Here is a 57,671-nt window from a genome sequence, read left to right on the forward strand (position 1 = left end):
CCTAAGCTCAGCATTGGTACACGATGTGTGACTTTCTCAAAAGCATCCAGCGGCTCGCCGCCAACACGTTGAGAGGGAGAATAAGGTGTAACAAGCTCAGGAAATTCTTCTTCAATTTGTCTTAATTCCTGCATTTTTTGATCATATTCGGCATCAGGCACACTTGGTTTATCTAACACATGGTATTCATAGTTATATTGATTTAAAATCTCACGTAAACTTTCCAGTCTGGCTTGTGCTTCTTGGATATCCATTATACTTAACCTCCTTTCCTACACTTTTGTAATTGGTGCAAATTTTGCTAACAGTCGTTTAATACCTGTAGGTGCAGGAAAGGCAATATCTAATTCCATCCCTTCCCCTTCTCCAGTAACTTTAACAACCGTTCCTTGGCCCCACTTATTATGAGCCGCTTTATCACCAACACTCCAGGCTTGCTTCTCTCCGCCTGTTGTTTTCTGCTGAATGACTGTACGTTTTGGTTTTCGTTTTGGCTGATCAAATGGCAAATCCTGATCACTGATATCTACTACCGTTCTGCCAAACATGGACTGCTCAACCTCTTCTTTTCCTTCTAGCAGTTCCTGTGGAATCTCATTAATAAAACGACTCATTGGATTCATATTTGTCCGCCCAAACAATGTCCGCATCTTCGCATGAGACACATGCAGCAGTTGCTCTGCTCTCGTAATTCCCACATAGGCAAGACGCCGCTCTTCCTGCATCTCCTCTTCATCCATCAAAGAACGACTGTGCGGAAATACATTCTCCTCCATCCCGATAAGGAAGACAACAGGAAACTCCAGACCTTTGGCTGCATGCAATGTCATCATGGTTACTTTATCATCAGCATTCGGATCCTCATCCATTCGGTCAATGTCAGAAACTAAAGCTAAATCTGTTAAGAAATTAACTAATGTTTTATCCTCATTGGTTTCTTCAAAGTGCTTCGTAACTGTTTTAAATTCTTCAATATTTTCCAGGCGGGTTTGCGCTTCGATACTGCGCTCATTAAGCAGCATTTGTTCATAACCCGTTTTTTCAATCACTTGTTCAACCATATCTGTTGCTGTAAGAAATTCCTGTTGTCTTTCCCAATTCTGTATCATCTGTCCAAAATCCATTAAGGCTTTAGCGGCTTTGGCACTTACCCCAACAAAATCCACTTCTTTTACAGCTGTATACAGTGAGATATCATTAGCTGCTGCATATGCTGTTAATTTATCAAGGGAAGTTTTACCGATTCCGCGTTTCGGTTCATTTACAACACGTGCAAAACTAATGTCATCTTCCGGATTAACAATCAAACGCAAATAGGCAAGCAAATCTTTTATTTCTTTACGATCATAGAACTTTGTTCCACCAACCATCTGGTAGGGAATATTCGATTTCATAAAAGTTTCCTCAATCGCACGTGACTGGGCATTTGTACGGTACAAGATCGCTACATCACGGTGAGTGTACTTGTCCTCTCTCACTAATTCCGCGATACGGTTTGCTACATACAGACCTTCTTCTCGTTCAGATCCTGCTTGAAAATAATAGATTTTGTTACCTGCCTGATTTTCTGTCCACAGATTTTTCGGTTTTCTTCCTGCATTGTTATCAATGACCCGATTGGCTGCATCCAGGATTGATTTTGTTGATCGATAATTTTGTTCTAATAAAACAACACGTGCACTAGGATAATCCTTCTCAAATGATAAGATATTCGAAATATCTGCACCGCGCCATGCATAGATGGACTGATCAGAATCACCGACAACACAAAGATTCTGGAAACGGGCAGCCAGCTGCTTCACTAAGAAATATTGCGCATGGTTTGTATCCTGATACTCATCCACATGTATGTATTGAAAGCGTCGTTGATAATATTCCAATACTTCCGGTACCCGCTGGAATAAGTGGATTGTCTGCATAATCAGATCATCGAAATCAAGCGCCTGATTCTTGCGGAGTCTTTTCTGATATTCTGTATATACTTCAGAAACCTGTCTGCTGTAAAAATCTCCTACAGATTCTGCAAACTTCTCTGGTGTGACAAGTTCATTCTTCGCACTGCTAATCGCTCCTAAAAATGCACGCGGTTCAAATTTCTTCGGATCAAGGTTCTTCTCTTTGACGATATTCTTAATCACGGTTAATTGATCTCCACTGTCCAGAATGGAGAAATTACGGCTGTAGCCAATTCTGTCAATATCTCTTCTTAAGATACGCACACACATTGAGTGGAAGGTAGATACCCACATATCATTACCGGAAGAACCGACAAGGCTTGTAATCCGGTCTTTCATCTCTCGTGCTGCTTTATTTGTAAATGTAATAGCCAAAATACTTCTTGGCGATATTTCTTTCTCATCAAGCAAGTAAGCAATCCTGTGTGTTAACACTCGTGTCTTTCCACTTCCAGCGCCTGCCATAATGAGTAATGGACCTTCTGTATGTTTAACAGCTTCCTGCTGCTGTGTATTCAATCCTTTTATTAAATCATGCATCATCATACTAAATGGAGCACCACCTTATTATTTCTTTACTGCTTTCACTGTTTTTAATGCTTCTTTCGGGTTTTCATAAAGGGCATTTCCCACAACAATAATATCCGCATACTGGCTCATCTCTTCCGCTTGCTGTTTATTGGTGATGCCGCCGCCATAAATAAGTTTTGTCCGATTCAATTCATTTTTTATTTGTTTGACTAAGTCCGGGTCACCATATACGCCGCTGTATTCCAGATAGAAAAATGGTAAGCGGAATAAATGTTCTGCCATTCTTGCATAGCCAATTGCTTCCTCAGAAGTTGGCTGATTACAATCGGCAAGCTTATATACTTTCGCTTCCGGGTTCATAATACAATAACCTTCCGCAAACATCTCATCCCAATTAATGACATCTCCATATTCCACAACTGCTTCATGTTGCAAATCCATTAACCATTTTTTCTGACTGCTATTTAAAACCATTGGCACGAAATAGTAATCGAACCCTGGTGTAACTGATTCAATGTTGGATATTTCCAGAATAACCGGTACCGTATATCTGCGAATATAGCTAAGCAGCTGCAGCACACCATCTAATGTGACATTGTCTGTGCCGCCAACAATTATTGCATCTGTACCTGACTCGCAAATCTGGTCTAATACTTCATCCGGCAAATCTTTTGCTGGGTCTAATTTAAATACATGTTTCCATTCTTCCATATTATACACAATCTTAATCCTCCAATAATGACGATTCTCTATCCATTAGTTCATTATAGCAAAAATATTGGGGATTATTGAAGGATAACAAATGATATTCAAAAATGTGTTGAAAAGTTAGAGATGAACACAGGGGGAAGAACATATATTCGCTATTTATTTTATCATAATTGTTAGAATTTGTCCCTATCCAGGAAAGGGAAAGCTGACTAAATTTATTCGTACTAACTAAAAAAAAGCTCAGCAATTTTGCTAAGCTTTTTCTGCATCAGATATTTCACCGAATACTCCGACATAATTTGTTATGTTATCACCGGCATCTTTTAATGTGCTTATGGACAGCCATTGTTTGTATAGTTCGCCTGACTTTCTTTTATTCACTATTTCTCCTTGCCAAATTCCGGTTTGATTTAATTGGTTCCACATTTTTTTGTAAAAGTCATTTCCCTGCTCTCCGGAATTCAATACATTTGGATTTCTTCCTATTACATCATCTTCTCTGTAACCGGTAATTTGTTCAAACGCTCGATTTGTTTTTGTTATACGTAAATTTTCATCTGTTACAAGAATTGCCTGCCCGGCATTTTTTACAATATAGTCAGAGATATTCAACTTATCTGTATAAAACATCCAGACAATAATAATCAAACTTGCCAGAGCAAATTGTGATAACGCCATAAAGCCAATCGCATAATGTCCATTAATTTCAAACACTAATGTCAAAATGATCGGAGGGAAAAATCCGCCAAGCCCTCCCATTGCTGCAACGATCCCATTGACAATTCCGGCTTGCTTTGTGAAATATAATGGCACCAATTTGAAAATTGTCCCGTTCCCGATACCAGAGAAAAATGCCACAGATAAACTTCCGACAGTGTACAATACAATGGTTGGAGAGAAAGATAATAGAATACCGGAAACCGTTAATCCTGCAAAAACAACCATCAGTACTTTAAATGGATCAAACTTATCACCAAGCCATCCGCCAATCGGGCGCATTAATGTACATAAAACAATAAAGCCTGCTGTTCTTAAGCCTGCATCTACTTCTGATAACTGAAACTCTGAAACTAGAAAGTTAGGCAAATAAACAGTTAAGGCAACAAAGGAACCAAATGTCAGGAAATAAAAGAAACTGAGAAACCATAGTTTGTTATTTTTATAAACACTCATGATCTGTTGTTTTAATGAAGTATCCACTTTCGGTTCATTTCTGTCACCAAGAATAAAGTTGAAAACAGCCAATATGATAAGTGGTATAATAAACACTAAGACTGCGACACGCCAGTCGTACATTCCTGCGATAATTGGCGCACCAAATGAAGTAATGGCTGTTCCGATATTCCCTACTCCATAAATCCCATTGACAAAACCATGCTTTTCTTTCGGATAATATTTTGGTAATGAAGTAACCCCAACAGAAAAAATTGCCCCGCCAATCCCGAGAAACAGACCTGCAATAATCAAATCAATAAAACTATCTGCCATGCTTAAGTAGCCTACAGGTAAAACAAGAAACAACATACTTAAAATAAATAATCCGCGCGCACCAAAACGATTCGTATAGTAACCTAATGGGACACGCAGGACAGATCCAAGGATGACAGGAACAGCAGTAATTAAAGAGATCTGCCCTGCTGTTAAGGCAATATCCTGTTTAATAAAGCTCATTAATGATGATAATAACACCCAGACCATAAAACCAGTAACCAGACTCAATGTTTGTAACGGTAATTGAAACTTCTTTACATTCTGCATCTTCATGCATCCTCTCGTAGCTTTCTATTTATTTACAGAATAAACATTAAGCAGATGTATGTCTGTGATTTTTTTCACATAAAGTCAGAATTCTATTATGGACTATCTACTCAATTTTTACAGCATCATTGTGAATTTAAACATTTTAGATGTATACTTATATTGTGTTGGAAAGAAGTATAGGACATCTTGTCTTTTTCATAGTATAAAGTGAGACTTTGAACAGTGGAGAAAATAATATTCAACACATATATACTGATAATAATTTTTGGGGGTTTTTCCTTTATGAAAACGAAAATTCACTTGTTATTTGGCGGCAAGTCTGCTGAACATAAAGTATCATTGCAAACGGCAAAAGCTGTTATGAACGCAGTTGACCAGACGAAATATGAAGTACAGCCAATCTACATAGATGCGACAGGAACATGGCATAAAGGCGGCTTATTAGAAGGAAAAGTAGATGATGCTAAACTGTTAGAGTTTAAGCAGGCAGAGCAGTCTGTATCACCACTTACACTTACAGAAAAAGAAAATGAAGTAGTTTTCCCTTTACTACATGGGCCAAACGGAGAAGATGGAACAGTACAAGGTTTACTGGAATTATTGAATTTGCCTTATGTCGGAAATGGTGTGTTAGCATCATCTGCTGGAATGGATAAGATTGCGATGAAAGCAATTTTTGCACAAGCAGGCCTTGCGCAAGTTGGTTATGTCGGTTTTATCAGAAAAGAATGGGAAGATAATCAGCAGAAAGTCATCAGCGACATTGAGGAGAAATTACCTTACCCTTGTTTTGTCAAACCAGCAAATCTTGGCTCAAGTGTTGGAATTAATAAGGCAAGTGACCGCAACAGCTTGGTGGAAGCGATCAAGGAAGCTTTGCAATATGACCGCAGAATCATTGTCGAAGAAGGTGTCACAGCAAGAGAAATTGAAATTGGTGTAATTGGAAATGAAGAACCGGAATGCTCGGTTGTCGGTGAAATTGTCCCAAAAACAGAATTCTATGATTATCAGTCGAAATACGAAGATGGCGATACAGCATTAATTATTCCTGCTGATGTATCTGATAATACATACCAGAAGATTCAGGAGATGGCCGTAAAAGCTTACAAAGCATTGGATTGTTCCGGTTTAGCGAGAATGGATTTCTTTTTAACAGAAAATAACGAAATTCTCATTAATGAAGTTAATACAATGCCAGGTTTCACTCCTGTCAGTATGTTTCCATTATTATGGGCTAACAGCGGTTTAGATTATCCAGCATTAATTAATAAGTTAGTAGAATTGGCACTAGAAAGACATGAAGAAAAAACGAAAATCCGTTATACATTTGATTGATTGGAGGTTAGAAAATGATTACAAGAAGTCTTAACCAAATTGCAATCATGTCAAATGCGATCCTTTCCCATCCTGAAGCTGGTAATAAACAAATTTCAGGTGTTTCGATTGATACGAGATCGATTGACGATAATCAGCTATTCATCCCATTACAAGGGACAAATTTCGATGGACACCGTTTTGTTGAGAAAGCCTTTGAGGCGGGTGCAGGGACTGCATTTTGGAAAAAAGATGTTCCTGATCCACCGGAAAACCTGCCTTTATTATTTGTTGAGGATCCGTTACAGGCAATGCAGGATCTTGCAAGAAACTATCGGGAAGAATTAGGTGTGACGATCATCGGAATTACTGGCAGTAATGGCAAAACAACGACTAAAGATATGATCGCCCAAGTTTTGTCAGATACCTATAAAGTTCAGAAAACTTCCGGGAACTTTAACAGCCAGCAGGGATTGCCGTTAACCTTGCTTTCATTAGAGGAATCAACTGAAATTATGGTGCTGGAAATGGGCATGAGTGCACTCGGTCAAATCGAAAAGCTTTCTTATATAGCAAAGCCAGATATTGCGGTGATTACAAACATCGGGGAAGCCCATATGGAGGAACTTGGTTCAAGGGAAAATATTGCTACAGCCAAATTCGAGATTATTAAAGGTTTAAAGCCGAACGGTCTGTTTATTTTTGATGGAGATGAACCGTTACTGTTGAACAAGGTACAGAATTTAAGCTATCCTTTTACGAAAAAGTCGATTGGAATGGATAAGAAATCTGCACTTTATCCAGAATCTGTCCTGGTAAATGAAAATGGAACGTTCTTTAAAGTAAATATTCTACCTGATACGACGATCCAATTACCTGTTCTTGGAATGCATAATGTGAAGAATGCCTTGTTTGCCATTGCGATTGCCAATTATTTAAATGTTCCTGATCGTACCATTCAGCAACAATTGGAAAGTCTGCGCATTACTGCTATGCGCATGGAAACACACCAAGGTGTAAATGGTGCGTTGATCATTAATGATGCCTATAATGCAAGTCCTACATCCATGAGAGCTGCGATTGATTTAGTTGCTCAGTTAAATAACTTTTCCAAAAAAATACTGGTGCTTGGCGATATGCTGGAACTTGGTTCAAGAGAAGTAGCCTTTCATCAGGAAGTAGGTCATTTTATTGCAGAGCATGATGTTCAATATGTATTTACATATGGAGAACTAGGCAAGCAAATTGCTATTGGCGTAATGGAGCAGAACAGCAGTATTGATGTAAGGAGTTTTGCAGATAAGAAAGAGATAACGGAGGTAATTCAGTCTTTATTGGATGAACAGACTGTTTTATTGTTGAAAGCATCGCGCGGAATGAAGTTGGAAGAAGTATTGGAAGGATTAGTACAGGATTGATTGATGTTAAACGGGCAAATGTATTTTGTCTTTACTTAAAACCGAACTTTCATTAATGAGTTCGGTTTTTTTATATAAAAGCTGGTTCATATGTTATGTCGCTCCGTCAAAGTTCTTTGCTTAATATGTGCGTTCATTTCTTTATTATAGTATCGTTCGCGGTTTAGTTTAATTTTTCTTCGTATGTTTTAACTATTCTGATTTTCCCACACGGCAAGGATAGATATTTCGAATAGGCTCTGCAGGCCTTGAGGATTTTCTTTTGTTGTATTTTTGGAAATGAAGCGGATGCTGAATGCCTTCGCTGTTTCCTTTCCTCTCCTGCTTGGTATTGAAATGACTGCTGAATGCCTTCGCTGTTCCCCTCTCTCTCCTGCTTGGCATTGAGACAGCTGCTGAATGCCTTCACTGCTCCCGTTCCTCTCCTTCTTGGTATTGAAATGGCGGCTGAATGCCTTCGCTGCTCCCGTTCCTCTCCTCCTTGGCATTGAAATGACTGCTGAATGCCTTCGCTGCTCCCGTTTCTCTCCTGCTTGGCATTGAGACAGCTCAGACCTTCTGCCAAAAAAGTAAAAAGCCACATATCCTGGCGATAGTGGCTTTTTCTCCATCTTAATTTTACTTTCTATCAGCAGGGAACACTAGTCCAATTTCTGCTCGTGCCTGATCAAGCACTCTCATTGTTTCGATCGAACGATTCCATGTATTCACACTGTTTTCCCGTTCTCCATTTTTCACTGATTCAATAAATGATTTTGCTTCATAAAACATCGTTGTCTCTTTTTGTTCCACCGCAATATTCTCTTCCGTCCCATCACGATAGACAATTTTTACATTAGTCATATCAGAAAACTGCTCAATGATGATCGATCCGTTTTCGCCTTGGATTTCGGAAGGCAGCTGGGAATTGGTAATTTTCGAGAACATTGCCAAACCAGTGAATTCCGGATATTCTGCTATAACAGTCCCTTGTCCATCTACACCGGATTCCAGCATATAAGCACTTGCCTGCACTCGTTCTGGTGCACCAAATAATGTAACGATTGGGTAGATGCAATAAACGCCGATGTCCATTAATGAACCATTTGATAATTCCGGTTTAAATGCATTTAACACAATACCTTCTTTATATTTATCATAACGGGATGAATATTGACAAAAATTCACAACCAAACGGCGTACTGGCCCAATTTTATCTAAACTCGCCTTCACTTGGTTAAAATTCGGAAGATGGGTAGTCTTCATAGCTTCCATTAGAGTCACATTATTTGCCTTGGCTGTTTCTATCATTTCGGTAACTTCCTCTAAGTTGGAGGCAAAAGGTTTCTCACAAATTACATGCTTGCCGCCTTTCATACATTTTATAGCATGCTCAGCATGTAAGACGGTTGGACTTGCTATATAGACAGCATCAAATAGTTCACTGTCAGCAAATGAGTCAAGATCTGTAAAGGTATTGTCTACATTATATTTCGAGGCAAACTCCTTTGCTTTCTCTTCCGTCCTTGAATATACTCCTGTAAGCTGGAAATCTTCAATCTCACTTGCCCCTGTAATAAAGCGATCTGTTATCCAATTCGTTCCTATTACTCCAAAGCGGACCATCTTCATACCCCTTCCTTTTATTCCTCTTCCTTTAGTCGATCCAAAACAATTCGGTAACCATCATTGCCATAGGTTAAACACCTTTTGACACGAGAGATGGTTGTAGTGGAAGCACTTGATTCATTTGCTATCGCTGTATATGTACGGCCTTCATCCAGCATTTTCGCAACATGTAATCGCTGAGCTAATGACTGGATTTCATTCATTGTCGCAATATCGTCAAAAAAACGATAACATTCTTCCCTGTCTTTTAATGTTAAAATTGCATCAAATAATTGATCTAACTGCTTACCACGCAATTTATCAATTTGCATGGGACCACTCCCCTTTTACTCCGCACTAGTTAGTGATCGCTATTCCTTCTATACCAGGACTCATTGGTATGACATTGATCCATGTTTTGCCTGGAACAAATGGAACAGGTTCACCATTTACCGTTGGAATAATTCTACCATCAATTTGTTCCCATTGCACGTGTTGTACTTTACCCTTCTGGAGTAACAGAGCATTTCCTCCAGATTCCATATCAATTTCGCGGCGTCCCACTTCATCAACTACCTTGTGATCTGTTTCCAGAATCAGGACATTGCTGATTTCAATTGGTGTACTGTCTGCATATTCAACTGTCTGTTCCCCATCACTATACCTTATGTATTGTTGTGCATTTTCCTCATATACATATCTCACCGTATAATTCCCATAACTAAACTGCACATCATCAGCTGGATCCCCAGTTACTTCCTCATTACTAAAAAGCATTGGTTCATATGTTGACTCAATCTCATAGCCATTTTCCTCTGCTCTCTGGAAAACCCCGTCAAAAATAGCATAAGAGTTATGTGGTGCTACTCGATCTGTTGAGCGTTCAAATAATACTTTATCATTGTCATAATACATTCCATTCAATCCGTCAGCAGCTCCTGCTTTAATCATATCTTCAATAAAATATATCGCACCATGGTATACGTACATTGCACCATAATCATCAGCAAGATTAAAATAGTATGGTCTGGCACTTCTTACAGGTCCTACTCTTTCGGGAATCTCACTATGAAATAATGCCATGAATCTTGTTATATTTCCTTCAGCAAGTATTTCAAACACAATATCCGCTTTTGACAGGCTTGTTTGTGGTCTGGCAGCTGAAAAATTGTTCACCATCACAGCAACTATCCGATTCGTTAATTCCTCATCAACCTCTAAGCCTGTTAATGGTGCTACTATTTCTGGTTCTGTTTTTTCCACAGGCTCTTGAGGTTTCAAAGGGATCTCTTCTATCGTCTCTTCTACAGGTATAGGAACTGCCTCTTTTTCTTCCGCATCTGAGGCGTCTCCTTCTTTATTCGAACAGGCGAATAATAATATCGAGAGCATAATCACAATCAGTACTTTCCATTTCATACGATAACACCTTCCTTCTAAAATAATATCGGCATGTATAATTATACATGCCGATATACCTACTTTATTATACCAAACTTTAACGCATTATCGCAGGAAATAGTATATCTTTTTTCTTAACATCTATGATGCCAAGTGGAGTAATCCTTACATAAGGCAGATGCATCGATGATAAAAATAATAAACTATATGGTGGGTCATTATATTTATAGCCATGTTCGAAAAGGATTTCTTTCAGTTTTAAATCTTCTGCTATCAGTTTTTCCATTTTCCCGTCATACATCATCCCTGCAATGGTTAGTGGTAATTCAAAGATTACTTCGCCTTCGTGAACAAGTACAATTCCGCCACCGATTTCTTTCATTCTCGTAAAAGCCAGCAACAGATCAGATTTGCACTTTCCTATTAAGACAATATCACCAGTTAACGAGTAAGAGCTTGCCAATCCTCCCAATGTTTTTGTAAATCCATTAATAATGGTATTCACTCGCCATTCGCCTTCACGATCACCAAGCATGAGAAAAGATTCATCACTGGTATGCAGCAGCTTTTCTGTATTTGCATCAATTGCGATAGGATATGGTTTCATGATAACATCATTTTCCATCTTCAGTCCGACTGGCATAGAGAATTGCAAGTCACGTTCTGATAATTGCCATTTTAGATCAAGCTTACCTAACCCATACTTGTTCCAATCGATCATCACATTATGATTAATAACTTTCCCATCACGTTTTAACCATTTTCCTTTTGCAATAACGGATACTGGAGTGGCGTTATCACTTGCTTCTAATATGTTTAAGTGTGCTACCCTTCCAGGCGCAATCGCTCCTAACCTTTCCTCTAAGTGGAACTGTTCTGCTGCATTATATGTTGCCATCATGTATGCTTCAATTTCCGGCACACCATTATCTATCGCGATCTGGACACACTGATTAATCATGCCATTTTCATAAAAAGATGGTGTGGAACCATCAGTTGTCATTGTTAAATGATCATATGAATCTAATCCCAATTCCTGCAATTCTTTTAACAATTTAGCAAGATCAGGCCTGATGGAGGAATTACGCAATCCGATTCGGTAACCCATTGAAAGGCGGTGGAACACTTCTTCACCAGACAATTCCTCATGATCAGAGCTTGCGCCAAGTAATTTTAATTTCACAAGAGTTTTCTCAGAGGCTCCAGGAAAATGGCCTTCGACAGGTTTTCTTAACCGTTTGGCTTCTTGCATCCAATAGAGAATTCTGTCATCATCCCGAAGTACTTGCGGCCATGCTGTAAGCTCTCCCCCTTGCACAACGGCTTCATGCTGCAGCCATGCATGAACTTCCTCGTCATTAAAAATCTCCTGTTCGTCATGAATCTCTGACTGGGAGTCAAATCTTGCCCACCAGAACATGGATACAGGTAATTTCATAAAGTCCTCAATCAGGGAAAACGCTTTCTTTCTGTCTGTTAAATAAAGCCATGGTAAGTTGTCATTCATCATTTTTGTTGTTCCGGTCTGACCGGCATACATAGCTAATTGATAGGGATTATACAATTGAAATGGATGAGCATGTGGCTCAATATAACCTGGTACAACATATTTGCCAGTACAATCTACCACATTCACACCAACTAAATTCTCAGGCATTTTCTTCCCTACATATACAATTCGGTCATTATAAATCCAGATATGTGCTTCCAGCCATTTTCTTAAGAACACATTCAGATAGTATGCATTTTTTAATATTAATGTAGGTGACTCCTTTTCATCAATGACAGCCACTTGTTTGCGGATTTCTTTATTACGCCATCTATATAAATGATCATTCATTGTCATGATAATCTCCTCGACTTTATCTCTTATTTTATCTTAATATGATTGTATCACCTTTTGGTAGCGTTTGCATTGTGTGAAGTTGACAAATTTATGACGATTCTTTAGGCAGATTTACATTACAGCAATTTATTCCAAGTAATCATTTAGCATTCTTTAGGCAGAAGTGCTTACGATGATTTTTATTCCCTAATGGAGTATAGTATAATAACTTATAAAGGCTGGTGAGTGAAATGACTGATTTTTCGCATATAAATGAACAAGGCAGGGCAAAGATGGTCGATATTACAGATAAGAAAGTTACAAGCAGAACTGCTCTCGCAAAATCGAGTATTATCGTTAATGAAGAGATATATAAGAAAATAATCGATCAGACAATTGGCAAAGGGGACGTTTTATCTGTTGCCCAGGTAGCTGGAATTATGGCTGCTAAACAAACTTCTAACATTATTCCAATGTGTCATCCACTTCCACTTAGTGGTGTGAACATTCATTTCGATTGGAATATAATCAATGAAAAACATGAACTGATAATAACCGTTGAAGCAAAGACAAAAGGCAGTACCGGTGTAGAGATGGAAGCACTGACAGCAGCCTCCGTCACGGCACTAACCGTTTATGATATGTGTAAAGCGGTTGATAAAGGCATGATAATAGGACAAACCTATTTAGTAGAAAAGACTGGCGGGAAAAGTGGTACATATCGAAGAGAAGAGTAAAGTGAGACTTTGATCAGGATGCTTAGCGTCTGTTATCCCCAACTTACCATTTTCGTGTTACTCGATACTTTTCGATTAGGGTATGACAGACGGTTAGCGATGTGATAAAAAAGTGTACGAATACCAGTATGAAACTGTGCAATGGAAGCAAAAAAACAGCAACTGATTTTAGTTGCTGTTTTGCCATTCCTGAATTAGATCCGAGACTTTTGCAGCTTTTGCCTGTTGATGGAAATATTCAAAATCAATATCTGCTTTGTGGATTAAAAACATCCGATGAGCCCATTCATAGTCCTCATCTTCTTTTGGATAGGTTGTAGAAAAAGCAATTCCTTCTAAACGATGAATAATGATATCTTCTACACTGATAAGGTAGACACTTTTACCACCAGGAAGCTCTAGTTCAATCACCCGCTCCTCGCTGCCCTCTAGGAAATTAGAGGGAATCTCCACAGCTATTTCAAGCTCTGTATGATACCATTCCCGTTCTATTTTAGTAAAGCCTAACTCAATCAGCAGCTTATCAAAATATTCCCATCCATCACTTACAAAGTCAATATCATGTGTGTGATAATCATTTCTTGTGTAAATTTCAACAGCTAATCCGCCAACAATGATCGGTTTTATGTTTTTCTCACTCATAAATGCTGTAATCAAAGCAGCAAATTCCAATTGTCGCTCAAACTTGGATAAACGCTTCAGCTTCGGCATGTTTTTTTTAATTTCGTCAACGGTAATCATAATACATCTTCCTTTTGGAAATGCGTTTTATCTTACCTTCTTGGACCGCTTTTTGCCACCTAGCTACAGCAATTTTGTCCAATGCTTCCCGTTCAGCAGCTGACCTTGATCTGGACTTCTTTCTTCTTGTCGGCGGCAGTGATTCTCTAATAATAGTATTTGCTTCCATACGGTTCCGTTCAATATTCGACTTCAATTGTTCCAGTTTTATTTTTCTCAAATCACTGCCACCTTTCTTATCTACAAATCTTTATTAATTTCCCGCATTACATGACCTAATTCCGGGATAATTAAGCGTTCCATTGCCAATTTCACAGCACCTGATGATCCTGGAGTGGCAAAAACAGCTTTATCATGCATTACACCAGCTTTAGCACGTGAAAGAATTGCTGCTGATCCGATATCTTCCTGAAAGCTTAACATGCGGAAAATCTCCCCGAATCCCGGTAACTCTTTATCAAGCAAAACCTCTACAACTTCGATGGTGACATCGCGTTTGGCAATCCCTGTACCGCCATTCAGCAATATTGCATCAACATCTGACTGATCTATCCCGTGCTTTATTGCACGTTCAATATCTGCCTTTTGATCTTTGACGATTTCATAGGCTGTTACTTGGTGCTGGTTATTTTCTAAGTATTCACGCATTAATTTTCCGCTTTTATCCGTTTCTTCGGTTCTTGTGTCACTAACTGTAATAATTTTACAACGGACAGTTGACGGTGCTTCTGCTTTATGTTCTATTGACATTGGTTTTCTCCTTTTTTAGTAAAAGTCTTTTTCTAACCATTCCAGAAACAGCTTATAATCTTGTTCTACACGTTGCTTATAAAAGCGGGACCATGTTACCAGTTCTTGAATAAACTGTGCCCGATCACGTTCAATTACTTCATTAATCGCATCCTCACTATGATAGCCAAGTAAATCCTCATTTATATCCTGGTCCGCTCTCGAGTGGATTTTAGCTGCTATTTTGCCCATAATTTTCACTGTTTGTTTTATCGGCTTTACTTCGTCTAAATGCTTTGGATTAATATCTTTATCATAAGCACAGCGTTCTCTAACATAGAATTCCCTGTTTCCGATCGAGAAAAACCCTAAATATGCATCAGCTTTATGATGCATTGCTTTCTGAGTATGGACAATACGTTTGCCCTGGTGCTTATATTGCTCCCAGAAAGATTCATTGTATTCCACAAAATATGCCGGAATTGCCGGGCGTGCTTCTTTCACTTCCAATATGATATCATCTTGTGTCTCATTATTATGCGTCCCTTCGATCAGCACATAGTACCGCTTTAGGCCTGTAGATGCAACGCCTGAGCCAAGTTTTCTGACAATATCTTTGATTTCATAATGTGAATCCTCTTTTGCCAGCTCTTTTGGAATGGATGCGATATAATTGGACCAATTGGCTGAAATTTCTCTGTATTCTTTTTGGGAGACTTCCTCCAGCCTTTCTTTTTCAAGGTTAAATACCCGTTTACCTTCATCATCCAGGATAGTTTGTTTTTCTAATTCATGAGTTGCCTTTCGTTCCTCAAGCTTATTTAACACCTTCTTAATTGGACCCTTTGTATTCTCTGCCGTGAAACAGGTTGTTCTCGGATCCTCTTCTCTATTGGCAAATTTCTTAATTTGTTTACTGTATGCTTTTAAAAATGCTTCCACTAGTTCATCGCGGACAAAAGAGTCTGTAACACCTTGCTGTTGTGTCATTAATCGGATACTTACAACCATTCGCAGCAAATCATATAAATAAGAGCCTAAATACCCTTCATCGAAATCATCCACATCAAAGACCAGTTGACCATCCTCATCCTGAAAACTGCTGAAATTATCAAAATGCATATCACCCATAATCCACGTAGGCGTTAATGATGGAGTATGGAAGGCAAACGGGATTTTTGTTACATCATAATAAAATAAATAAGCACTGCCCCGGTAAAAGCTGTAAGGATTTTGCTTCATTTTATTATATTTCTTGCGGCGCTCTTGTTTACTGAGACCCATTACATAATCATCCAGCTGATCTATAATTGTCTGAATTGATTGTTTTCTTAATAATCTGTTTGTCTCTCTCACTTTTTCTTGAATATCGATAACCAAAACGGGACCCTCCTCTTTAATAGTAGTTTAACATAATTTTTCTTTGATACTTGTGTGGAAGCATTCAATTTTAAGTAGAAAAAAAGCTGCTACCTTTAAGGTAACAACTTTACTGAATAACTAGTCTAATTTTATTCCCAGCAGGATCTGTAACAATTGCCTGATCTGATTCTTCTTGTACTGAGACACCAAGCGTTTTTAATCTTTCAAACGCTTGATCTAGCGATTTTCGGTCTTTATAGGTTAATTCAAAATAGTCCAGACCTGCACTATTTGCTGATGGTTGTGGTGCGCCTACACCATTCCAAGTATTTAAGCCGATATGATGATGGTATTTTCCAGTGGAGATAAACAGTGCCTGATTACCAAAACGAGAGACAACATCAAAACCTAATCCTGCTGTATAAAAGTCATGCGTTTTATCTAATTCAGCAACATGAAGATGAATATGCCCCATCACTGTATTTTCCGGCAGCCCCCGCCAAGCGTTTGGGTGTCCTTCTTTAACTAAATCTTCATAATCTAAAGGATCAACTGCCATTGCTATCTGATCACCATTCCACTTCCATGTTGACGGGTCCCTGTCTGCATACACTTCTATTCCATTCCCATCTGGATCGTTGAAATATAATGCTTCACTGACAAGGTGATCTGATGAACCGAGCTGAATTCCCTGATTAACCGCATGAAAAACGAAATCAGCTAAATTACTTCTTGTTGGCAAAAGGATAGCAAAATGGTAAAGACCTGTTGTCCGCGCTTGCTTTGGAAGACTGTCTTCAGGCTGCTCCAATGATAACAAGCTGGTCTTGCCGTCAGCTGTAAGTTTTGCTGTAGTATCCGTTTTTTCTAATATATCAAAGCCGACAATTTGCTGATAAAATTGAATCGATCTATTTAAATCCTGGACTTTTAGTTTGACATGACTTACAAACGTATTGGGCTTTTGTTGGAAATTCATACATAGTCTCCTTTAATAAATCACTTACTTAATGTAACTTATTTTAATTTTGTAAGTTGGTTATGTCAAGTAAATCATTTTTATGAAAAAAGCTACTAATCTTTATGATGAGACTAGTAGCTTTTATTATATTTATTCTTTTGAAAATCCGATATCCTTCCGGTAGAAGAACTCATCTGTTTGATCAAAACGTTCGAGATAACGATAGATTTCTTTCTGTGCTCGTTCCGGGCTGTCCTGCAGTGAGCCAACCAGGAGAACACGTCCGCCTGTTGAATGGAATCCTCCGTCCGCTGAGCTCCCTGTACCAGCATGGATCACGTAGACTTGGTTATCTGGCGCTAAGTCTGGAAGCTGCACATTTTTCTCATATGCCCCTGGATAGCCTTTCGACGCAACTACTGTCCCGATCGCATAACCGTCTTTCCATTTTAGCTGCGGGTCTTTCCCTGATGTCACGTCTTCGATTACTTGCATTAAGTCATTTTCAAGTAATGGTAATACAACTTGAGTTTCTGGATCACCGAAACGGGCGTTGAACTCGATTACTTTCGGTCCTTCTTTTGTTTCGATCAGGCCACCGTAAAGCACACCTGTATACGTGCGTCCTTCTTTTTGCATACCCTTTGCTGTTGGTTTCAGAATTTTTTCCACAGTGAAGTCGATATGTTCCTGAGCAAGCCCCGGCACTGGTGAATATGCTCCCATTCCGCCAGTATTCGGACCTTCATCATTGTCATAGGCACGTTTGTGATCTCTTGCCGGCACCATTGGATAGACATTTTCCCCGTCCACAAATGCGAACAGAGAGAATTCTTTTCCTTCCAAAAATTCCTCGATTACGACACGACTCCCAGCATCACCGAAACGATTGCCTACAAGCATTTCATCAACAGCATCAAGTGCTTCCTGCTCTGTCATGGCAACAACAACGCCTTTACCTGCAGCGAGGCCGTCTGCTTTAATAACTATTGGTGCACCTTCCTGCCTGATGTAGCTCTTCGCTTTTTCTGCATCTGTGAACGTTTGATATTTTGCTGTTGGAATATCGTATTGTTTCATAAAAGCTTTGGCGAAATCTTTACTTCCTTCAATGATGGCAGCAGCTTTTGATGGACCGAACACTTTTAGATTGTTGGAGCGGAATGCATCAACCACACCTTTTGTCAATGGAATCTCTGGTCCAACAATCGTCCAATCGATTTCTTTTTCAGCTGCAAATTTGACTAATTCTTCGATTGCATCATCTTTAATTGGTACACAAGTCGCGTCTTCTGCAATACCGCCATTGCCAGGCGCGGCGAATATTTCGGTCACACGCTTGCTTTCTTTTAATTTTTTTACGATGATATGCTCACGGCCACCACTGCCGATTACTAAGACTTTCATTTGATCACTCCTCTTTTTGCGATTTTTCGCGTTCTTCTTGCGACTTCCTGTCTTCTTCTTGCGTCTTCCGCTCCTCTTCTTGCGTCTTCCGCTCCTCTTCTTGCGACTTCCTGCGCTCTTCTTGCGACTTCCCGCTCTCTTCTTGCGACTTCCCGCTCTCTTCTTGCGACTTCCGCTCCTCTTCTTGCGACTTCCGCTCCTCTTCTTGCGACTTCCGCTCTCTTCTTGCGACTTCCCGCTCTCTTCTTGCGACTTCCCGCTCTCTTCTTGCGACTTCCCGCTCTCTTCTTGCGACTTCCTGCGCTCTTCTTGCGACCAATATATATGAAAGGATTCCCAACAAGTTGGGAATCCTACCTTCTTTCTTAATGCTTAAAGTGACGCATTTTCGTAAATACCATGGCAATTCCATACTTATTACACTCATCAATCGAATCCTGGTCACGTTTGGATCCGCCTGGCTGGATGATTGCTTTGATTCCAGCTTTTGCAGCATTTTCTACTGTATCTGGCATTGGGAAAAATGCATCTGATGCAAGAACAGCGCCGCTCGCTTTTTCACCAGCCTGCTCGAAGGCGATTGCTGCTGCACCGACGCGGTTCATTTGTCCAGCACCAACGCCAACTGTTTGATTGTCTTTCGCTACGACAATAGCGTTCGATTTCACGTGCTTAACTACTTTCCAGGCAAAGAGTAATTCTTCGATCTCGCCAGCTTCTGGTTTGCGATCTGTTACTACTTCTAATTCATCTGCAGTGATATTGCCATTATCGCGATCCTGGACAAGCAAGCCGCCAATAACGCTAACGACTTTTTTCGTATCGTCTGTATTTACTTCCATAGGTGTTTCCAGCAGACGAATATTTGGTTTCACTGTTAGAATTTCCATAGCTTTTTCAGAAAAACTTGGTGCAATAACAATCTCCAGGAAAATATCTTTTAACATGTTAGCTGTTGCTTCATCCACTTCACGATTCAATGCTACGATTCCGCCGAAGATGGAGACAGGATCTGCATCATATGCTTTTTTAAATGCTGCTTCTACAGATTCACCGATACCGACACCACATGGATTCATATGTTTTACTGCAACTGCTGCTGGCTGCTCGCCGAAATCAAGCACAATTTCCAATGCAGCATTAATTGTTTTGCATTGGCGATAGAGGCACCTTTTACATTGCCTTCTTTATAAAAAGCTGCTTTCTGATGAGGATTCTCTCCATATCTTAAAGACTGCACTTTTTCAAATGTCTGTGTAAATGTCTCTGGATCTTCTTCCCCTGTAATATCAACAAAATAGCTGGCAATCATTGCATCATAATTTGCTGTATGACGGAAAACTTTTGCCGCTAATGTCTTACGGAACGCAACTGTGCCGCCATTCTCACTTAAGTTTTCCAAAGTAGCGTCATAATCAGCAGGATCTACAACGACTGTGACATCACGGAAATTCTTTGATGCAGAACGAAGCATTGTCGGTCCGCCAATATCAATGTTTTCAATCGCATCTTCTTCTGTTACATCAGGTTTAGCGATTGTTTCTTTAAATGGATAAAGATTTACAACAACTACATCAATTGGTGCGATTTCACGTTCTTCTAATTGCTTCACATGTGATTCTTTATCACGGCGTGCAAGTAAACCTGCATGGATAAATGGATGCAGAGTTTTAACACGTCCATCAAGAATCTCGTCAAAATTTGTAACAGCAGACACCGGTAATGCTGGCAGTCCTGCTTCTTTTAATGCTTTTAATGTCCCGCCTGTTGAGATTAATTCATAACCTAATTTATCTAATCCTTCTGCAAATGGAATTAAATTGCTTTTATCTGATACACTTAATAATGCTCGTTTTTTCAAGATGATTCTCCTCCCGAAATCAGTTTTTGAATCGTTGCTGGATAAAGCTTGTGTTCTACTTGTTGAATTGCTGATTGCAGCTCATCACGTGTCATCTCGTCATTAATATAGACAACATCTTGTGCAATAATTTTTCCAGTATCCATCCCTGCATCTACATAATGTACTGTCACACCAGAGACTTTGACACCTGCATCGAATGCTTGTCCAATTGCATCAAGTCCCGGAAAAGCTGGCAATAACGATGGGTGGATATTGATGATTTTTCCTTCAAATGGCTGAAGTAATGTTTTCCCGATTAAGCGCATATAGCCAGCAAGGATAATCCAATCGATTTCAGCTTCTTGTAAAACCTCGACAATTTTCGCTTCAAACAACTCTTTTGCTGCATATTGTTTTGGGTCGAATACAAAGGTTGGTGTGCCATTGTGCTTTGCTTTTTCCACAACTTTGGCTGCAGGCTTATCACATACTAACAAGGCAGCTTCTGCATCGAGTGTACCATTATTTATTGCATCAATAATAGCGTCATAATTGCTTCCAGTACCTGATGCGAAGACCGCTAATTTGGCTTTACTCATTTGGAAAAAGTCACCCCTGCCTTATCTGTCACCTCACCAATGATGTATGCTTTCTCACCAATATCCTCAAGAAGTTGAATCGCCATTTCTGCTTCATGCGCTTCAACAACGACTGCCATTCCCACACCCATATTGAAAACACCGTACATATCTTCTGTACTGAATCCTGCCTGTTTTTGCAAATACGGAAAAATCGCCGGTACTTCCCAGCTGCCTTCCACCAAGTTCACACCAAGGTTCTCAGGAAGTGCGCGCGGAATATTTTCATAAAAACCGCCGCCTGTAATATGGCTGATTCCTTTAATCGTTAAATCGAGCTTTAATTGCTGAATCGCTTTTGTATATATTTTTGTCGGTTCAAGCAATGCTTCCCCTAATGACTTACCAAGCTCTTCCACATGATCAGTCAGCTTTAGACCTTTATCGTCAACAATTTTTCTCACTAATGAAAAACCATTCGAATGCACACCAGATGACTGGATACCGATAATTTTATCCCCAGCTTCAATTGTTTCACCTGTGATAATTTTTTTCTTATCACCGATACCAACAACAAACCCGGCTAAATCGTATTCACCATCATCATACATTCCTGGCATCTCTGCTGTTTCACCGCCAATTAATGCAGCATTACTCTGCACACAGCCTTCACTGATTCCTTTGACGATCTGCTCAATTTTTTCTGGTTCGTTTTTGCCACAAGCAATATAATCTAAGAAAAATAAAGGATCTGCTCCTTGAGCGACAATATCATTTACACACATGGCAACAAGATCAATTCCCACCGTATCATGTTTATCGAGTGCAAATGCGAGCTTTAATTTCGTTCCAACTCCATCTGTTCCTGAAACTAGCACAGGCTCTTCATAAGAAAATTTACTAATATCAAATAATCCAGCAAAAGCACCAACACCGCCAATTACCTCAGGGCGATTCGTTCTGGCAATATGCTTTTTCATTAAATCGACTGCTTTATATCCAGCATGGACGTCGACACCAGCTTCTTTATAAATATCACTCATCGAATTTCTCCTTTTTTATCACCGCAAAATGTCAGCAATGAAACAATCACTTCCTGACATTTTGCGGCACCTTTTTCTTATTTGCCGATCACTTTAATCTTTATAAGCAGGAATCACTGTATCTGGGTAAATCTCCGTTGGATAGTTTCCTGTAAAACATGCCTGGCACACCCCATGGTCATTCACATCACGATCAGCGACAATTGATTTTTCCAAGCCTTCTGTTGATAGAAATGCCAAACTATCTGCACCGATAATTTCACGAATTTCTTCGACTGTATTGCTTGATGCAATCAATTCCCCTTTTGTTGAGGTGTCGATCCCATAATAGCAAGGATTCTGGATTGGCGGTGACGCGATTCTGACATGGACTTCTGTTGCACCAGCTTCTTTCAGTAAACGAACGATCCGGCGACTGGTTGTTCCACGTACGATCGAATCATCTACCATTACGACACGCTTTCCTTCCACAATTCCGCGCACAGCTGACAGCTTCATTTTTACCCCTTGTTCCCTTAATTCCTGGGAAGGCTGGATAAATGTACGCCCGACATAGCGATTCTTAATCAAACCAAGCTCGTAAGGAATACCTGTCTCTTCAGAAAATCCAATTGCTGCAGAGATACTGGAATCAGGAACTCCTGTGACTACATCTGCAATAACAGGCGCTTCTTCAGCCAACTGTTTCCCCATTGTTTTCCTGCTTGCATGAACATTCAATTCGTTCAAATCACTGTCTGGCCGTGAAAAATACACATATTCCATCGAGCATAATGTACGCTGCAGTGGTGAGGTAAACTGGGATGTCCGAAGTCCATCTTCATCAATCGCAATTAATTCACCAGGACGCACTTCACGTTCATACGTTGCGCCTATTAAGTCAAAGGCACAAGTTTCTGATGCGAAAACATAAGCATCACCAAGACGACCGATCGATAATGGACGAAGCCCGCGTGGATCCAGCCCGATAAAAAGCTGATCTTCTGTTAAAACAGCGAAAGCATAAGCACCTTTTATCATACTCAGTGCTGAACTGATTGCTTGTTCAATTGGAAGATGACCACTTCGCTTTACAAGATGGGCGATTACTTCTGTATCTGAAGTTGTTTGAAAAATACTGCCTTGCGCCTCTAACTGTCCTTTTAATGCATGAGCATTGACAAGATTACCATTGTGAGCAAGTGCCATACTGTTTTTCTGTGAACGGAAAACCAGTGGCTGAACATTCTCATAGCCGCCGCCACCCTGTGTTGCATAACGAACGTGACCGATAGCTGCATGACCTTTTAGTCTGGAAAACTCTGCTTCTGAAAACACATCATTTACAAGGCCAACACCTTTATGCAGATTAAGCTTTTCACCATCTGTTGTTACAATACCTGCACCTTCCTGCCCGCGATGCTGGAGGGCATGAAGGCCGTAATAGGTCATTTCGGCCGCTTTTTCATGTCCCCAGATCGCAAATACGCCACATTCTTCATTTAAGCCTTTGATTTCAGCAAGCACGGGATAGCTCCTCTCCACAACTGTTGTAATGCCTCAATCTCTTCATTGATGACTTCTTCTGTTCCATTGGAAACAACTAATTTGCCTTGATTCGACACTGTGCCAAGATAATGAGCATTTTCCACCGCTTGTTCAAATGCCTGACGGTCAGCTTCTTTTACAGATACAACAAAACGTGATTGCGATTCACTGAATAATGCTGCTGTAAGTTCGCCTTCCACAGCGATGTTCGCTCCAAAACCTTTTCCAGTAAACAAGCTTTCCGCTACAGCAACAGCAAGTCCGCCTTCAGAAATATCATGTGCAGAAACGACAAGTCCTGAGCGAATCGCTTCTAACAACTCGCTCTGACGTTTTGCTTCCACCTCTAAATCAATCGCTGGTGCTTTTCCGAAATAACGTCCTTCCAACACATTCTGTAATTCACTGCCGCCGAATTCCGCAGCTGTTTCACCAATTACGTAAATCGCATCACCTTCATTTTGGAAATGAGATGGAGTAATATGGGAAACTGACTCATGCAATCCAACCATCCCTACAATCGGTGTTGGGAAAATTGCCTGACCATTTGACTCATTATATAAAGAAACATTTCCACTGATAACAGGTGTATCAAGCTTTAGGCAGGCTGCACTCATACCATCAACACTTTTCTCCATTTGCCAGAAGTTCTCTGGTTTATCCGGGTTACCAAAATTCAAACCATCTGTGATTGCCAAAGGTTTCGCACCAGATGCGACAATATTACGAGCTGCTTCTGCTACCGCGATCTGACCGCCAACTTCCGGATCTAAATGAATGTAGCGGGAGTTACAGTCAATTGTCATCGCAAGTGCTTTGTCATAGCCGCGCACGCGAAGAACCGCCGCATCAGAACCTGGTGAGAATACTGTATTTGCCTGTACCATGGAATCATATTGATCATAAACATATTCCTTGCTTGCAATTGTCGGCTGCTGCAGCAATTTCTTCAACATATCAGCATGACCCGTTACATTCGGAGCATATGCTGGCATGTTTTGATATTCTTCATAAAATGCTGGCACTTTTGATTCTTTATGGAAAATTGGTGCATCTTCTGCCAAGCTGTCCACAGGAATATCTGCAACAACTTCGCCTTTGTGCAGCAGGCGGAAACGTTTATCGTCCGTAACTGTTCCAACAGCTACAGCTTCCAGATTATATTTTCGGAAAATATCGATAATTTCCTGTTCTTCCCCTTTTTTCACACATAGAAGCATACGCTCTTGTGATTCAGAAAGCATCATTTCATATGCTGTCATATTTGCCTCACGCTGAGGAATATCATCTAAATTCATTTCCATTCCCATGCCAGCTTTACTTGCCATCTCACTCGCAGATGAAGTAAGACCAGCTGCACCCATATCCTGAATTCCAACTAAAGCAGGAGAATGAATCACTTCTAAACATGCTTCAATCAAGAGTTTTTCCATAAAAGGGTCCCCAACTTGGACGTTGGATCGTTTGCTTTCTGTCTCTTCTGATAAATCCTCTGAAGCAAAAGTTGCCCCATGAATACCATCACGGCCTGTTTTGGAACCAACATACATGATTGTATTGCCCAGCCCTGAAGCAATACCTTTTTGAATATCTTTCGTATCAATCAATCCAACACACATTGCATTGACTAATGGGTTGCCTTCATAAGAATCATCAAATTGAACTTCTCCGCCGACTGTTGGGACACCAACACAGTTACCATAGCCTGCAATCCCGTGAACAACTTCTTCAAATAAATACTTCACACGATCTGTTGTTAAATTACCGAATCTTAAAGAATTTAATGATGCAATCGGGCGAGCACCCATTGAGAATACATCACGGATAATCCCGCCGACACCTGTTGCAGCACCTTGGTATGGTTCTACTGCTGATGGGTGGTTGTGACTTTCTACTTTGAAAACAACCCCTTGCCCATCACCAATATCAACAACACCTGCACCTTCACCAGGTCCCTGAACTACCTGCTTTCCTTCTGTCGGAAACTTTTTCAGTAGCGGCTTTGATGTTTTGTAACTGCAATGCTCTGACCACATAACAGAGAAAATACCAATCTCAGTGAAATTCGGGCGACGACCCATAATGTCTTTAATCATGTCATACTCTTTATCTGTTAAACCCATTTCACGATAGACTTTATCTTGTTCTACCATTTCTGGTGTAATCTCAGGCGCCTGCAACATATGTTTCCCTCCAGTTTTTTAACATTGATTGAAATAGCTTTAATCCGTCCGCACTGTTTAAAATCGCCTCAACCGCACGTTCAGGGTGTGGCATCATTCCAAGTACATTGCCACGCTCATTAGTAACACCGGCAATATCTGCAGCAGAACCATTAGGATTGTTTTTATAGGTGAAAACGATCTGATTATTGTCTCTTAAACTAGCAAGCGTTTCTTCATCACAATAATAGTTTCCTTCCATATGGGCGATAGGAATAGAGATTACTTCGCCTTTTTCATAGTTTGATGTGAAGATAGTTTCATTGTTTTCGACAACTAAATCTTCAAAATGGCACATGAATTTTAAATTTTTATTACGCATTAATGCACCTGGCAAAAGGCCTGATTCCACTAAAATCTGGAACCCGTTACAAACGCCGAGAATCGGCACTCCAGCTTCTGCTTTCTCACGCAATTGTTCGACAACTTTGGAAGTAGATGCAATTGCCCCACAGCGTAAATAGTCACCATAAGAGAATCCGCCCGGGATAAGGATGGCGTCATATCCGTCTAAATTGGCATCTTTATACCATAACATATCTGCTTCTTCGCCAAGGGCTTCTTTCGCAGCATAATACATATCACGATCACAGTTAGAGCCTGGGAATACTACAACAGCAAACTTCACTGAGTAACACCCTCCTCCACTGTATATTCATAGTTTTCAATGACTGGATTGGCTAATAGTTTATTGCAAATTTCCTCAATCTTTTGTTCAATATTGGCATCATCTTCTACCGTCAGCTCCAAATATTTCCCAACACGCACTTCCTGAACAAATTCATAGCCTAATCTGTTTAAAGATCCTTGCACAGCTTTTCCTTGTGGATCAAGGACACCCTCTTTTAATGTTACATGCACTTTTACTAATTTCATTATAATGCCTCCAGTCTTGTTAAAATATTGTCATATACTGTTACTAAATCGCCTAAGTCCTGGCGGAACACGTCTTTATCCATCTTCTCACCTGTCGAAAGATCCCATAATCTGCAAGTATCTGGGCTCACTTCATCTGACAGAACGATCTCCCCTGATGCATTGCGTCCGAATTCGAGTTTGAAGTCAACAAGCTGCAAATTGATGTCTTTGAAAAAAGCTTGCAATTTTTCATTTACCTGAAGTGCCATTTGTTTAATTTGCGCAAGATCTTCTTCTGTTGCATCAGATAAGATCAATGCATGCGCATCATTAATCAATGGATCACCAAGTTCATCTTTTTTATAGAAAAGTTCCACAAGCGGCGGATTGAAGACTGATTTCTCTTCAATCCCGATTCTTTTTACAATACTTCCAGCAGCCACATTGCGCACAACAACTTCAAGCGGGATAATCGTTGTTTTCTCAACAAGCTGTTCTGTCTCATTTAGTGCTTTTTTAAAATGACTGTTCACACCATTTTTGTGCAGATATTCAAACACTTTGGCGGAAATCAAATTATTGTAACGACCTTTTCCTTCAAATTGAGCTTTCTTCTCTCCATTAAAAGCAGTCGCATCATTTTTATAGGAAAGTACAAGCAGCTGCTCATCATCCTGTACTGTAAAAACCTGTTTCGCTTTTCCTTCATATAACAGCTTGTCCTTCATCTCAAACACTCCTTATGCTAAACCGATTTTTTTGAAAATTTGATCAACATTTTTTAAATGGTATGTGTAATCGAAGCAATCATCGATCTGTTCTTTCGTTAACGTGCTTGTAATCCGATCTTCCTGTTCGATCAATTCACGGAATGGTGTCGCCGTTTCCCATGCTTTCATTGCATTCGGCTGTACCATATCATAAGCTTCTTCACGGCTCATGCCCTGATCAATAAGTGAAAGCAATACACGCTGAGAGAAAATAACGCCATACGTACGATCAATATTGCGTTTCATATTCTCAGGGAATACTGTCAGGTTCTTCACGATATTACTGAAACGATTTAACATATAATTAAGTGCGATAGTCGCATCTGGCAAAATCACACGCTCTGCTGAAGAGTGGGAAATATCACGTTCATGCCATAAAGAAACATTTTCATAGGCTGTTACCATATAGCCACGGATCACACGAGCCATACCTGTCATGTTCTCAGATCCGATTGGGTTACGTTTGTGCGGCATTGCTGATGAACCTTTTTGTCCTTTTGCAAAAAATTCTTCCACTTCACGAGTTTCTGTTTTTTGCAGACCACGAACTTCTGTCGCAAATTTTTCGATGGAACTAGCGATCAGGGCAAGTGTTGACAAGTATTGGGCATGACGGTCACGCTGTAATGTTTGCGTCGATACAGGAGCTGCCTGCAAGCCTAACTTTTCACAAACGAATTCTTCTACAAATGGCTCAATGTTCGCATATGTTCCAACAGCACCGGAAAGCTTTCCTGTTTCAATCACTTTTGACGCTGCATCAAAGCGTTCGAGGTTACGTTTCATTTCTTCATACCATAATGCCATTTTTAAACCAAATGTTGTCGGTTCTGCATGGACACCATGTGTACGTCCCATCATTACCGTATGTTTATGCTCAATTGCTTTGTCTTTTAAAATATCAATAAAATTAACGATATCACGGCGGATGATCACATTCGCTTGTTTCAGCATATAAGAAAGAGCTGTATCGACAACATCTGTTGACGTTAAGCCGTAGTGAACCCACTTTTTCTCATCACCTAAAGTTTCCGATACGGCGCGAGTAAATGCGACAACATCATGGCGAGTCTCTTGTTCGATTTCCAAAATACGATCAATATTGAAAGATGCATTCTCACGTAATTTCTTTACATCTTCTTTTGGAATGACACCAAGCTCACTCCATGCTTCACATGCCAGTATTTCTACTTCCAGCCATGCATTAAAGCGATTTTCCTCTGTCCAGATCTTGCCCATTTCTTCTCTTGTATAACGTTCAATCATTTAATTGTGCCTCCTAATTTTCTTCGATTATCTTTTTTTCTACTAAATCATGATATATGTTAATGGCATTGTCCCCAATAAAAGTAGCATGCCCCATTTTTCTTAATGGCTTGTTTTCTTCTTTTCCGTACATATGAAGGTGTGCTGTTCCGACTTCATCCAGTCTGGTGAAAAACGGCTCCACATCTTTTCCTAACAAGTTAAACATCACGGCACCGCCATGAGAAAATACTGGTGCAAGCGGCAATCCGCAAATCGCGCGAATGTGCTGTTCAAATTGGGAGACATTGCATGCTTCGATCGTATAATGTCCCGAGTTATGCGGGCGAGGTGCTAGTTCATTGATTAAGATTTCCTCACCAGTTACGAACATTTCAATTGCAAATGTGCCAACAACACCGATTGTCTCTGCGATTGCTTTGGCTGCTTGCTTTGCCTTTGCTGCAATGCTTTCAGAAACGCGAGCTGGTGCAATGGTTGCATGTAAAATATGGTCACGATGAATGTTTTCAGCTACTGGAAAATAACTGATCTCCCCTGCTGCTGATCTTGTGAAAACAATCGAGATTTCTTTATCAAATGGAACCCATTTTTCTATAATCAACCTGTCTGCTGATTCAAGCATCTCTGCTGCTTCCTGCAAATCAGATTCATTTGTCAGTTTCACCTGACCTTTGCCGTCATAACCGCCACGGCAAGTTTTCGCAACAGATGGATAGCCGATTTTGTTGGCAGCATCCTTTAATTCCTGTTCTGAGGTTACAATCGCAAATTCAGCAACAGGCTGGCTGCTTTCGACCATTGCCTTCTTCTCTAATTCACGATCCTGGGTTACTTTCAATGAATTGGCTCCCTGAGGTAATATCCCTTTATCTTCAAGGATTTGAGCTGCTGTCAGGTCAACATTCTCGAATTCATATGTGACAACATCTGATCTTTCACTAAGCTGCTTAACAGCATCAAGGTCGTCATATGCAGCAACAATCTGATCATCTGCTACTTGTGCTGTCGGGCAGTCCGGCGTCGGGTCGAGAACAATCACTCTGTAACCCATATGCTTTGCTGCAGTTGTCATCATTCGCCCTAATTGTCCACCGCCAATAATTCCAATCGTAGATCCGAATAATAATTTATTGTTCTGCAAGATCTTCCCTCATTTCTGCTACTTTCTCCCGCATTTGCTGTTGATAACTGGCCAAAGTCTCCGCAACTTTTTCATCAAAGGCTCCGATCATTTGTGCTGCCAGGATGCCTGCATTTTTTGCCCCGGCGTTGCCAATTGCTACTGTTGCAACAGGGACACCACCAGGCATTTGCACAATGGATAAAAGGGAATCAAGTCCATTTAAGCTTCTTGTCTGAACAGGAACACCAATGACAGGTAATGTTGTCTTCGCTGCAACCATTCCAGGCAAATGTGCTGCACCGCCTGCTCCCGCAATAATAACTTTCAAACCTTTCTTTCTTGCTTGTTCTGCATATTGGAACATGTCCTCAGGCGTTCTATGTGCAGAAATGACTTCCTTTTCATATTCGATACCAAACTCATCTAATATGTCACAAGCATGTTTCATTGTCTCCCAATCTGAAATGCTTCCCATTATTACCCCAACTTGTGCCATTGTTTCCCCTCTTTCTTCTATATTAAATGTATGAAAAAAATAAAAACCTATCCAATCTCCATTATTATAAGAGAAGATGAATAGGTTTTTCATAATCGTATACTCAACCTTTCTATCTATAATCTCTTTTCAGGAGATATATCGAAAAAGTTTTCACAATTTTCGTATTCACCCGATGATTATAGAGTTAGAAAGTTACAAGTTACATCTTCCCTCATAGTCCATCATTTACGGTGACAGGTAGAAACTGCTGGGCCTTATTCCCAAATTATATGAGGATATTATTTTTAATTGTTAGATTACTTAACTGCACTTCTATGATAACAAGCAGCCATCATTTTTGTCAATAAAAAATCGAACGTTAAATTAATAAACTAATTTAACGTTCGTGTTTTAATAAAATCGCTTCAAATTGAATATTCTGTTCGGCTGGCTCTATTCCATTATCTGTCTCTTCAAAAACAGGTTTCTCTATCCTTCTTACCGGTTGATAGCCTTCCTGTTTTATTCTGTTTAAACAGTCATCAATTGTTTCATTTTTCTCAACTTGGAAAACTTTCTTCATCTGCTGCCCGCTTTTGTTCTTCTTTTTCGACACTTTTAATAATCTTTCCTTTCTTCACCTTCTTCACCCAGAAACCGCCATGTATCTGCTTCGGTTCATAGGCAATAATAAAGGCTTTAGGATCAATTGACTTAATCGTTTCATATAAATGCAATTCATATTTTCTTGGTGATAAGATCTGCATGGACAATCTGTCACCATCCATTCCATAAGCATACCAGCTTGTGACACCATATCCTTTGTCCCTTAATTGCCGTGTGAAAGAGATATCAGGATTGGAGGAGATCACATTAACTGTTATATACCCTAAGGCAAGTTTTTCCTCTATCATAGATCCTACAATAACACCTATCCCATATCCAAGTCCATATGCCACTATGTTCTGAATCTCTCCCAGGTTATCTAACACTATCCCTAATCCTACTGTATATATAACAATTTCCACTGTTCCAATAACAGCGGCAATATATCTTCTGCCCTTTAGTGTTAAGATAACTCTTAATGTAGAAAGCGAGACATACACTATATTAATTGCCATGATAATGACAACCATGACAAATGCATTTTCTAACAAAACTTCCCCTCCCAGCTTCCCCTATTATTTAATCAGTGGGAATTCCTTGCTTTTCGCCGTCTCATTTTACCATACAAAATTGACCGATACTAGCAAAAAAATAAGCAACTACTTTTATAATCTGCCCTGTTATAAAGAAGGTAAACATGAATTATAGATTGAATAAGGAAAACTGGGGAAAGCTTGGCAAACTATAGTGCATGATTTCTATAAGTGGAAGACTTTCTTTTCATATTCTATATGAAGCTGTTTCAACTGTTTAATAATATCATCGGTTATTTTATGGAGTTTTTCTAATGGCACTTTTTCATCATTATAACGAAGACTATTGTTTATTTCTTCTATTAATGAATAGAAATTGTTCAATAATTGTTCTATTTGCTGATAGGTATCCATTTCTCGAATTCCTGGAATATAGGTCATCCACTAGACGAACCGATTTTAAATCAGTTTCGGTAATCTGTAACATTAGAATGAAATGCTGTATTTGTTCCCCTGTACCTTCTACTGAAACCATTTGTCCAGAAGTTTTATTAGTTTCCATACTCTTTTTTCTGAAAAGTAACGTCATTAAAATCACTCCTTATTTATACTGTCGCTTATACATGACTATTCAACTATTATAAGATAGTTCCTTTTGACTACCTGTGAGCATTGTCACAAAATGATTGGAACATACTTTCACGGTTAGCAGATCTCAACATATATTAAATTGAAACTTACCTACATATAAGGAGGGGTGAGAATGGATCCTTTTCAGCAAATGCATGATTGGAAAAATAACTTGGATCAGTTTTTCGGCGGAAACTTTTGGAATGATTTTGAACATATCGTAAAACCGCCAATTCCTGCGATTAATCTGTATGAATTAGACAATGAAATCATTGTCTATGTGAATTTACCAGGAGTTAGTGATCGGAAAAATGTGAACATTTACTTAGATGACAATGTATTGGAATTAAAAGGGGAAACTTTTCCAGTACAGCAAGGCGGAAAGCTGTTGAAGCAGGAAATCTTGCAAGGGGACTTTTCCAGAAGAGTTGAATTACCTTGTACTGTACGAAAAGATAAAGTGTCGGCTGTTTTGAAACATGGAGTAATGAGAATTCAATTGTTTAAATTAAGTGGGAATAGAAAGAAATTGAAGCAAATCAATTATGAAATAGAAGAATAAAGAGCCAGGCAAATTTACCTGGCTCTTTTTTTAATGTACAAATCCCAAATATAGAATAAACAGCACTGCTAACACCCACATAATTGGGTTGACTTCTTTCGCTCTGCCTTTTGCTAATAGCATAATAGGATAGAAGATAAAGCCGATCGCAATACCTGTTGCAATACTATATGCTAATGGCATGATAATAATCGTTAAAAAGGCAGGTACGGCAATCTCGAACTGATCCCATGGAATGTCTTTTAATGATGATGCCATCATGATCCCGACGATAATCAATGCCGGCGCAGTTACTGATGGTGTGACAATATTAAGAAGTGGCGAGAAAAAGATCGCTAGCAAGAATAATAGTGCCGTGATAACAGAAGCAAATCCTGAACGCCCTCCTGCTCCAACACCTGTTGCTGATTCCACATAAGATGTTGTGGTAGAAGTTCCTAAAGTTGCTCCTACTACTGTTGCTGCTGAGTCAGCAAATAATGCTTTACCTGCTTTTGGCAGTTTATTATCTTTCATTAAACCTGCTTTCGATGCTACTGCAACTAACGTTCCTGCTGTATCAAAAAAGTCAACAAACAAGAAAGTTAAGATAACAATTAACATTTGTCCTGTGAATACTTCACCGAAATGTGAGAATGCTGCTCCAAATGTCGGCGCAAGACTAGGTGCTGCACTAAAGACATCATCCAATCCTTGCGGCACAGGTACCTGATTAAAGAACATTCCAACAATTGCCGTAATAATCATTCCATAAAATACGCCACCCTTAACACCTAAACCGATTAAGACAACTGTAACGACAATTCCAATAATCGCCAGTAAAGTAGGTCCTGCTGTTACATCTCCTAATGCAACAAGCGTACTGTCATCTGGCACAATAATATCTGCATTTTGGAAACCGATAAATGCAATAAAAAGACCGATCCCTGCCCCTACCGCCATTTTTAATGTGGCAGGAATTGCATTAATGATATATTCGCGAACACCTGTAAATGTTAAAATAATAAAGATTAATCCTGAAACTAACACACCCGCTAAAGCTGTTTCCCAAGGGATCCCATTCACAATTACGACTGTATACGTAAAGAAAGCATTTAATCCCATCCCTGGTGCAAGAGCAATTGGATAATTCGCAAGCAAGCCCATTAATAATGTACCGATCGCTGCTGCTAATGCTGTTGCAACAAATACTGCACCTTGGTCCATTCCTGTTTCGGCAAGCATGGATGGATTAACAAATAAAATATACGCCATTGCAAGAAATGTGGTAAGACCTGCAACTGATTCTTTTCGATAATTTGTACCAAGTTTATCAAATTCGAAGAACTTCTTCATTTTATTATCTCCCCTTCTTTTCATACCAGAAGTAAGAAAAACTCCTTTAACCATAGCAGCTAAAGGAGTCTCTCATACAATTCAGAGATATTGCACTGAACGCAAAAAATTGCGGACAGAAAATATCTCCTCCTCGTAGTCAGAGCAATTAATGGTGCTCCGGTAGAGACTCTTGGGCCATATTCCCAACATTATACGACGGATGGTAAATAATAATATTAATAATTTCATTAATATCATACTAGGCTGTGAGAAAATAGTCAATAGCAAATCCGAATGTTTTTATAAAATCGCCAATTAACGTTCGACATCTTGGCAAATTATCTCACATACTTTTGTCGAACCTTCTTCGGATACCTTTAAATACAATTATTACAAGATATATGGAAAGTGTTTAAAAGACTTATCTAAGAAACCTCCACCGCTTTTCAAAATAAAAAACCCAAAAACATTATCATTCCATGTTTTTGGGTTTTCCCTTCTCTTATTCCCACTCAATCGTAGCTGGCGGCTTACTTGTCACATCATACAGCACACGGTTAATATGGTCGACTTCATTTACTAAACGAACCGAGATTTTTTCTAATACATCCCATGGAATACGTGCCCAGTCAGATGTCATCCCATCAATCGATGTTACAGCACGGATACCAATCGCATAATCATATGTTCTTGTGTCACCCATTACCCCAACACTGCGGATATCAGGTAATACCGTGAAATACTGCCAAATATCACGATCAAGTCCAGCTTTGCTAATTTCTTCTCTTAGAATAGCATCAGATTCACGAACAATTTCCACTTTTTCCGGCGTGATTTCACCAAGTACACGAATTCCTAAACCTGGGCCTGGGAATGGTTGGCGCCAAACGATTTCGTCAGGTAAACCTAGTTCTGTACCTAAAGCACGAACTTCATCTTTAAACAATGTGTTTAGTGGCTCGATCAATTGGAACTCCATATCTTCTGGAAGTCCACCAACATTATGGTGTGATTTGATCGTCTGTGCAGTTTCTGTCCCACTTTCCACGATATCTGTATAAAGTGTTCCTTGTGCAAGAAAATCCATATTCTCTAATTTCGCTGCTTCATCATCAAATACATAGATAAATTCATTACCAATGATTTTACGTTTCTGCTCAGGATCTGACACACCTTTTAACTTACTCAAGAAACGTTCCTCTGCATCCACTCTGATAATATTCATATGGAACTCATCACGGAATGTCTCCATAACCGTATCTCCTTCATTTTTCCGAAGCAGACCATGGTCAACAAAAATACATGTTAATTGGTCACCAATCGCTTTATGGATAAGGGCAGCAACAACAGAAGAATCAACCCCGCCGCTTAATGCACAAAGCACATTGCGGTCACCGACTTGTTCTCTGATCTTTTCCACTTCCATATCAATGAAGTTCGCCATTGTCCAATCACCAGAACATTTACTCACATTGAAGACGAAATTTTTCAACAAATCATTTCCATATTCTGAGTTACGAACTTCAGGGTGGAATTGCACTCCGTAAAATTGCTTATCAGGATTGCTCATTGCTGCAACTGGTGTTGATGAGCTTGTCGCTTCAATCTGGAATCCAGCTGGAGCTTGAATGATTTTATCACTATGACTCATCCAGACAACCTGCTTCTCTGGTGTTCCCTCAAATAAAATCGTACCCTCTTTTACATCAATTTCTGCTTTTCCATATTCACGCTCATTCGCACGTTCTACGACACCGCCAAAGTGATGTGTCATTAATTGCATTCCGTAACAGATTCCCAGTACAGGAATCTCCAGATCAAAAATTCTTTCATCACAACGGAAACTGTTTTCTCCATAGACACTATGAGGACCACCTGAAAGAATAATTCCTTTCGGGTTCATTTCCTTAATTTCTTCCACTGTTAAGCGGTGAGAATGCAGTTCACTGTATACACCAAACTCGCGGATACGGCGAGTGATTAATTGGTTATATTGACTTCCAAAATCGAGCACTAAAATCATTTCATTGTTTACTTCCAAGATTGTCCACTCCTTTTTATGTCACTAAAACAGAAAAACTGCCTTTCTTTTTCAAAAGCTTGTCAGAAAGAAAGGCAGAAATCACGATAGACCCCCACCCTCATAGACCGAACATTTAAGGTGTTCAGGTAGATACATCTGGGCCCTATTCCCAAACTTATATGAAGGTCAACAGATGATAATTTCATCTTATTCTATCAATCGACGTTTTTTTGGTCAAGCAAATATTTGATCCATGATTTTCTGAACAAGCCGACGCAGTTTATCTTTATCCACTTTCTCATCAGATCCGCGATACAAGTATTGTTCATATATTAACGTTAATTCCATCATTTCATTTATGCCCATTTTTTCATCAATCAACCGTGCATATTGACGTAGTGTCTGGCCTTTATTCCTGTGAAAACCTCTTCTGGCCAAAACATCTAATACATATAAGTAGCTCTTATCAAGCTCCATTCGCTTGGCAATATTTCCCCATTTCCGTTTGTCATACCAATCCCTGATTTCCTTTCGTTTCCAAAAGATCAGAATGAATGCTGCAGCGATCAGGATAGCAAAACCAATAAGCCAGATTAGCCCATTATTATTTTCCTGATCATTTCCAGTTGAAGTTTCACTATTTTCTTCTTGCGCTGTTTCTACGTTTTCTGTTTCTTGCTGTGCTGGATCTTCTGCCAATTCTTCTTCCACAGCCTCTTCAGGTACTTCAGGCGTTAATGCTTCACCAGATGTTTCCTGGTAGAATTCAGTTGGATTAGTAAAACCGCTTGTTGGTTCAAATGGTACCCAGCCAACTTCCGGAAAATAAACTTCTACCCATGAATGGGCATTATTGTTTGTTATTTCATATAAATTATAACCATCAGGCAGGTTTTCCTGGTCAGGCTGCAAATTACCTCCAGTAAATCCTTTTACCCATCGTGCTGGTATATCTAAAGAGCGTAACATGACAACCATCGATGTGGAGAAGTTATCGCAATAGCCAACCATTGTTTCGAACAGAAACTGATCAACATAATCTTCGCCTTGTTCAGGAACAGAAACATCCTCTGTTTGATACGTATACCCATTACTGCCAAAATACCCTTCGATCGCTTTTGCCTTTTCATATCTTGTCTGTTCTTCTTTTACAATTTCTGCAGCTAAATCATGTACTCGCTGCGGCAAAGTCTCAGGCAATTGAAGATACTGGTTCCTTATATAATCTGGATCACTTCCGCTTACCTGATTCAGCTGATCGATATTAAATGAAGGGTCTTCATACAATATATTGAATGATTGGCTAATTAAGTTTTGTTCTCCCGCTTCCACTTCCATCATCCCTGACTCCATATCCTGGAATAGGTTGACGCCCGTCGGTGTTACAATAAAGCTGGATCCATAGGGAATTGGGACTTTAGACAAATTACTTTCCGGTGCATAACGAAGGGATGCTTCTGATTGTGTTGTCTCCACTTCAGTAAAGGAAAAAGTTTCGAATTCTATTCTGCTTGCCCTTATCGGGTCATAATCTAATTCAGTTGACCTTTCCCATCCTTTTCCTGTATAAACATCCTTTGACTCAATCCGCCAATATAACCTTTCTTTGGCATATGCCTCAAACACGGGTGTGTCATCTTTGATAAAGGAACCACCTAATTTGGAGTCATTTTCGCCATAACCGACCCTCTGGAAAGAAGTGCCTTCACCGAATCCGACATGTCCTGCGGTGCTTTGAAGAAACGGGACAGGGTCTGGCCATTGCGGATTAAGCTTTGGTGCAAATAATCCTACCCCCACAACAACTAGCACCATTAGTGATACAGGCACCATCCATTTAAAAAAGTTTTGCTTATTCCTCTCGATCGGAACCCCTAAGTGCTGCAGCTGCATGTAGCGGCTAAGACCTAATGCAATAAATGCAATGAGAACAGTCCGGACAATCGCCGTAGTTGCAACATACACCGTAAATGTGTCCAATATTGCCAAATAGAAGATTGTCAGTACGACAAAAAGGAAAAATTTATTCGCGATCAGAAACCAGTAATGCAGTAAATAACTCATTAACCATAACAAAATAAAAAACAGGAAACTTCTAAATAAAGGAGACATCTCTGTCCAGTTCGCCTGCTGAATTATCTGGAGATTGTATTGCAGCTCCATTGATAACTGTGCGATCCATTCCCCGCTGAACAGAAACCCTGTCAAAAACAAATAATCTATGACAAGAATTAAACCAATTCCTTTAAAAATAAACTTCAGCCAGCCGTTTTTAAAGAAAAAAGAAATCGCAAAACAAAAAGCCGTATAGATAATAAATACATGCATACTTCCTGTATCTGTGATTTGCTCTAAAGGTCTCAGCCATTCCCAAAACAATACAAACCCTGCTGTAATAATAATTAATGAGGAGAGGGAAAAGGAATATTTTGTATTATTCATTTAGCTGCACTCACCTCCCATTTCTCTTTCACTAAATCTGCCTCCGTAATTGTCTGAACTGCAATATCTTTCAATTCCAGCTGTTGTATCATTCGTTGATTTTCCAGTGTTAACTGTTTTTCTGAAGAAATGTAACAAACGAATAATTGATAAGCCAGCTTCTTTTTCGCGATCAAACTGTTTACCAATTCTGCGTCTAAACAGGTAACAATCGTTAAGATGAGTGTTCCTTTAGGGAGGTAATGCACAGTCTGCTGGAGCTTGCCAGAAATATTTGATTGTTCTCCCTGTTTAATCGTAGCTAAATAATTCTGGACACTGGCAAATTGGGACTGAATCTGCTGAGAGGTAAAATGTTTCTCCTGCTCTGCAAAAACATGGAGAGTTATATGCTGCCCTTTTGATCTCATTCTGCTTAAAATCGATAAGCAAAGCTCAATTGCAGCTTCAAATGACATTGGCAAAAGCTGTTTCCCGTTATTCACTGGTAATAGAACTGCTATATGCGCATCCTTTTCTTGCTCAAATTCTTTTGTCATCACTGTATTTTTTCTCGCCGTTGTTTTCCAGTCTATCCACGAAAAACGATCTCCTGGTATATACTCCCGAACTCCTGATACAACGTTTGTTAATCTTTCATCATACATATTAGCAGGATTGCTCCCCTCTTCTAAGCTGTTTGTTCTCAGCTGCCATTTAATCTCATGAATGGCAGGATACACCACCACATGAGAATCCAGGTTTAGATTAAACTCACTTGATACGAGCCCGAATGGATCTCCAGTTGATAGTTTGATTGTGGTAAAGTCATGCTTACCACGAGGTAAATGATCCAATTTAAATGAAACACTAAACTCTTTTCTAAAATAGGGAAAAAGAATCTTCTTCAATGTGCGATTTTCACGATAATAGGACTGATCCGCCATATACTGATATTTCTTATCTCCAATATCCTTATACTTTAGGGATGCAGGACATGATTCTTCAACCATGACATAAAAAAGAGGAAAATGCGTTTTACGCTTGATGTTAATCTTTAATTCTACTGAACTGCCTGCATCAACATAGCTTGCAGACAGGTCCCTTTCCACCCGCCAATATTTGAATGGATAGAAAGGAATGATAAGCATATAAACAAGAATCGGTGTAATACTGTAAAAAAGAAACCAGCTGAGAAACCCTCCCTGGAACATTGCAAAGGAAAAAAGAATACCGATAAACAAACACAATTGAATGACTCTGCCTAAATGTTGTGCTGTCCTCTTCATCCATGCAGTTCCTTTCGAACAGGTATATCAACTTTTTCCACAATTTCTGCCAGCAGCTTCTCTTGTGTCATTCCATCATATCTGGCTTCCGGCCTTAGGATAATCCGGTGGGTTAACACAAATGGTGCAAGGAACAGGACATCATCAGGAATGACATAATCCCGATTATGAATAAAAGCATAGGCTTTGGCTGCACGCATCAATGCGATAGAGCCGCGGGGACTGACTCCCAGCTGTACATAGTTATTTTTCCTTGTACCTGAAGCAATCTGAACAATCAATTGTTTTACTGATTGATCGATATAAACATCTTCAATCACTGCTTGCATTTCAAGGAGCTGATTCTTATCAATAACAGGATAAATTTGGTCAATTGGATGCTTTCGATCTGTTCGGTTTAACATTTCCAATTCATCTGTCTCATTTGGATATCCCATACTTAACTTCATAATAAACCGGTCAAGCTGTGCTTCCGGTAACGGATAAGTTCCTTCATAGTCTACCGGATTCTGTGTTGCCATGACGAAGAATGGTTTGTTTAATGATTTTGTGACACCGTCAACCGTTACATTCATTTCTTCCATTGCTTCTAACAGTGCTGACTGCGTTTTAGGTGAGGTACGGTTAATTTCGTCAGCTAACACAATATCACCAAAAATTGGTCCCTCTCTAAATTCAAAGACCATATCTTTCGGATTGTATATGGAAACACCTGTTACATCTGATGGAAGCAAATCAGGAGTAAACTGAATCCGCTTGAAATCACAATTAAGGGATTTGGCAAGTGCACGAACAAGCATCGTTTTTCCGACACCTGGTACATCTTCTAATAATACATGCCCATCTGCTAAAAGAGCTACTAGGCTTAATGTTGCTTCACGTTCTTTCCCGATAATTACTTTTTGTATATTATCAAGGATTTCATTTACTTGTATGTGATACTTTGTCATTTCGTGGCCTCCATCTCTATTATGCTGGTATAGTGATCTCGGTGTCTTAACTATATTTTTTTACTACAAATCTGCTATCTATCATTCTACCCTTAGCATACCATTCTCATACAATTTTTAGAAGAAGGAAGCTTATTGAAATGATAAGAAAATTAATCTATTAATGGAAGAAAAGCCAGCAATAACAAATTGGAGTTCTGTTGGAAGAAAAAGATGATGGAACATAGCAAAGATAGCTAATCAAAAAACCGAACAATAAATACACAAATGTGTCACTCACTAATGTACTAATTTAGATACTGCTAGCTCACCGCTGAAGAAAAAAACCTCTTAGACGGCGCTAAGAGGTTATCCGATAATGACACGTTCTTTCGGGTAATGAAATTTATCCTGGCTTGCATCTCCGCGTACAAGAAACAGGAAGGAGAAAATACCGATTCTTCCGATAAACATGAGACACATGATCAGGCATTTTCCGAATGTTGATAAATCTGGTGTGATTCCCATCGACAAACCTGTTGTTCCAAATGCCGATGAAACTTCAAATACAATTTGAATCAGGGAAAAGTTCTCTGTGTATGATAAAACAATCACAGAAGAAACACACAACATTAAAGCAGTGGAGATGACAATAAAGGAACGCAGAATGTCTTCCTGGTCAAGCTCCCTGCCAAATACTTTTACACTGGAATTTCCTTTCGCATAATTCCAGATTGTCAATAGCATAATGGCAAATGTTGTTGTTCGAATCCCCCCGCCGACACTGCTTGGTGAAGCTCCAATAAACATTAATGTACTTATCAGAAATAATGTTGGCAGAGAGAACTCTGAGACATCCATTGTTGATAAGCCCCCGCTTCTGGAAGTAACCGACTGAAACAGACTATAGAAAAAAGTCTCATGCCAGCTTTTGTTTGCGAAGAAATTATTGTGCTCAAGGACATAAATTAGAACCGCTCCAACGATAACTAACCAGAAAAAGGTGATCGTGGTTATTTTGGTAAATAAGGTAAATTTATGACGATCATTAATACCATATTTTTTCCCTTGTAATACTTCTTGTACTTCTACTAAGACTGGAAAGCCAATTGCTCCAAGAATGATTAAAACCATATGGATAAATTGGACAAAATAATCATCAGCAAACGGTATTAAGGAAGCACCTGTAATATCCAGCCCTCCATTTGTTGTAGCACTGATTGATGCAAATATACCATGATGAAGAGCTTCCTGAAACGTATCATAATAGTTCAGAAAGTGTAAGGATAATACAATCGCACCAATCAGTTCGATTAAAAGAATAATTTTAAATATCTCTAACATCAGCTTCACTAAGCCTGCTAATGTTTTACTATTTTGGTCAACCATAATTAATTTACGGTTTCTGATTCCGATTTTTTTCCCAAGGAGAACCCAGATAAATGTCCCCATTGTCATAATCCCAATACCGCCCAAATGCAATATGACGGCAATAGCTATTTGACCAGCTGAATTAAAAGTGTCGGAAATTGATACAACTGTTAATCCTGTCACACTGATGGAAGTAACAGCAGTAAACATAGCTTCAATAAAGGACAGCTCGACACCTGGCTTATGGAAAACTGGTAAACTAACGATAATGGTTGAGATAATAACAGCTAAAAAGTAATAGGTAACGATAAGATGAATCGTTGACCATTGTTTAAATATTTTATTCCAAATTTCCCGGATCTTCATTCTGATAATTCTCCCTCAATTTATTGAAACTAGTCGATAGTTTACCATATTCGTGATAAATAAGCATCACTTTCTCCTAAAGTTGTAAAAGGAATTAACATATGTTTAAAACAAGGAGATGAAACTTGCAGAATTAGAAAAAATTATAGATGATTTATTTATAATAAGCGAGACTTTGATCAGTTGGAAGTTCTGATCACTCGGAACATTAGCGAAACTTGGTTAGATAAATTTGTTTTTCTAGTAGTTTCAATTTACAATATTTTTAGTAGTTTATTCGTATTTTACAATGTAAAGGAGAAAATTAAATTTGATGGAAATGTTGAGAAAATTTGTGATGGATACTCGGTTTAACCGGTTTATTACTGGGCTTATTATTATTAATGCCATATTAATCGGGATAGAGACCTACCCTGGTGTCTATTCCAACAATTACACACTGTTCTTTACTTTGGATGTAATCATCCTCGCTATTTTCACTATAGAAGTACTTTTGAAAATAGCCGTCCTAAGGAAAGGATTCTTCCATAACTTCTGGAATATTTTCGATCTCATCATCGTACTAGGCAGCGTTATTTTATACAGCACACCATTCGTAAGTGTATTACGGATCTTCCGCGTTCTTCGTGTGTTCCGTACAATTTCCACTGTTCCTACCTTACGACGGATCGTTACAGCTCTTTTTATGGCTATTCCGACAATAAGCAGTGTTCTTCTTATTATGGCCATTATATTTTATGTCTATGCTATTTTAGGGACCAGTTTTTATCGTGAAATCTCGCCTGAATATTTTGGTGACATTTTCTTAAGCTCTGTTACCTTATTCCAGATATTCACGTTAGAATCATGGGCTAGCGGAATATTCCGGCCGATTTTTGAGCAATCTCCTTCCTCATGGTTTTACTTTATATCATTTATTATTATCACAACCTTCATTATGATCAATTTAATCGTAGGGGAAATTGTTAATAATGCCCAGAAATTATCAGAAAACATTGAAGAAGAATCAGATGAAATCAAACGTGAAATCCATGAAATAAGTGCATTGAGAAAAGAGATAGAAGAAGTGAAACAATTACTATTAGAAAAAAATAAATAGACTATGCAAGCATAAGGCATCTGCTCAGCAACATATTGACCGGACCCTGAGCGTGAAATCAGGAGTCCGGGACATAAGTTCGGGTTTTAGTGCAGGTTATTTCCGTCCCCTTTTCTCTTAATTTTAGGCTGTTGTGTTATGCAATCTAACTAACAGATACATATACTTTGAGTATAAACACATATCCTGAAGGAGGTTCGGTAGTTGAGTATATTAAAAAATCAACTGAATCAGTCTATCACAGTGTATTTCGCTGAACAGAAACTGGATGGAATCCTTATAGAAGCAGGAAGCGATATTCTCCTGATCTATAAAAATAATGAATTCATCTATATACCTGTCGCACATATTCAGCAAATAAAAAAATGCAATGATGGCAGAATTACACCCGAACTGGATTTGCCTGGTCATATGAAAGAATTATCATTAAGGAAAGTATTAATAAATGCAAAAGGAATTTTTACAGAGATTGTTGTTTCCTCAGCTCAATCCATTCATGGGTATATAACGAATGTACTAAATGATTATTTCGTTTTTTATTCGCCTGTTTATAAGACAATGTTTATTCCGCTCCATCACTTGAAATGGTTAATTCCATACAAAGAAAACGAGATACCTTACGGGTTAGCCCAGGAACAACTGCCACTTCACCCAAGCACGATGAATCTTTCCAGAACACTTGAAATTCAATTACAGAAGCTACTTGGGAAGATAGTTATCATCGATCTTGGCACAAAACCCGACCACATTGGCAAATTAAAGAACATTTATCCAACAATGATGGAATTGGTATCAGCAAGACAGGAACCAGTCTTCCTCCCTCTAAACCATATCGGATCCATTCACTTTTCCTAGCATTCATTCAATTTGCCAATCAATTGGTTCTTTCCCCACTTCTTGTAGAATTTCATTTGTTTTCGAAAAAGGTTTGCTCCCAAAGAACCCACGGTGGGCTGATAACGGACTAGGGTGTGGTGACTTGATAATAAAATGTTTGGATGTATCAATTAGAGCCTGCTTTTTTTGCGCAGCAGCTCCCCACAGAATGTAAACAACAGGATCTGTTTTATCATTTAAACTGACAATAACTTGATTAGTAAACTGTTCCCAGCCCTTTCCGCGATGAGAATGGGCCTGTCCTGCTCTGACGGTAAGAACATTATTTAATAAAAGCACACCTTGTTCTGCCCATTTTTTTAAGTAACCGTGATCAGGGATCGAACAGCCCAAATCCTCTGCCAGTTCTTTGTAAATATTTCTCAGTGATGGAGGAATGTCCACTTCTGGTTTAACAGAGAAACTAAGACCATGCGCCTGATCCGGTCCGTGATAAGGGTCTTGTCCTAATATCACTACTTTCACATCAGCATAGGATGTGTAATTGAGGGCATTAAATATATCATACATATTTGGATAGATCGTATATTGCTGATACTCTTTTTTTAAGAATTCGCGTAATTGCTTATAATATTCTTTATCAAATTCCTGTTCAAGTACATTAGCCCAATCATTTTTCAATACTTCTTTTGACATGTTATCTCAACCTTTTTTTAAAAATTGATCTACTTCTTCTGCTGTCGGCATTCCTGATTGCGCTCCCAGTTTCTGAACGGATAACGCAGCTGCAGCATTAGCAAAGGTCAATGCCTCACGCAATGAGGAGCCTTGCGCTAATTGTGCAGCAAGCGCACCATTAAATGTATCACCGGCACCTGTTGTATCAAGCACTTCTACTTGATGACCAGGGATATTTGTCTTTATACCCGCTTCAATAAATTCTACTCCTGCTTCACCTTTGGTTATCATCATTTTTTCTTCATATTCATCCCCAAAAAGTTGCGCTCTCTCTGACTCATTTGGAGTAATATAAGTTGCCTTCTCCCATGCTTCATCTGATAGTTGCATTGCTGGTGCAGGATTCACAATTACCGGAATATTATTTTCAGAACACATCGCCAGACAATACTCAATAGTTTCCTTAGGTATTTCGAATTGAATGACAACAATTTCGCTGTCAAGGATCTGTTCTTTATGCGTGGAAACAAAAGCAGGCGTAACATGTTCATTAGCCCCAGAAATAAAAATAATCCGGTTATCTTTTTCAGTTAGTATGATATTCGCAAGACCAGAGGATGTCTCGGGAATGGTAGAAACAGAATCAACATTAATCTTTTCTTTTTGCAATACAGTTAGAAGTTCTTCGCCAAAGGCATCGTCACCAACACAGCCGATCATCTGAACATCCGCACCTAACCTGGCAGCAGCTACTGCCTGATTCGCACCTTTACCGCCTGGTTGTGTCTCAAACGTTGTGCCACGTACGGTTTCTCCCTTTTCGGGAAAAATTTCTGTTGATGTTACCAGATCCATATTGATACTGCCAATTACCGTAATTTTTGGTTTTTTCACAATCCCACCACCTTAATTTCCATAAGAAGCAATTGCATTTTTAAATAATGACCAGAATCTATTTTCATCAAGACCTGTTGCTACACAGACATTCGGCTCTTTTCCTGTCACTCTGTCACGATCAATCACCGTCATCCCATAGGTATGTTCTCCTTTGGTTTCTATGTCGATATGAAGATGTTCGAAAGAAAAAATGGCAGGATCCATTAAGTGGGCAACGGTACAAGCATCATGAACAGGCCCGCCATTAAAATCAAAATGATCTTTATATGCTTTGATGAAAAATATAAACAGCTCTGCAATAAAATCAGCTACAGGATGATCCATTTCTTTTAGTTCTGTAACGGTTTTATCTGTTGCTAATACTTGATGAGTGATATCCAGACCAAACATGCGGACAGGCACACCACTCTCAAAAACTACCTTTGCTGCTTCAGCGTCAACATAAATATTAAACTCTGCTGCAGGCGTCCAGTTCCCATAAGATCCCCCGCCCATCAACACAATCTCTTCAATGTTATCTTTTATTTTTGGTTCTTTTATTAATGCAAGCGCAATGTTTGTTAATGGGCCTGTCAGGACAAGTGTCAGCTTCTCATTTGCTGTTAACAGTTTATCAATAATAAGGTCAACTGCATGTTGATTGATAGCTTTTCTCTCAGGTGTTGCAGGCAAATTTGGTCCGTCTAATCCGGATTCTCCATGAATTTCTTCCGCTATCTCAGGTTGTTTCACGAGAGGCCGAACTGCCCCTTGCGCAACAGGGACATCTAATCCAATAATATCGCAGACTTTTAATGCGTTTAATGTGTTCTTTTCCACCTCAACATTTCCAGCTACTGTGGTGATCGCTTCGATTGTGAGCGGACTGATTGCAGATGCTGCCAGAATGATGGCAACTGCATCATCATGCCCGGGATCACAGTCCAGAATGATTTTCATAATGGTGTCCTCCTCTTTTTCTATTATTTTAACATAGAAAAAAAGCGAAGAAATAATCTCCGCTTTTCACTGTACTAGCTATTTAGCTGATGACTCTCCATCCATCCAGCCTTCCGCCCATTGTTGAATACTCTTAATTACAGGTTCTAATGCGCGGCCTTTCTCTGTCAAACTGTACTCTATTCTTACAGGGGTTTCATTATAAACCTCTCGTTTCACTATTCCGGACTTTTCCAGGTCTTTTAAACGTTCAGACAAAACTCTTCCGCTGATCCCAATTACTGACTCTATAGTAGAGAAGCGCTGTGCTCCTTCTAATAACTGAAAAATAATTAAACCAGTCCACCGTTTATTTAATATATCTAAAGCTGATTCAAATCTTGGGCATATCGTCTTATCGCTCATCACTTTCACCTCTTTGTATACATTATAGCAGAAATTTTTACAGAAATAAAATAACTAATTTACTTGACGTAACTAAATAATTTTTGTACACTTAGTTACATAAAGTAAGTTATTTATTTTTTGGGAGGAATATTAATTATGGCAAACGCAAAATTAGATAAAGTACACAGTGCATTGAATTTTCAAGTAAAACATATGATGGTTTCTAAAGCTAAAGGAGAATTCCAAGATTTCGATGTAGATTTCAATGGAGATTTCGACAGCCTGGAAAATGCTGATGTAACAGTAACAATAAAAGTAGCATCTATTGAAACAAACAACCCAGACCGTAATGGTCACTTGTTATCAGGAGACTTCTTTGATGCAGAAAATCATCCAAACATCACTTTCCAAAGCAAGTCTGTGAAAAAAGTCAGCGATTCTGAATTTGAAGTAACTGGCGATCTGACAATTAAAGGTGAAACAAACGAAGAAACATTCAACGTTGAATATAACGGGAAAGCGAAAGACCCAATGAGCGGAAACATCGTAGCAGGTGTTGATGTGGAAGGTAAAATCAACCGTGAAGAGTATGGTTTAACTTGGAATGCTGCTCTTGAAACTGGCGGAGTACTTATCGGGAAAGATATTAAACTAAGTGGTTCGTTTGAATTTGCTATTGAAGATTAATATAGTATAAGCCAACGCAATGAGTGCGTTGGCTTTTTTACACTGTTTTTCTTTCAATTAATGTGACTTCCAGTTCTTCATGTCTGATAGGATATTTCCCAATCGCTTGCAAAAATAATTTCTCGCCCATTTGAACAAGCGGGACTTCAAATGTGGTAATATCCAGCATTTTAGCACTTGGCTGATTATCAAATGCTATGATTGCTAACTCATCAGGAACGTTAATCCCCACTTTTTCACCGGCTGTTAATATACCTGCAGCCACCCCATCGCTTGTAACCAAAAGTGCTGTCGGAGGATTTTTCATAGAAACAATCTTACTTACAATCTCATGGCCATCTTCAAAGAAGAAATTATCTGTGAACACATAACTGCTGTCATATGATAACTCCTTCTCTTCAAGAAATTCCTTGTATGCTTTTTTTCGATAATAAGAATTAGCACCAGATTCCCTTCCGGTACAATAGCCAATTTTACGATGACCGTGATTGTATAAATATTGTAAGGCACGAAAGATAACCTGATAATGATCTAAATACACGGAAGAAATCAATTGATTATTTGTTGCATTTTCACAAACAACAATTTCCCCATATGGTACATAGGCCTCCACTTCTTGCATTTCAGCAATTCTTGAAGTAATAATCAATCCATCTATTTGTTTATGCTTTAACATATTCAGTGCTTCTTGTTCGCGTTCTTTTTCATAATTCGTTTGGATTAACACAAAATGAAAATGGTGTTTAACTGCTTGGTTTGCAATTCCTTCAATAAGTAAACCAAAAAAAGGATTGGTAGCAAATGGCACAACGACTCCGATCATTTGTGATTTCCCTTTACTTAACTGAACCGCCTTCATATTTATTTGATAATTCGTCTTCTTCATAACTTCTAAAACGTGATTCCTTTTCTCCTCACTTACATAAGGATGGTTATTGATAACTCTAGACACTGTTGTAACAGAAACACCTGCCATTTTTGCTATATCACGAATGTTTGTCATTTTTTCACCTAAATTCAGAAAGAGTTCTTGCTCTGAAACGCGTTCCATGCTCTATGATTCACTCAAAGGGGGCATTTCTTATGGATATAGTAATCGGAATCGTTGTCTGGTTGTTCATGTGCAGTAGTATTCTATATTTTAGTAAGCTGGCTTCTAAGGAAAAAGAACCGCATAAGGTCGAAAGTTATGTTGATTTTTTGAAATAGCAGGATGAAGAATCGTTCCATTAAGTGAGCGATTCTCTGTTTCTGCCTTTGATATGTTTCAGCATTGCGACAATAAGAAAACTGACGATGACAAGCAGCAGCCATGAACTAATTTTGCTGAAATGAACAAGCTGCCATGTATCAGATTGATTCGGATATTGCCACGCTCCAAAGAATGTTGCGATATTTTCCGCAATCCAGATAAAAAAGCCGATTAGCAGAAAGGAAAGGACAACAGGCATTTGATAGATTTTTTCGTTAACCTTATAGTAAACAATTGTCCGAATAAATAAAAGAACTGTCGCAGCTTTTAATACCCAGCGGAAATCATAAATAAAATGATGGGTAAAAAAATTAAAATAAATGGCCGCACTTAATATCGCTACAGACCATGTCGGCGGCCAGTGTGCCAGCTTCACATCCATCCTCCGCCAAGCCTGACAGAGGTAGCTTGCAACACTTGCATACATAAAGCCGCTATATAACGGAACACCAAACACTTTACTCCATGCTTCTTCCGGATAGCTCCATGAACCCATATGTACTTTGTAAATCTCTAACGCTAAGCCAATCACGTGAAAAACACAGATTACTTTGAGTTCGTCCAACGTTTCCAGTTTGGTGATTAACATAATGACTTGTGTAATGATACACACAAGCAGGATCCAGTCATAGCGATTAGTTAGTTCAATCATTTGTGTGATTGCCAATGTTGAGAAAATTACAACAGCAAACAGACATGACTTCGCCTGTTCGACCCCAAATGTCCAGAGCTGCTTCATCTTATACCTCTAAAACATAGCTAATAATCTCTTTTATTTTCCCATCTTTATGCTTGTTAAGACGATAAATATCACAAAAGCTGTAGTGACGCTGTTCGCCATCACGATTAGTAGAATGGATGAGTCCATTTACTGCCGCTTCTTTCCCATGGGTAATCATATGCTCAATTTCCAGCTCAAACTTGTTATCATTTTCCATTCCTGCTAACGCCTCTTTCAGTGCGTCTATTCCTTTGATCGTATCTGTCCCGACCATTCTCCAAACAATATCATCCGTCACACTTGCTAAAATTATATCGGTAGTTCCTTTTACAAATGCTTCATTAAATTCTCGAAATAAGATTTGATTCTGTGATTCCATTTTTCCCACTCCTTTTTTTGCTTTCAGTATATCATATCATTTTCCTATGTTATAATATGGGAAAAAGATTGGAGAGATATTGTTGATTTTAAAACCTCCCGCTAAAACTCCCCACCTGTCTTATTTAGAAGCATTGCAAGACCGCATCCTCCATCCCGATCCCGACCTGAGTGAAGCATACGGCAGAGAACTTGCTGGTTTTCTCGGAGAATCAAGCCTGCCTTATTACATCGATCTCACTTCCCTTCCTTCCCATTATGATCTCTATGGATTAAGACTTAAACATCAGGAGAATTTTTTTCAAATAGACAGTTTACTTTTATTCCGGAATTTTCTGTTAATTCTGGAAGCGAAGCATCTGAAAGGAAAATTGCTGGTTAATGATGCTGATCAATTAGTTCAAATGAAAGATTCAGATCAGGAAAATGTGTATGATCATCCTTTGCTGCAAGCAGAATTACAAAAACAGCAACTGACCTCTTTATTGAAGCAATTAGGTTACCCGCCTATTCCAATTCACACATTAGCCTCCTTCACCCACAAAAAAGCACACCTGACCTTCAAACATCAGGATATGATCCCTTCACAACAAATACCATTTCGCTTAAAGCAAATTTCCGGGCAGTACCGAGATTCAGTCATGTCCATGGATCAACTGCTCGGTTTAGGGAAACAGCTGATATCTTTGCATCGAGAGAGAAAATATGAATATGTTAAAGACTATCGGACGATTAGGAGAGGGGTGTTTTGTGGGAAGTGTAAGGCTGTTGTAATGAAGAGAATCTATGGGTCGTGGATTTGTCCTAAATGCAGAGAAAAAGATCCATTAGCCCATATACCAGCATTAATTGATTTCTATTATTTATTTGGCAGTAAAGTTAATAACAAGTCAGCTAGATGGTTCCTGAATGTGGATTCTGTATATACTTCCTATAGGATTTTAAACAGTCTCAACCTTCCAGCTAGCGGAAAAACGAAATTTAGAACTTATGATCTTAGTTCTTTAATCGAGAAAAGATAGAAGCGGTTTGTGCTTCTATCTTTTTTTCAGTTCCTGATTTTTCTTGCGACTTTCCGCTTTCTTCTTGCGACTTTCCGCTCTCTTCTTGCGACTTTCCGCTTTCTTCTTGCGACTTCCCTGCTCCTTCTTGCGACTTCCGCTCTCTTCTTGCGACTTCCGCTCTCCTTCTTGCGACTTCCGCTCTCCTTCTTGCGACTTCTGCTCTCCTTCTTGCGACTTCCGCTCTCTTCTTGCGACTTTCCTGCTTCTTCTTGCGACTTCCGCTCTCTTCTTGCGACTTCCGCTCTCTTTTTGCGACTTTCCTGCTTCTTCTTGCGACTTCCGCTCTCCTTCTTGCGACTTCCGCTCTCCTTCTTGCGACTTCCGCTCTCCTTCTTGCGACTCCCGCTCTCTTCTTGCGACTGCACCTTCTCCTTATCGGGACGCACCTGCCACTTCTTGCTACTTCCTACTTCATTCTATCCTTTCGCCTACTACATCTAATAAAAACTATATATAGTGATCAAAATCACATACAAACACAACATATTGATTTAAACTCTATTCATCACCAAAAAAGGAGAGTTACCAAATGTTCCAAAATTCTGAGCAAATTATAAAAAAATTCACCTCCCAATCAGAAGATAAGAAAGCTGATTATCTAAAAAGAGAAAACAGTAATTATGTTTACTCTCTGCCCCTCCTGAGACATAACCTCAACAATCATGCAGAGGAGCAATTTTTATTCCAACATGTGCTTCCTCCTAGAATAAAAGAACTCTACGATGAAGGAATCGTTTATGTTCACGATAAGCAGCTTGCTCCTTATTGTGTGTCAATCAGTTGCCTTGATATTGCAATGAAGGGAATTCCGACTATTGCAAAAAATATGATCACATCGAAACCGACAAAGAGGTTATCTACCTTATTAAGACATTTCAGCAATGTTGTCACACTTATCTCCCAACAGGTTTCTGGCGCTGTTATGCTTGCACAGCTATCAACTGTTGCTGCTTCTTATCTCCACACTGAGGCGTTGCATCACTTTACATACGAAAAAGATGAGCTTAAGCAGATGTTCCAAAGTCTTATCTGGGAATTAAATATGCCGCTAAGGTCAGGGGCGCAAAGCAGTTTTTCCAATATCACACTGGAATTCGGCAAACCTTCTGAGGAAATAAATGAGGAGTATGTCGTTATTGGCGGGGAGCCTCAATCATTCAAATATAAAGATATTCCTGGTGAGTATTTTGACAAGATTAATCAGGCGATTATTGATGTAATGAGTGAAGGGACTGGCAGTGATGGTATTCCATTCACTTTTCCTTTATTAACTGTGCAAATCGACGATACATTCAATTATCAGAATACGATTTTTCTTGAGCTGCTTGACAAAATGTATAACTGGGGCGGTGTCTATTTTGAGAATTTCAAGACACAGCCATTTGAAGATCCATATTATAAGCAACTGAACCCACTAATCCAGGCGAAAGACCCTGAAGTTAGCAGAAGCCTGTGCTGTCGTCTTCAAATTAATCTGGAGACATTATCAAAAGCGGGCGGCGGGATTTTTGGATCATCCACAGGTTCAACCGGTGCTGTGCAAGTCTTGAATTTAAATATGAACCGGATCTTAATGGAATTCGGACACGACCTCTCCCTTGCTAAACAAAAAATGAAAGAATACATGGAAGTAATGCAAGAAGCACATATGGCAAAACGCCAGTGGATTGAGCAAAACAAAGAACTGTATCCGACATTTTTCTCTTATAATCATAATCTGAAAAACTATTTTAATGTGTTTGCTGTGACCGGCATGCATGAAGGGTTGATGAATCTCGGGCTTAAGAGCGGGATAAAAGATCAACAGGGAAAACTCCTAGCACATGAATTAATGCAATATATGACAGAAATAGTGAACAGTTTTATCGTCCGCGACAAAGTGGCGTGTGGCATTGAGTATGCCCCAGCCGAGAATGCAGCAATTAAACTGGCCAGACATGACAAAAAGTGGGCGGAAGAAAATGGCCGCAGCATCATTACACAGGGAGAAGGAGAGAATCCTTATCTAACAAGCGGCTGTATGACGCCATTTTCAGAGGAAGACTTTCTAGCACAATTAGAAAACAGTGCCGAATTTCAAGGATATGCGACATCAGGCAGTGTGCTCCATCATTTCCTTGAGGCAAAAGTAGCACCAGAGCGGCTTGCTCAGTATATTGATCGAATTTTTCAAAAGCCGATTAACTATATTACATTAACACCAACGATCACTTCATGTATGGATTGCGGCCAAAAAATCATTGCAGAGGATGCGAAAAATATTCACACATGTCCCTCATGCGAATCATCTGATATTGCGACATTCAGTCGTGTGATCGGATATTTAAAAATGATTGCCAGAAATAATATTGAAGTAAATGACAAGGGATATTATCAAGGGAAGTATAATTTCTGGTCAAAAGCACGGAGACATGACTGGAATGAGAGAAAACGACTGAAAGAAAAAGAATTAAGGACGAGTTCATATTGAAATTTTACAATAACTTTATCCGCACCTTTCATGACTTACCGGACCATACAACATTACTGGTCCATTCCCTGTCTGGATGCCCGCTTCACTGTTATGGCTGTCACAACTATGAAGAAATTGTCGCAAACACACCGAAACAATATAAAACAGAACAAGATCTCCTGGATTACTTAAATAAAAGCGGCTTTTTATTTGATGCGATTATGTTTAGCGGCGGGGAATTTCTAATCAACAAGACAAGTGAAATTAAACCGTTATTACAGCAAGTCCGCACTGTATTCAGCGGGAAAATCATTGTAACAACATGTGGTGTCTATCCAGAAAAGATCAAGCAATTATATGAAGAAAACTTGGCTGACGGAATCCATATTGATATGAAGCTGCCTTATCATTTATTAGATGTGGAAGAAGATAAACAAATTTTCCAGGATATTATGGGCATCACACCGAATGAAAAACTTTTGGGAAAGTTGCTTGAAAGTATTGATACTGTATTAAAACACAATTCAGCCCTAGACCAGGTAAGGACAGTAAAATATCCCATTTTAGCAGATAGCTTTTTTAACGAAATCAGAGACTATATCCAAGCAAAGAAAAGTTATTATCAGTGCGAGAATGTTCCCTATTTTCTTAATGACTTTTTCTCCAAGTAAAATGCAAAATGGCTGTCCGATTAAAGGACAGCCTTTAACTATTTTTTCTTAGGAAGGATAAGACGAAAAGTTGTGCCTGTTTTATCACTATTCATTAATAATAAATCACCACCAAGGACTTGGGCGATCATTTTGCTAAACGGCAAGCCGAGACCTAACCCACCGACCTTATATTTCTTGTTGGTTCCACGGTAAAAACGCTCGAAAACAAATGGCTGGTCCTCTTCTTCAATTCCTGTACCATTATCGCTTACATCAATCTGAATGTGATCCTTCTCCACCACAACCTCAACCAGAATTTGTCCATCATTGTCGATAGCTTGCTTGGCATTATTCAGCAAGTTCGTCAAAATCTGTTGAAAACGTACAGGGTCCACATCGATTTCCTGATCACCTTGAAGTAAACTCATTTCGATCTGGACAGGCTCATTCATTTGTGATTTTTCCCATAAATTGACTGATTCTTTCATTAATTCATTAACTAAATAACTATCGAGTGTAACAGGTACCCCACCTGCAGCAAATGTATTAAAAGCAAGCAGATCTTCCACCATTTTCTTGACTTTTTCAGTCTCTTTAATAGAGATTTCGAGAAATTCTTTTGCTTCTTCCCCTTCCACAACGCCATCATTAATTGCACCCAATAAGCCGCTGATTGAGGTAACAGGAGTTTTTAGCTCATGAGACACACCTGCCAACAGTTCTGTTCTTAATGCTTCCAGTCTCTCTAATTTATCTGCCATTTCTTTAAATGACTGAATCAATGTATCGACTTCTTCTTCTTTTGCTTGATTGGAAAGCTCAATTTGATAATTGCCCTCTTCAATTTGCTTAGCAGCACTAGCTACTTCTTTTATCGGCTTCGCTAATCGACCAGCTAAAATATAAATCGCAATCCAGCCTAGGATAAGTAAGCTGACAATCATAATCGTTAATTGGCCATAAGCCTGGTCCACATGTGCTAATTTTGCTTTGTACTCGACATACAAGACCCAGCCTACATTTGTTTCACCATCTTCAATCGGTTTTTTTATAACATAAAAATCTCCCGCTTCGTTATGAATCCTTTGCACTTCTTGTTCATTTTCGATAAAAGACGGCTCAATTTGCTGGTTTTCCAGCATTTCTCTTAAATTATCATACATGATTCTGCCATCTGTATCGGTGATATAGATACTTGGTTTGCCCTCCATATCAATAAATCTTCCTTCACCTTCCAGGAATCTGTGCATTTCCATAGCTGGTGGAAGATTGTCTTCATCCATATTCGCAATTCTTCTTGCTGTTTCTTCTGCCATAAATTCCATTACCTGCAGCCGGTTTTCTAATGTTGTATGCTTAATCCATAAGGCAGATACTACTGCAACTAATGCTAAACCAATAATTAATGTCAGCAAAAATCTGGAGGTCCAATATCGCTGTAATGGTATTTTCCGATTATTTTTGAACACTTAACTGATACCCCACTCCTCGAAGTGTTTTAATTTCACCTTCTGTTACTGGCCAGTCACCTAACGCTTTTCGTAAACGTTTAATGGATAAATCCACTGCCCTGTCACTTCCATCATAATCCCAGCCCCATACATGTTCAATTAACTGTTCTCTCGTAAAGGTCTTATTAGGATTTTCCGATAAAAAAAGTAATAACGCTAAGTCTCTTGGTGTTAATTCAATTTCCCTTTGAAAAAGACTTACCCGATGTGCTTCTAAATCAATTTGCAATTGACCAAATTGCTTGATATGTTGATCGCCTTTTTCATACCTGCGTAAAACTGCACGTACTCTTGCAATCACTTCATCACCAATAAAAGGTTTGGCAATATAGTCATCAGCACCGTTATTTAACCCATCCAGGCGATAATTTACATCACTTAAAGCTGTTAACATAATCACAGGACAATCACTCTTTTTCCTGATTTCTTTCAAAACATGCCAGCCGTCTCTTCCTGGCAGCATGACATCTAACAAAACGAGTGCCGGATTCATTTGATCAAATTTTTCTAGGGCAGTTTCACCGTCCAGCGCTATGTCTGTTTCAAAATTGGCTTTTTTCAAATATGCTTGTAATACTTTGCTTATCGCCAGCTCATCTTCTACAATCAGAATTTTACTCATTGTTTACAATCTCCAATTCATTTTATCCTCACATTTTACCATAGAAATATGTCAGAATGATGTTAACAAACAAGCAGTCTCCCTTTCTTAACTCCTATGCGAAAAAGACGTCCCCCGTTCAAGGAAACGTCCTTTCATTATTTATTCTGCCTGTCTCTGCATACCTCTGCCAAAACCGCCCTGCCTGTTTTCTGATTGCTCTGTTACCCCAGATTCATTGACATATGTCATCATATTCTCCATGGTAAAATCAACATTCACTGTTCCACCCTCATATGCTGCATTTTCATATAATCCATTACTGTTCTCACCAGTTAATGTGCCGCCTGATGAAAGGCTATAATTCTCACCTTGTTTCAGCAGAGGGGAACTAATGACAATTGTCTGAAATTCTTTTTCCGGCGTAATTGCAATCACTTCTTCACCATTACTGTCTTTTACATAAACAGAGGTACCGGCTTCTTGCATTTCTGAAAACGTCATCATCATCGTTGCCTGAGCGGATGTATCAGATACACCTTCAGCCATGCCGCTGCTTCCTGCAGCAATAAGTGTACCGCCTTCGATGTCAAAAGATTCGTTATAATCAAGTGCACCATTTCCGCCATTTGTTGGACCATACACCAGGACAGTTCCACCTGTCATCGTTGCTGTCGTATTGGAGTCTAATCCATCCCCATTGGCGTTCACATAAATATAACCACCTTCAATTAACAACTCACCACTTTCTTCTGTTGCTGCAGTATCTGCAGTTTCTTCCTCTTCTGCAGTTGAGTCAGCAGCATCCATATCCATTCGTGCCATACCAAATCCATCACTGCCGCCGCTCACATTAAATCCATCATCTTCAGAAGTCACATAGATAGTTCCATCTGATACGGCGATATCTGTTCCTTCTATACCTTCCAAACTTTTATTAATGGTGACAGAACCGCCAGTAATAGTTACCTTCCCATCAGCATGAAGTCCGTCATCGCCTGTCGATACATCTAATGTACCTGCAGTTATGCTAACATCTAAATCACTGTGAATAGCATCATCATTGGAATCTATGGAAATTGTGCCACCAAAAATGGATAACTCATTTACTGCCTTGATTCCTTTTGTACTTGGAGTGCTTTCCTCTGATGATGCAGACTCTGTGGCATCTGCGGAAGTTACCTCCGCGGAATCGGATTGTGTTCCATTCTCGAGTTCTGATTGTTGCTCTGTTCCTTCTGTTTGATCAGAAGGAAATTCTGGTACTTGTGGCCTTTCCCCTTCTTCAAATCCTTCTGGCGGTGTCATTTGTTC

Annotated in this window: 55 protein-coding genes, 2 pseudogenes and 3 riboswitches (1 of these 60 running past the window's edge); of the genes and pseudogenes, 10 read left to right on the forward strand and 47 right to left on the reverse strand. The window is 39.2% G+C overall.

The features are described 5' to 3' along the window. From ligA to F9U64_RS14465, 4 genes and pseudogenes are all read right to left on the reverse strand, one after another. A pseudogene (gene ligA, locus F9U64_RS23080) lies at nucleotides 1-254 on the reverse strand (NAD-dependent DNA ligase LigA); the annotation flags it as partial. Nucleotides 255-272: 18 nt separating this feature from the next. Next, nucleotides 273-2,495 carry a DNA helicase PcrA gene (gene pcrA, locus F9U64_RS14455; protein ID WP_153405243.1) on the reverse strand — a complete coding sequence of 741 codons (2,223 nt, stop codon included), beginning with the start codon at nucleotides 2,493-2,495 and terminating at the stop codon, nucleotides 273-275. A 27-nt stretch (nucleotides 2,496-2,522) separates the two neighbouring features. Then, on the reverse strand, nucleotides 2,523-3,197 hold the full coding sequence (pcrB, locus tag F9U64_RS14460) for a heptaprenylglyceryl phosphate synthase (protein WP_407647330.1): 675 nt from the start codon (nucleotides 3,195-3,197) through the stop codon (nucleotides 2,523-2,525). A 252-nt stretch (nucleotides 3,198-3,449) separates the two neighbouring features. After that, entirely contained in the window at nucleotides 3,450-4,955 is a 1,506-nt protein-coding gene (locus F9U64_RS14465; protein WP_266095255.1) for a nitrate/nitrite transporter, read from the reverse strand. A gap of 285 nt (nucleotides 4,956-5,240) precedes the next feature. Here F9U64_RS14465 and F9U64_RS14470 point away from each other — a divergent pair, with 285 nt between their 5' ends. Further along, on the forward strand, nucleotides 5,241-6,296 hold the full coding sequence (locus F9U64_RS14470; RefSeq protein WP_153405048.1) for a D-alanine--D-alanine ligase: 1,056 nt from the start codon (nucleotides 5,241-5,243) through the stop codon (nucleotides 6,294-6,296). 14 nt (nucleotides 6,297-6,310) lie between these two features. Continuing rightward, nucleotides 6,311-7,693 (forward strand): UDP-N-acetylmuramoyl-tripeptide--D-alanyl-D-alanine ligase, encoded by a 1,383-nt coding sequence (locus tag F9U64_RS14475; RefSeq protein ID WP_153405051.1) that lies wholly within the window; start codon nucleotides 6,311-6,313, stop codon nucleotides 7,691-7,693. A gap of 188 nt (nucleotides 7,694-7,881) precedes the next feature. Here the strand turns inward: F9U64_RS14475 and F9U64_RS14480 are convergent, their stop codons facing one another. From F9U64_RS14480 to F9U64_RS14500, 5 genes are all read right to left on the reverse strand, one after another. Further along, nucleotides 7,882-8,304 carry a hypothetical protein gene (locus F9U64_RS14480; RefSeq protein WP_153405054.1) on the reverse strand — a complete coding sequence of 141 codons (423 nt, stop codon included), beginning with the start codon at nucleotides 8,302-8,304 and terminating at the stop codon, nucleotides 7,882-7,884. Nucleotides 8,305-8,311: 7 nt separating this feature from the next. After that, nucleotides 8,312-9,298 (reverse strand): Gfo/Idh/MocA family protein, encoded by a 987-nt coding sequence (locus F9U64_RS14485; RefSeq protein WP_153405246.1) that lies wholly within the window; start codon nucleotides 9,296-9,298, stop codon nucleotides 8,312-8,314. Between the two features lie 17 nt (nucleotides 9,299-9,315). Further along, nucleotides 9,316-9,612, reverse strand: coding sequence for a YerC/YecD family TrpR-related protein (locus F9U64_RS14490; RefSeq protein ID WP_153405057.1), 297 nt, complete (start codon nucleotides 9,610-9,612; stop codon nucleotides 9,316-9,318). A 25-nt stretch (nucleotides 9,613-9,637) separates the two neighbouring features. Further along, nucleotides 9,638-10,699, reverse strand: coding sequence for a DUF3048 domain-containing protein (locus tag F9U64_RS14495; protein WP_153405060.1), 1,062 nt, complete (start codon nucleotides 10,697-10,699; stop codon nucleotides 9,638-9,640). A gap of 79 nt (nucleotides 10,700-10,778) precedes the next feature. Further along, a complete protein-coding gene (locus tag F9U64_RS14500; RefSeq protein WP_153405249.1) occupies nucleotides 10,779-12,521 on the reverse strand; it encodes an adenine deaminase C-terminal domain-containing protein in 1,743 nt (580 codons plus the stop codon). A gap of 236 nt (nucleotides 12,522-12,757) precedes the next feature. On the opposite strand from F9U64_RS14500, the gene moaC reads away from it, so the two are divergent. After that, nucleotides 12,758-13,243, forward strand: a complete 486-nt coding sequence (moaC, locus tag F9U64_RS14505) for a cyclic pyranopterin monophosphate synthase MoaC (RefSeq protein ID WP_153405063.1) — start codon at nucleotides 12,758-12,760, stop codon at nucleotides 13,241-13,243. 168 nt (nucleotides 13,244-13,411) lie between these two features. On the opposite strand, the gene F9U64_RS14510 is transcribed toward moaC, so the two are convergent. The 21 genes and pseudogenes from F9U64_RS14510 to F9U64_RS14610 form a co-directional block, all read right to left on the reverse strand. Then, entirely contained in the window at nucleotides 13,412-13,984 is a 573-nt protein-coding gene (locus F9U64_RS14510) for a DUF6036 family nucleotidyltransferase (RefSeq protein ID WP_153405066.1), read from the reverse strand. Continuing rightward, nucleotides 13,971-14,204 carry a hypothetical protein gene (locus F9U64_RS14515; RefSeq protein ID WP_153405070.1) on the reverse strand — a complete coding sequence of 78 codons (234 nt, stop codon included), beginning with the start codon at nucleotides 14,202-14,204 and terminating at the stop codon, nucleotides 13,971-13,973. The genes F9U64_RS14510 and F9U64_RS14515 overlap by 14 nt, the downstream gene beginning before the upstream one ends. A 20-nt stretch (nucleotides 14,205-14,224) precedes the next feature. Continuing rightward, nucleotides 14,225-14,734, reverse strand: coding sequence for a MogA/MoaB family molybdenum cofactor biosynthesis protein (locus F9U64_RS14520; protein WP_153405073.1), 510 nt, complete (start codon nucleotides 14,732-14,734; stop codon nucleotides 14,225-14,227). A 15-nt stretch (nucleotides 14,735-14,749) separates the two neighbouring features. Then, nucleotides 14,750-16,093: a DUF2252 domain-containing protein gene (locus tag F9U64_RS14525; protein ID WP_194287391.1), complete on the reverse strand. Its 1,344-nt coding sequence runs from the start codon at nucleotides 16,091-16,093 to the stop codon at nucleotides 14,750-14,752. 109 nt (nucleotides 16,094-16,202) lie between these two features. Continuing rightward, nucleotides 16,203-17,054, reverse strand: a complete 852-nt coding sequence (locus F9U64_RS14530; protein ID WP_153405076.1) for a VOC family protein — start codon at nucleotides 17,052-17,054, stop codon at nucleotides 16,203-16,205. A gap of 132 nt (nucleotides 17,055-17,186) precedes the next feature. After that, nucleotides 17,187-18,443 (reverse strand): phosphoribosylamine--glycine ligase, encoded by a 1,257-nt coding sequence (gene purD / locus F9U64_RS14535; protein WP_153405078.1) that lies wholly within the window; start codon nucleotides 18,441-18,443, stop codon nucleotides 17,187-17,189. 4 nt (nucleotides 18,444-18,447) lie between these two features. After that, entirely contained in the window at nucleotides 18,448-18,786 is a 339-nt protein-coding gene (locus F9U64_RS14540; RefSeq protein WP_228275737.1) for a hypothetical protein, read from the reverse strand. A gap of 22 nt (nucleotides 18,787-18,808) precedes the next feature. Next, a pseudogene (gene purH, locus F9U64_RS14545) lies at nucleotides 18,809-20,304 on the reverse strand (bifunctional phosphoribosylaminoimidazolecarboxamide formyltransferase/IMP cyclohydrolase). Next, a complete protein-coding gene (gene purN, locus F9U64_RS14550) occupies nucleotides 20,301-20,885 on the reverse strand; it encodes a phosphoribosylglycinamide formyltransferase (RefSeq protein ID WP_153405084.1) in 585 nt (194 codons plus the stop codon). Before purN ends, purH begins: the two are co-directional and overlap by 4 nt. Continuing rightward, nucleotides 20,882-21,907 (reverse strand): phosphoribosylformylglycinamidine cyclo-ligase, encoded by a 1,026-nt coding sequence (gene purM, locus F9U64_RS14555; RefSeq protein ID WP_153405086.1) that lies wholly within the window; start codon nucleotides 21,905-21,907, stop codon nucleotides 20,882-20,884. Before purM ends, purN begins: the two co-directional genes overlap by 4 nt. 93 nt (nucleotides 21,908-22,000) lie before the next feature. Continuing rightward, nucleotides 22,001-23,413 carry an amidophosphoribosyltransferase gene (gene purF, locus F9U64_RS14560; protein WP_153405089.1) on the reverse strand — a complete coding sequence of 471 codons (1,413 nt, stop codon included), beginning with the start codon at nucleotides 23,411-23,413 and terminating at the stop codon, nucleotides 22,001-22,003. After that, nucleotides 23,389-25,617: a phosphoribosylformylglycinamidine synthase subunit PurL gene (gene purL / locus F9U64_RS14565; protein ID WP_153405091.1), complete on the reverse strand. Its 2,229-nt coding sequence runs from the start codon at nucleotides 25,615-25,617 to the stop codon at nucleotides 23,389-23,391. The genes purF and purL overlap by 25 nt, the downstream gene beginning before the upstream one ends. Continuing rightward, nucleotides 25,601-26,284 carry a phosphoribosylformylglycinamidine synthase subunit PurQ gene (gene purQ, locus F9U64_RS14570; protein ID WP_153405094.1) on the reverse strand — a complete coding sequence of 228 codons (684 nt, stop codon included), beginning with the start codon at nucleotides 26,282-26,284 and terminating at the stop codon, nucleotides 25,601-25,603. The genes purL and purQ overlap by 17 nt, the downstream gene beginning before the upstream one ends. Further along, the gene (purS, locus tag F9U64_RS14575) at nucleotides 26,281-26,532 is read right to left on the reverse strand and encodes a phosphoribosylformylglycinamidine synthase subunit PurS (protein WP_153405097.1); all 252 of its coding nucleotides are present in this window, start codon (nucleotides 26,530-26,532) and stop codon (nucleotides 26,281-26,283) included. The genes purQ and purS overlap by 4 nt, the downstream gene beginning before the upstream one ends. Beyond that, nucleotides 26,532-27,242, reverse strand: coding sequence for a phosphoribosylaminoimidazolesuccinocarboxamide synthase (gene purC / locus F9U64_RS14580; protein ID WP_153405100.1), 711 nt, complete (start codon nucleotides 27,240-27,242; stop codon nucleotides 26,532-26,534). The genes purS and purC overlap by 1 nt, the downstream gene beginning before the upstream one ends. A 12-nt stretch (nucleotides 27,243-27,254) precedes the next feature. Continuing rightward, nucleotides 27,255-28,550, reverse strand: coding sequence for an adenylosuccinate lyase (purB, locus tag F9U64_RS14585; RefSeq protein ID WP_153405103.1), 1,296 nt, complete (start codon nucleotides 28,548-28,550; stop codon nucleotides 27,255-27,257). 13 nt (nucleotides 28,551-28,563) lie between these two features. Continuing rightward, a complete protein-coding gene (gene purK, locus F9U64_RS14590; RefSeq protein WP_153405107.1) occupies nucleotides 28,564-29,694 on the reverse strand; it encodes a 5-(carboxyamino)imidazole ribonucleotide synthase in 1,131 nt (376 codons plus the stop codon). Further along, nucleotides 29,681-30,172, reverse strand: coding sequence for a 5-(carboxyamino)imidazole ribonucleotide mutase (purE, locus tag F9U64_RS14595; protein ID WP_153405110.1), 492 nt, complete (start codon nucleotides 30,170-30,172; stop codon nucleotides 29,681-29,683). Before purE ends, purK begins: the two co-directional genes overlap by 14 nt. A 197-nt stretch (nucleotides 30,173-30,369) precedes the next feature. Next, nucleotides 30,370-30,468: riboswitch (purine riboswitch) on the reverse strand. Nucleotides 30,469-30,551: 83 nt separating this feature from the next. Then, nucleotides 30,552-30,737 (reverse strand): NETI motif-containing protein, encoded by a 186-nt coding sequence (locus F9U64_RS14600; RefSeq protein ID WP_153405113.1) that lies wholly within the window; start codon nucleotides 30,735-30,737, stop codon nucleotides 30,552-30,554. Further along, nucleotides 30,715-31,311, reverse strand: coding sequence for a DUF2179 domain-containing protein (locus tag F9U64_RS14605; RefSeq protein WP_153405116.1), 597 nt, complete (start codon nucleotides 31,309-31,311; stop codon nucleotides 30,715-30,717). Before F9U64_RS14605 ends, F9U64_RS14600 begins: the two co-directional genes overlap by 23 nt. A gap of 207 nt (nucleotides 31,312-31,518) precedes the next feature. Next, the gene (locus tag F9U64_RS14610) at nucleotides 31,519-31,707 is read right to left on the reverse strand and encodes a hypothetical protein (RefSeq protein ID WP_153405119.1); all 189 of its coding nucleotides are present in this window, start codon (nucleotides 31,705-31,707) and stop codon (nucleotides 31,519-31,521) included. Nucleotides 31,708-32,056: 349 nt separating this feature from the next. Here F9U64_RS14610 and F9U64_RS14615 point away from each other — a divergent pair, with 349 nt between their 5' ends. Then, nucleotides 32,057-32,485 (forward strand): Hsp20/alpha crystallin family protein, encoded by a 429-nt coding sequence (locus F9U64_RS14615; protein WP_153405121.1) that lies wholly within the window; start codon nucleotides 32,057-32,059, stop codon nucleotides 32,483-32,485. Between the two features lie 30 nt (nucleotides 32,486-32,515). Here F9U64_RS14615 and F9U64_RS14620 read toward each other — a convergent pair whose 3' ends face one another. The 6 genes from F9U64_RS14620 to F9U64_RS14645 form a co-directional block, all read right to left on the reverse strand. Continuing rightward, nucleotides 32,516-33,820 (reverse strand): NCS2 family permease, encoded by a 1,305-nt coding sequence (locus F9U64_RS14620; protein WP_153405123.1) that lies wholly within the window; start codon nucleotides 33,818-33,820, stop codon nucleotides 32,516-32,518. A 116-nt stretch (nucleotides 33,821-33,936) separates the two neighbouring features. Then, nucleotides 33,937-34,039: riboswitch (purine riboswitch) on the reverse strand. Nucleotides 34,040-34,304: 265 nt separating this feature from the next. Then, on the reverse strand, nucleotides 34,305-35,825 hold the full coding sequence (gene guaA, locus F9U64_RS14625) for a glutamine-hydrolyzing GMP synthase (RefSeq protein WP_407647331.1): 1,521 nt from the start codon (nucleotides 35,823-35,825) through the stop codon (nucleotides 34,305-34,307). 101 nt (nucleotides 35,826-35,926) lie between these two features. Continuing rightward, nucleotides 35,927-36,028, reverse strand: a riboswitch (purine riboswitch). A 31-nt stretch (nucleotides 36,029-36,059) separates the two neighbouring features. After that, the gene (locus F9U64_RS14630; RefSeq protein ID WP_153405129.1) at nucleotides 36,060-38,267 is read right to left on the reverse strand and encodes a DUF4129 domain-containing transglutaminase family protein; all 2,208 of its coding nucleotides are present in this window, start codon (nucleotides 38,265-38,267) and stop codon (nucleotides 36,060-36,062) included. Next, on the reverse strand, nucleotides 38,264-39,535 hold the full coding sequence (locus F9U64_RS14635; protein ID WP_153405132.1) for a DUF58 domain-containing protein: 1,272 nt from the start codon (nucleotides 39,533-39,535) through the stop codon (nucleotides 38,264-38,266). The genes F9U64_RS14630 and F9U64_RS14635 overlap by 4 nt, the downstream gene beginning before the upstream one ends. Further along, nucleotides 39,532-40,485 carry an AAA family ATPase gene (locus F9U64_RS14640; protein WP_153405135.1) on the reverse strand — a complete coding sequence of 318 codons (954 nt, stop codon included), beginning with the start codon at nucleotides 40,483-40,485 and terminating at the stop codon, nucleotides 39,532-39,534. Before F9U64_RS14640 ends, F9U64_RS14635 begins: the two co-directional genes overlap by 4 nt. Before the next feature lie 348 nt (nucleotides 40,486-40,833). Beyond that, nucleotides 40,834-42,201: a TrkH family potassium uptake protein gene (locus tag F9U64_RS14645; RefSeq protein ID WP_153405137.1), complete on the reverse strand. Its 1,368-nt coding sequence runs from the start codon at nucleotides 42,199-42,201 to the stop codon at nucleotides 40,834-40,836. Between the two features lie 313 nt (nucleotides 42,202-42,514). Between F9U64_RS14645 and F9U64_RS14650 the strand changes: the two genes are divergently transcribed. Both F9U64_RS14650 and F9U64_RS14655 read left to right on the forward strand, forming a co-directional pair. Then, nucleotides 42,515-43,300 carry an ion transporter gene (locus F9U64_RS14650; protein ID WP_153405255.1) on the forward strand — a complete coding sequence of 262 codons (786 nt, stop codon included), beginning with the start codon at nucleotides 42,515-42,517 and terminating at the stop codon, nucleotides 43,298-43,300. Nucleotides 43,301-43,504: 204 nt separating this feature from the next. Continuing rightward, nucleotides 43,505-44,155 (forward strand): thioredoxin domain-containing protein, encoded by a 651-nt coding sequence (locus tag F9U64_RS14655; RefSeq protein WP_153405140.1) that lies wholly within the window; start codon nucleotides 43,505-43,507, stop codon nucleotides 44,153-44,155. Nucleotides 44,156-44,158: 3 nt separating this feature from the next. On the opposite strand, the gene F9U64_RS14660 is transcribed toward F9U64_RS14655, so the two are convergent. The 4 genes from F9U64_RS14660 to F9U64_RS14675 form a co-directional block, all read right to left on the reverse strand. Next, entirely contained in the window at nucleotides 44,159-44,833 is a 675-nt protein-coding gene (locus tag F9U64_RS14660) for a uracil-DNA glycosylase (protein WP_153405143.1), read from the reverse strand. 6 nt (nucleotides 44,834-44,839) lie between these two features. Further along, complete coding sequence (gene rbsK / locus F9U64_RS14665) at nucleotides 44,840-45,709, reverse strand: ribokinase (protein ID WP_153405146.1); 870 nt, start codon at nucleotides 45,707-45,709, stop codon at nucleotides 44,840-44,842. 12 nt (nucleotides 45,710-45,721) lie between these two features. Continuing rightward, nucleotides 45,722-46,651 carry a nucleoside hydrolase gene (locus F9U64_RS14670; protein ID WP_153405149.1) on the reverse strand — a complete coding sequence of 310 codons (930 nt, stop codon included), beginning with the start codon at nucleotides 46,649-46,651 and terminating at the stop codon, nucleotides 45,722-45,724. Between the two features lie 78 nt (nucleotides 46,652-46,729). Further along, nucleotides 46,730-47,056 (reverse strand): winged helix-turn-helix transcriptional regulator, encoded by a 327-nt coding sequence (locus F9U64_RS14675; RefSeq protein WP_153405152.1) that lies wholly within the window; start codon nucleotides 47,054-47,056, stop codon nucleotides 46,730-46,732. Between the two features lie 138 nt (nucleotides 47,057-47,194). On the opposite strand from F9U64_RS14675, the gene F9U64_RS14680 reads away from it, so the two are divergent. Then, nucleotides 47,195-47,725, forward strand: coding sequence for a YceI family protein (locus F9U64_RS14680; protein WP_153405155.1), 531 nt, complete (start codon nucleotides 47,195-47,197; stop codon nucleotides 47,723-47,725). Nucleotides 47,726-47,762: 37 nt separating this feature from the next. On the opposite strand, the gene F9U64_RS14685 is transcribed toward F9U64_RS14680, so the two are convergent. The 3 genes from F9U64_RS14685 to F9U64_RS14695 all read right to left on the reverse strand — a co-directional run bounded on the left by F9U64_RS14685 (nucleotide 47,763) and on the right by F9U64_RS14695 (nucleotide 50,077). After that, complete coding sequence (locus F9U64_RS14685; protein WP_153405158.1) at nucleotides 47,763-48,728, reverse strand: LacI family DNA-binding transcriptional regulator; 966 nt, start codon at nucleotides 48,726-48,728, stop codon at nucleotides 47,763-47,765. A 226-nt stretch (nucleotides 48,729-48,954) separates the two neighbouring features. Further along, the gene (locus F9U64_RS14690; protein ID WP_153405161.1) at nucleotides 48,955-49,716 is read right to left on the reverse strand and encodes a DUF817 domain-containing protein; all 762 of its coding nucleotides are present in this window, start codon (nucleotides 49,714-49,716) and stop codon (nucleotides 48,955-48,957) included. A 1-nt stretch (nucleotide 49,717) separates the two neighbouring features. Beyond that, complete coding sequence (locus F9U64_RS14695) at nucleotides 49,718-50,077, reverse strand: nuclear transport factor 2 family protein (RefSeq protein ID WP_153405164.1); 360 nt, start codon at nucleotides 50,075-50,077, stop codon at nucleotides 49,718-49,720. An 82-nt stretch (nucleotides 50,078-50,159) separates the two neighbouring features. Between F9U64_RS14695 and F9U64_RS14700 the strand changes: the two genes are divergently transcribed. Further along, on the forward strand, nucleotides 50,160-51,098 hold the full coding sequence (locus F9U64_RS14700) for a nuclease-related domain-containing protein (protein WP_194287392.1): 939 nt from the start codon (nucleotides 50,160-50,162) through the stop codon (nucleotides 51,096-51,098). Nucleotides 51,099-51,124: 26 nt separating this feature from the next. Here F9U64_RS14700 and F9U64_RS14705 read toward each other — a convergent pair whose 3' ends face one another. After that, nucleotides 51,125-51,526: a hypothetical protein gene (locus F9U64_RS14705; protein WP_153405170.1), complete on the reverse strand. Its 402-nt coding sequence runs from the start codon at nucleotides 51,524-51,526 to the stop codon at nucleotides 51,125-51,127. Between the two features lie 143 nt (nucleotides 51,527-51,669). Between F9U64_RS14705 and nrdD the strand changes: the two genes are divergently transcribed. Further along, the gene (gene nrdD / locus F9U64_RS14710) at nucleotides 51,670-53,610 is read left to right on the forward strand and encodes an anaerobic ribonucleoside-triphosphate reductase (protein ID WP_153405173.1); all 1,941 of its coding nucleotides are present in this window, start codon (nucleotides 51,670-51,672) and stop codon (nucleotides 53,608-53,610) included. Beyond that, a complete protein-coding gene (locus tag F9U64_RS14715) occupies nucleotides 53,607-54,263 on the forward strand; it encodes a 4Fe-4S cluster-binding domain-containing protein (protein WP_153405175.1) in 657 nt (218 codons plus the stop codon). Before nrdD ends, F9U64_RS14715 begins: the two co-directional genes overlap by 4 nt. A gap of 38 nt (nucleotides 54,264-54,301) precedes the next feature. Here F9U64_RS14715 and F9U64_RS14720 read toward each other — a convergent pair whose 3' ends face one another. The 3 genes from F9U64_RS14720 to F9U64_RS14730 form a co-directional block, all read right to left on the reverse strand. Beyond that, on the reverse strand, nucleotides 54,302-55,714 hold the full coding sequence (locus F9U64_RS14720; RefSeq protein ID WP_153405177.1) for a sensor histidine kinase: 1,413 nt from the start codon (nucleotides 55,712-55,714) through the stop codon (nucleotides 54,302-54,304). After that, complete coding sequence (locus tag F9U64_RS14725) at nucleotides 55,701-56,378, reverse strand: response regulator transcription factor (RefSeq protein ID WP_153405180.1); 678 nt, start codon at nucleotides 56,376-56,378, stop codon at nucleotides 55,701-55,703. Before F9U64_RS14725 ends, F9U64_RS14720 begins: the two co-directional genes overlap by 14 nt. Nucleotides 56,379-56,519: 141 nt before the next feature. Continuing rightward, on the reverse strand, nucleotides 56,520-57,671 hold the 3' portion of the coding sequence (locus tag F9U64_RS14730; protein ID WP_194287393.1) for a carbohydrate-binding domain-containing protein. The gene runs 966 nt beyond the window's last position; the window shows 1,152 of its 2,118 coding nt (coding positions 967-2,118); its start codon lies beyond the right edge, outside the window; its stop codon occupies nucleotides 56,520-56,522.

The organism is Gracilibacillus oryzae, assembly GCF_009498735.1.
Lineage (GTDB): Bacteria > Bacillota > Bacilli > Bacillales > Amphibacillaceae > Gracilibacillus > Gracilibacillus oryzae.

Excerpts from the sequence above, each read along its gene's own strand:
- F9U64_RS14675 (WP_153405152.1), bottom strand. The coding sequence starts at position 47,056 with ATGAGCGATAAGACGATATGCCCAAGATTTGAATCAGCTTTAGATATA.
- F9U64_RS14660 (WP_153405143.1), bottom strand. The coding sequence starts at position 44,833 with ATGTCAAAAGAAGTATTGAAAAATGATTGGGCTAATGTACTTGAACAG.
- F9U64_RS14690 (WP_153405161.1), bottom strand. The coding sequence starts at position 49,716 with ATGAAGCAGCTCTGGACATTTGGGGTCGAACAGGCGAAGTCATGTCTG.
- guaA (WP_407647331.1), bottom strand. The coding sequence starts at position 35,825 with ATGATTTTAGTGCTCGATTTTGGAAGTCAATATAACCAATTAATCACT.
- F9U64_RS14485 (WP_153405246.1), bottom strand. The coding sequence starts at position 9,298 with ATGGTCCGCTTTGGAGTAATAGGAACGAATTGGATAACAGATCGCTTT.
- nrdD (WP_153405173.1), top strand. The coding sequence starts at position 51,670 with ATGTTCCAAAATTCTGAGCAAATTATAAAAAAATTCACCTCCCAATCA.
- F9U64_RS14495 (WP_153405060.1), bottom strand. The coding sequence starts at position 10,699 with ATGAAATGGAAAGTACTGATTGTGATTATGCTCTCGATATTATTATTC.
- moaC (WP_153405063.1), top strand. The coding sequence starts at position 12,758 with ATGACTGATTTTTCGCATATAAATGAACAAGGCAGGGCAAAGATGGTC.
- F9U64_RS14695 (WP_153405164.1), bottom strand. The coding sequence starts at position 50,077 with ATGGAATCACAGAATCAAATCTTATTTCGAGAATTTAATGAAGCATTT.
- purC (WP_153405100.1), bottom strand. The coding sequence starts at position 27,242 with ATGAAGGACAAGCTGTTATATGAAGGAAAAGCGAAACAGGTTTTTACA.
- F9U64_RS14530 (WP_153405076.1), bottom strand. The coding sequence starts at position 17,054 with ATGAATTTCCAACAAAAGCCCAATACGTTTGTAAGTCATGTCAAACTA.
- purL (WP_153405091.1), bottom strand. The coding sequence starts at position 25,617 with ATGTTGCAGGCGCCTGAGATTACACCAGAAATGGTAGAACAAGATAAA.
- F9U64_RS14600 (WP_153405113.1), bottom strand. The coding sequence starts at position 30,737 with ATGAAGAAAGTTTTCCAAGTTGAGAAAAATGAAACAATTGATGACTGT.
- purS (WP_153405097.1), bottom strand. The coding sequence starts at position 26,532 with ATGAAATTAGTAAAAGTGCATGTAACATTAAAAGAGGGTGTCCTTGAT.
- F9U64_RS14630 (WP_153405129.1), bottom strand. The coding sequence starts at position 38,267 with ATGAATAATACAAAATATTCCTTTTCCCTCTCCTCATTAATTATTATT.
- pcrB (WP_407647330.1), bottom strand. The coding sequence starts at position 3,197 with ATGGAAGAATGGAAACATGTATTTAAATTAGACCCAGCAAAAGATTTG.
- F9U64_RS14645 (WP_153405137.1), bottom strand. The coding sequence starts at position 42,201 with ATGAAGATCCGGGAAATTTGGAATAAAATATTTAAACAATGGTCAACG.
- F9U64_RS14635 (WP_153405132.1), bottom strand. The coding sequence starts at position 39,535 with ATGAAGAGGACAGCACAACATTTAGGCAGAGTCATTCAATTGTGTTTG.
- purM (WP_153405086.1), bottom strand. The coding sequence starts at position 21,907 with ATGAGTGATATTTATAAAGAAGCTGGTGTCGACGTCCATGCTGGATAT.
- F9U64_RS14510 (WP_153405066.1), bottom strand. The coding sequence starts at position 13,984 with ATGATTACCGTTGACGAAATTAAAAAAAACATGCCGAAGCTGAAGCGT.
- purE (WP_153405110.1), bottom strand. The coding sequence starts at position 30,172 with ATGGCACAAGTTGGGGTAATAATGGGAAGCATTTCAGATTGGGAGACA.
- F9U64_RS14480 (WP_153405054.1), bottom strand. The coding sequence starts at position 8,304 with ATGGAGAAAAAGCCACTATCGCCAGGATATGTGGCTTTTTACTTTTTT.
- F9U64_RS14475 (WP_153405051.1), top strand. The coding sequence starts at position 6,311 with ATGATTACAAGAAGTCTTAACCAAATTGCAATCATGTCAAATGCGATC.
- F9U64_RS14470 (WP_153405048.1), top strand. The coding sequence starts at position 5,241 with ATGAAAACGAAAATTCACTTGTTATTTGGCGGCAAGTCTGCTGAACAT.
- F9U64_RS14680 (WP_153405155.1), top strand. The coding sequence starts at position 47,195 with ATGGCAAACGCAAAATTAGATAAAGTACACAGTGCATTGAATTTTCAA.
- purB (WP_153405103.1), bottom strand. The coding sequence starts at position 28,550 with ATGATTGAACGTTATACAAGAGAAGAAATGGGCAAGATCTGGACAGAG.
- purN (WP_153405084.1), bottom strand. The coding sequence starts at position 20,885 with ATGAGTAAAGCCAAATTAGCGGTCTTCGCATCAGGTACTGGAAGCAAT.
- F9U64_RS14520 (WP_153405073.1), bottom strand. The coding sequence starts at position 14,734 with ATGTCAATAGAACATAAAGCAGAAGCACCGTCAACTGTCCGTTGTAAA.
- F9U64_RS14500 (WP_153405249.1), bottom strand. The coding sequence starts at position 12,521 with ATGAATGATCATTTATATAGATGGCGTAATAAAGAAATCCGCAAACAA.
- F9U64_RS14725 (WP_153405180.1), bottom strand. The coding sequence starts at position 56,378 with ATGAGTAAAATTCTGATTGTAGAAGATGAGCTGGCGATAAGCAAAGTA.
- pcrA (WP_153405243.1), bottom strand. The coding sequence starts at position 2,495 with ATGCATGATTTAATAAAAGGATTGAATACACAGCAGCAGGAAGCTGTT.
- F9U64_RS14610 (WP_153405119.1), bottom strand. The coding sequence starts at position 31,707 with ATGGATACCTATCAGCAAATAGAACAATTATTGAACAATTTCTATTCA.
- F9U64_RS14670 (WP_153405149.1), bottom strand. The coding sequence starts at position 46,651 with ATGAAAATCATTCTGGACTGTGATCCCGGGCATGATGATGCAGTTGCC.
- F9U64_RS14615 (WP_153405121.1), top strand. The coding sequence starts at position 32,057 with ATGGATCCTTTTCAGCAAATGCATGATTGGAAAAATAACTTGGATCAG.
- purD (WP_153405078.1), bottom strand. The coding sequence starts at position 18,443 with ATGAAAGTCTTAGTAATCGGCAGTGGTGGCCGTGAGCATATCATCGTA.
- F9U64_RS14620 (WP_153405123.1), bottom strand. The coding sequence starts at position 33,820 with ATGAAGAAGTTCTTCGAATTTGATAAACTTGGTACAAATTATCGAAAA.
- F9U64_RS14685 (WP_153405158.1), bottom strand. The coding sequence starts at position 48,728 with ATGACAAACATTCGTGATATAGCAAAAATGGCAGGTGTTTCTGTTACA.
- F9U64_RS14490 (WP_153405057.1), bottom strand. The coding sequence starts at position 9,612 with ATGCAAATTGATAAATTGCGTGGTAAGCAGTTAGATCAATTATTTGAT.
- F9U64_RS14640 (WP_153405135.1), bottom strand. The coding sequence starts at position 40,485 with ATGACAAAGTATCACATACAAGTAAATGAAATCCTTGATAATATACAA.
- F9U64_RS14465 (WP_266095255.1), bottom strand. The coding sequence starts at position 4,955 with ATGCAGAATGTAAAGAAGTTTCAATTACCGTTACAAACATTGAGTCTG.
- F9U64_RS14650 (WP_153405255.1), top strand. The coding sequence starts at position 42,515 with ATGGAAATGTTGAGAAAATTTGTGATGGATACTCGGTTTAACCGGTTT.